Here is a 57671-nt window from a genome sequence, read left to right as displayed (position 1 = left end):
AATTGATTGGTTACATCTGTATAGAGCCGTAAAACTTTTTCAATATGGTAACCGGTTTTAGGAGTTATTGCTACTTCTACGTTAGTTAATGCTGTGACCGAAGACGGAAGACCGGAAGTAACAATATCATCATTCACCTTTACCGTTCCACCTTCATTATTATAAAAAACTTGTACAGTATAAATATTTAATTCAAAAGTGATTGTTATTATTTGATCACAAGACACTGAAAGTAGCGTTAACAATTTATCTTTTACTTGCCCTGTCATATCTTTATCATTTACCATTACTTGTTTTAAGTGATAATTCGTTTTAGGTTGGATTAATAGTCGAATATCAGTTTGGTCTGTAACAGAGACGGAAGATCCATTTTCTATATAGTTATCATTAAGTTTTACAGATCCTTCATTATAAGAAACTTGTATTGAGTGATGAATAAGATCTCCACCATTGGGATTGTATTCCTCTATTGATAAAAATTCTTTCCAATGTTCAGCTTCTTTATATTTAGATGATTGACCGGAAGGAACTTTAAGAGTTGCATTCTTTGTAATCTCTGAGGTAAATGTATTTTGGGATATTACAGGAGGTTCATATGAATACATTTTTATTTCTCTTAAATTATATATGTCAAAAGCCCCCGATTTAATTTGTTTTACAGAAGAGGGCATTTCTATTTCTTCTAAATCACAAGAGCGAAATGTGTCACTGTCTATGATTTCTAAATTTGGAGGTAATATCATTTGTTTTAGTCTTTTACATTCATTAAAAGGTCCAATAGAACCTGCATTATTGCCTAAAATTTTTAATTCTGTACAATTACTCAAATCTATAGACAATAAATTTTCACAACTCCCAAAAGCCATATATCCCACATAGTTTAATTTTGTACATTTAGATAAATCTACCTCTTTTAAATATTCACACTTGGCAAAAGCTAAATCGTTTATTTTAATTAGTGTGGATGGTAGTGTTATTTTTTGTACCCATGCATCGCAAACAGTACTCCCTTCATTTGTTCCACCCTTAATCATAAAGGCTTTTCGAGGTATTTCTGTTAAATTTACTTCTGATAAATCAAGATCAAACCATTTGTGTTCTAATAATTGGGAGAGAGTTCGGAAATCTTTCTCATTTAACTCTCCTGTTATTTTTACATCTAACTTACACATGAAAGACGATCCTCCCGTATCAATACAAGGAGGCACTGTAACAGATATTTGATCTAATGTACCAGCTTCTGCTACATGAATATTCAAAATAGGTTTGGAGTCTTGTCCCTTTCCAATAAAACAAGTAGAAATAAACAACAAAAATAAAATCATTAATCTTTTCATAACCCTATCTACGCCACCCTGTTCCCTCCGGTTGGTACTATCTAAGAATTTCATAATAAGAAAAGCGCGGGAACTGTCATTCAATTATCCAATTCAGAGGTATCGCCAAACACCCATCACAGAGATAATAAAACAACAGCCCGCGCTCTATAATGTATAAATCTTATCCTATAACAAATAAGTATACAAACAGAGCGCAAGCATTCATTGTCTATTATTCCTCTGTGATTGAAAATTGGCGATTTTCTGAATTAGGAATAATATCGTAAACGCTTTTCGCTTTCTAATATGTCCTTCCGTTCGAAGCCACGCTTGGTTGCTACTTGGAATTATTACAAAAGTAAAGAAAAATATTTAAGTATTAAGGATGTACTGCATCAAAATCTTTCTTTTCAAAGAAATTGATTGTTAAACCTACTTACTAAGTAAACTCTGACTTACTCGATAAGTAAATCAAAGTCTACTTAGTAAGTAGCTCAGAGGTTACTCGGTGAGTAAGTTGAGGCTTACTTAATAAGTAATTTTGGAGTGCTTAGTGAAGTCTTCTGACTTTTACAAATTATGAGACGAAGATATTGTCTCTTCAATGAAGTTTATAATCTCTGTTTCCTGTTCCGGATGGAACCATTCAATCTCTTCGTCGCGCTTGAACCAGGTCATTTGCTTGCGGGCATAGACGCGGGAGTTGCGTTTGATTTTTTCGATGGCCAGGTCAAGCGACCATTCGCCGTCAAAATAATTGAATAATTCTTTGTAACCGACGGTATTAAGAGAATTTAAATGACGGAAAGGATATACTTTGCGGGCCTCTTCCAGTAAACCGTCTGTCATCATCTGGTCGACACGGTAGTTAATGCGGTCGTATAACTCTTCACGATCACGTGTCAATCCTATTTTGATGATCCGGAACGGACGTTCTTTTTTGCTGTTTGTGCGAAAAGAAGAATACGGCTTTCCCGTCATACGGCAAATCTCGACCGCATGGATAACCCGTTTGTAGTTCATCCGGTCTACTTCTCCATAATGCACTGGGTCTGCTTCTTTTAATTCCTGCAGAATATTTTCCAATCCTTCATGCTCGAACTGGGTATAAATTTCTTCCCGTATCGCGGGAGTGACAGTCGGAATATCATCGATCCCTTTACATACGGCATCGATGTACATCATGGAACCACCGGTCATAACCACTGTCGGGGTTGTCTGGTGAAGTGTATTTAAAAGGGAAATAACGTCTTCTTCAAAGTTGCTGGCACTGTAATAATCGGTCAGGTTCAACGTTCCGACCATGTAATGTCTGACTCTTGCCATTTGCTCCGGAGTAGGAGCGGCAGTACCGATAGGCAGGTCTTTATAGAGCTGACGGGAGTCGGATGAAATAATAGGAGAACCGAAATGTTCTGCCACACGCAGGCTCAATTCGGTTTTTCCGACTCCTGTCGGCCCGAGTAATATGACAAGGGAGTTCATCTATTAAAAACGCTCGTCGTCGTACGGGTTATCCATCGGTCCGTCGCCTAAGCCTTCGAAACCTTCCTTATCCAGTTCATCGATGTCGTATTCTGAATCTCCGTAGAAATCTTCTCCGATTTCTGTACTCGTGTTCTTGGCTTCGAACTGGTCGAAGTCGACTGTCTGAGCAGGAGGGAGGCCGATCGATTTGCTGATGACAGCTTTATCGAGATCCTTACCCGGCTCGATCTCACGGAGTTCCATGAAGAAAGCGCGTTCAGTCATGTAGTCGAAAACGAACATAAGTTTTTGGTGTTCGTCTTCAAGCAACTCTTCCAGGCGAGTTTCCTCCATTATATAGTTATCCACTTCCGAAGTGGTGTCCATTTCTACTAATGTAATTTCTGTATTTTTACTCCAATCGTCGTCACAAATAAAGAAAGAGCACATTTGATCTTTTGTGTAGCCAACCGAGTTCAGGATGGCATCGTGCAGGTCAAGGAAAGTTGCTTCCGCATCAATCTTGATTTCGCGTTTGAAGTCATCTACTTCATCTGATAGAATGAGGAATCTGAATACCATAGTCTTTTTAGTTTTTTGTTGGTTCAAAAGTAGTAAAAAATATCAATACCCATATATAACAGTCTAAAAAAAGAGGCGTATTACATGAAGTAAATAAATACAAAAGGCTGTCAGTCCTGAAAGAAGCTGACAGCCTTTTGAAATAGTTTGTATTTCTTACCGTTTACTCATCGATGGAACCTCTGACGATACCACGTTCGGAAGTTTTTATAAAGTTGAGTATCAAGTCTCTTTCCATGCTGGGTTCGTATTCGGTTTCGATCGCTTTCAGCGCTTCCGTATTGTTCAGACCGCGGGTGTATAATGTGCGGTAGATATCTTGGATCAGGAACACTTGTTGATTGGTGAATCCGCGACGGCGTAATCCTACGATATTGATACCGCAGTAAACGATCGGATCGCGGCCGATCAGTGTATAAGGAGGAATATCTTTACCGATACGTGAACCACCCTGAACCATCACATGTTTCGATATGCGGGTAAACTGGTGAACCAGACTGCCGCCGCTGACAATAGCAAAATCGTCAATCTCCACTTCTCCGGCTATCTGGGAAGCATTCCCGATGATGATATGATCTTTCAGTACGCAGTCGTGTGCAATATGGGAATATGCCATGATCAGGCAATCGTTTCCGACAACGGTTTTTCCCTTTGAAGCTGTTCCGCGGTTGATCGTAACACATTCGCGGATCGTCGTATTGTTTCCGACTTCTGCGGTTGTCTGTTCTCCGTTGAACTTCAAGTCTTGTGGAATACCGGCAATTACAGCTCCCGGGAAAATGGAACAGTTGTTTCCGATCCGTGCCCCGTTGAGAATGACTGCATGTGAATATATATGACAATTGTCGCCTATTACTACATCCTTTTCAATTACTGCAAAAGGATCTATCGTTACATTCTCACCGATCTTTGCTTCGGGATGAACGACTGCTAAAGGGGATTGATTCATTGCCTTCTTTATATTATTTGTTTTTAATGATCTGAGCCATAAATTCGGCTTCGCAAACCAGCTTGTCGCCTACGAAGATGTAACCTTTCATCGTTGAAATACCGCGACGGATAGGAGCCAGCAGTTCCAAACGCAGGATCAGCGTATCTCCGGGAACTACTTTCTGACGGAATTTCACGCCGTCGATTTTCATGAAGTAAGTCGAATAACGTTCCGGCTCGTCTACTGAATTCAGAACGAGCAAACCTCCTGTCTGTGCCATTGCTTCAACCAGCAATACACCCGGTGTAACAGGTTCCTGCGGGAAGTGTCCGGTAAAGAACGGTTCGTTTGTAGTGATATTTTTTACTCCGACAATGTAGTTGCCGCCGATCTCGATGATCTTGTCGACCAGCAGGAACGGGTAACGGTGGGGAAGTAGTTCGCGGATGCGGTTGATATCCATAATCGGTTCCGCGTTCGGATCGTAAACCGGAGCCTGTACCTCGTTCAGCTTGATGTCCTTGCGGATCATGCGGGCCAGTTGGTTGTTGATCTTGTGACCCGGACGGGTTGCGATGATACGTCCGCGGATAGGTTTGCCGATCAGTGCCAGGTCGCCGAGTACGTCGATCAGTTTGTGACGGGCAGGCTCGTTGTCGAACACCAGCGGTTTATTGTTGATATAACCCAGTTCGTGTACATCTTTGTGAGGAATACCTACTTCGTCTGCCAGCTTGTCCAGTGTTTCCTGCGGCATCTTTTGGTCATAGATAACAATCGCGTTGTCCAGGTCACCTCCTTTGATAAGGTTGTTCTGGCGAAGCATTTCCACTTCGCGTACAAATACGAATGTGCGGGAAGCTGCAATTTCTTCCGGAAATTCGCTCAGATCGTTCAATGTAGCGAACTGGTTTGACAATACCGGAGAATTGAAAGAGATCAGAACATTTACGCTGAACTTTTCATCCGGAAGGATGATCAGCGAAGAACCAGTTTCTTCGTCTTTTACTTCGATTTTATGCTTTACAATATAGAAGTCTTTCGGAGCGTTTTGTTCAACGATTCCTGCTGTCCGGATTTCTTCTGAGAAGAAGCGTGAGCTGCCGTCCAGGATCGGAAATTCCGGAGCGTTCACTTCAATCAGGCAGTTGTCGATCTCATAGGCATATAAGGCTGCCATAGCATGTTCAACAGTGCTGATCTGAATGCCGTTCTTTGACAGAACGGTACCTCTTTGTGTGCTGGCCACGTTTTCTGCCAATGCATCGATAACAGGTTCTCCTTCCAGGTCAACACGTTTAATTTTGTATCCGTGGTTTTCTGGTGCCGGGTTGAACGTAATCTGAATGTCCAGTCCGGTATGCAAGCCTTTGCCTTGCATCGAGAAACTCTTGGCTAGCGTCTTTTGTTTCTGCATACGTATATAATTATTTATTAATTTCTTTCTTTAATTGTTCGATCTCGCGTTGTAACTGTCCCATGGTGCGATACATATCCGGCAGACGGTTGAATATGGCACTCGAACGCATGAAGTTTTTCGCATCGATGGCAGGAGCACCCAGTACGGTCTTTGCTTCCTTAATGTCGCTGATCACACCCGCCTGTGCACCGAATACCACATGGTCGGCGATATGGATATGTCCTGCCAGGCCTACCTGCCCGCCGAACATACAATGACTGCCGATCTTGACAGAACCGGCGATGCCGACCTGGGCTGCCATTACCGTATTTTCTCCGACTTCCACATTGTGGGCGATTTGTACCAGATTATCCAGCTTCACGCCTTTGTGAATGATGGTAGAACCCATTACGGCACGGTCGATCGTCGTGTTGGCACCAACTTCAACATTGTCTTCCAGCACGACATTTCCCAACTGCGGGATCTTCTTGTAATTTTCTCCTTCGGGAGCAAACCCGAATCCGTCCGAACCAATTACCGAACCGGCATGCAGGATACAGTTATTACCGATCTTACATCCGTTGTAGATGGTCGTGTGCGGATAAAGAATGCAGTTATCTCCGATAGTCACGTTATCACCGATATATGTGTTAGGATATATCAGGCAGTTCTTCCCCAGCCGGACATTTTCGCCGATATAGGCAAAATTGCCGACAAAGCAATCGTCTCCCAGTGTGGCAGAGGCTGCGATGAACGCGGTTGAAGAAACTCCGGTCTTTTTAGGTTTGGACTGTTCTACCAGGTTGAGTAACATGGCAAGAGCAGAATAAGCATTTTCTACTTTTACTAAAGTAGCGGTAACTTGTTCAGCCGGAGAAAAGTCGTTATTCACCAGAACAATGCTCGCTTCTGTATTATAGATATAATGTTCGTACTTAGGATTTGCCAGGAACGTCAGTGTTCCGGGTTGTCCTTCTTCTATTTTTGAGAAGTTGCTGACTTTCACTTCAGGGTTGCCATCAACGGTTCCGCCAAGAAAGTCCGCTATTTGTTGGGCTGATAACTCCATTACTTATTTTGTTATATTGTATTTGAATTGAGACTGCTCCACTAAGAACAAAGCAGTTTGCAAAAATGGTGAAAATTATTGGGATAGCCTATGCTTTGCAGGGAATAATTCCCTTATCATGCAGATATCCTGCCATTTCACGCTGTACAGCCTGTGCTGCTTCACGGGCAAATGATGCGAATTTTTCTGATTTATCTACGTAAATGATCGCACGTGAAGAATTAACAAGCAAACCGCACTGATCGTTCATTCCGTACTGGGCAACTTCCTGCAGACTGCCTCCCTGTGCACCGACACCCGGTACTAAAAGGAAATGGTTGGGGGCATGTTTGCGGATATCCAGGAACATTTTTCCCTGTGTCGCGCCGACAACGTACATCATCTGTTCGTCGGTAGCCCAATCCTGCGATTTCTTCAATACTTTTTCAAACAGACGTTCGCCGTTGGCATCTTCTGTCATTTGGAAATCCAGTGACCCCTTGTTGGATGTCAGAGCCAGCAGGATCACCCATGCTTCCGGATAGATCAGGAACGGTTTCACGCTATCTTCACCCATATAAGGTGCTACTGTTACGGCATCAACTTTGATATGATCGAAGAAAGAGCGGGCATACATCTCGGAAGTGTTACCGATGTCGCCACGTTTCGCGTCAGCAATAATGAACTGGTCCGGATAATTCTCACGCAGGTAAGTGACTGTCTTTTCAAATGCAAGCATTCCTTTCACACCCAGACTTTCGTAGAAAGCCAGATTGGGTTTGTAAGCTACGCAATAGTCGGCTGTAGCATCTATAATCGCTTTGTTGAAAGTGAAGATCGGATCTTCTTCAGAAAGTAAATGCTGCGGGATTTTCTTTATATCGGTATCCAATCCAACGCAAAGGAAAGATTGTTTCTTTTTGATGTTCTCGAATAATTGTTGCTTGTTCATCTTGTCTTGTGTCAAATAGTGAAACTGTTATAGTTCGGCCTCTTTCAGACGTTCTGCATTTTCGGCAACGGTCAGTTGGTCGATGCAGGATTGTATATCGCCATCCATGAAAGCAGATAAGTTATAAATTGTGTAGTTGATACGATGATCGGTGATACGTCCTTGCGGATAGTTGTATGTCCGGATCTTCGCGGATCTATCGCCCGACGAAACCATTGTCTTGCGTTTGTTGGCAATGTCGTCCAGGTATTTCTGATGTTCTTTGTCATAGATAAAAGAACGCAGGCGGGTGAGCGCGCGTTCCTTGTTTTTCGGCTGGTCACGCGTCTCCGTACATTCGATCAGGATCTCTTCGCTCACGCCGGTGTTCGGGTTTTTCCAGACATAACGCAAGCGCACGCCTGATTCAACCTTATTCACATTCTGGCCGCCGGCACCTCCCGAGCGGAAAGTATCCCATTTAATTTCACCTTCATTAATTTCAACATCAAACTCGTCTGCTTCGGGGAGCACGGCCACGGTGGCTGCTGAAGTGTGTACACGTCCCTGTGTCTCTGTGCTGGGCACGCGCTGAACGCGGTGTACACCCGATTCATATTTAAGCGTACCGTATGCTTTTTCACCGCTGACGGTAAAGATTATTTCCTTATATCCGCCCGATGAACCTTCGCTGCAACTCGACAGGGCGACTTTCCATCCTTTGGTTTCGCAGTACTTCATATACATACGATACAAGTCGCCGGCAAACAGGGCAGCTTCATCGCCTCCTGTTCCGCCGCGTATTTCAACGATGGCATTCTTGTCGTCTTCCGGATCGCTGGGGACAAGCAGTAACTTGATCTCCTCTTCCAGCTCCGGAATACGGGCATTGCACGTATCCAGTTCTTCACGGGCAATCTCCCTCATTTCGGGGTCCTGCTCCGTTTCCAGTAATTGGCGTGCTTCTTTTATTCCATTTAATGTATTGACATATTCGCTACGGGTAGCCACGATCTTCTCCAGATCGCGGTACTCTTTATTGAGCTTTACAAACCGTTTCATATCGGCAATCACTGCCGGGTCGGTGATCAGAGTCCCGACTTCTTCAAAACGGCTCACTAATCCGTCCAGTCTTCCTAATAAACTATTATCGGCCATTTATCAGATTAATATACGAAGCGACCTTTTTCGCTTTCAATGATCAATTCGTTTTTATCTGCTTCTTCCACGAAGCCAACTACCTGTGCATCGATGTTGAAGCTCTTGGCAATGCTGATCACTTCTTCAGCATGTTCAGGTGACAGGTAAACTTCCATACGGTGACCCATGTTGAACACTTTATACATTTCGCTCCAATCCGTTCCGCTCTGTTCCTGAATGATACGGAAAAGAGGAGGGACAGGGAACAGGTTGTTCTTTGTCACACGTTTGTTTTCTACAAAGTGCATCACTTTGGTTTGTGCTCCGCCGGAGCAGTGTACCATACCGTGGATCTGCGGACGCAGTTTGTCCAGCAACACTTTGATCACAGGAGCGTATGTGCGGGTAGGAGAGAGCACCAGTTTACCGGCATCGATACCCAGTTCTTCGATCTGGTCGGTCAGTTTCAGTCCGCCCGAATAAACCAGTTCGCCGGGAACGGCTGCATCATAACTTTCCGGATATTTTGTTGCCAGATATTTGGCAAATACGTCGTGGCGTGCAGAGGTCAGACCGTTGCTGCCGGTTCCGCCGTTATATTCTTTTTCGTAGGTGGCTTGTCCGTAAGAAGCCATGCCGACAATTACGTCTCCACCTTGTATATTACTGTTGTCAACCACATTCGCACGTTTCATGCGGCAGGTTACGGTGCTGTCTACAATGATGGTGCGAACCAGATCGCCCACATCGGCAGTCTCGCCTCCGGTTGCATAGCAGCCTACGCCCATTTCGCGCAGTTCGGCCAGCAGTTCGTCCGTTCCGTTGATGATGGCGGAGATTACTTCTCCCGGGATCAACAGTTTATTACGTCCGATGGTGGAAGAAACAAGTATATTGTCTACTGCGCCTACACACAGCAAGTCGTCGATGTTCATGATCAGTGCATCCTGGGCAATACCTTTCCATACAGACAGGTCACCGGTTTCTTTCCAGTACATGTAAGCCAGGGATGATTTCGTTCCGGCTCCGTCAGCATGCATAATGTTGCAATATTCAGGATCACCGCCTAATATATCGGGGATGATCTTACAAAATGCTTTAGGGAATATACCCTTGTCGATGTTCTTTATTGCATTGTGAACATCTTCTTTTGAAGCGGATACACCGCGAAGGTTGTAACGTTGGTCACTCATTGTTTTTACATATTTGGCTGCAAAGATACTATTTTTTTATGTTACTTATCTAAGTTTAAGCACATCTCCTTCTTCAGGAACGTAATCTTTGTCTTTTTTATTCATCTTATACAGGCTCTTGATCTGTATTCCGTATTTCTGTGCGATGCTGTGCATGGATTCTCCGATTTGTACAACATGGTCGTAATGAGGTTTGTCTGCCTTTTTCTTCTTCTTTTCCAAATAGACGATATCACCTTTCTGCAACGGGAAGTCTTCCGGCACTTCATTGAACTTTTTCAGTTCTCTGACGCTGAAGTCCAGGTTGCGTGCTATTTGGTCGAAGCTGTCATTCTCTTTGGCATAGACATACAGCAATCCGAATGTTTTGTAGATTGTGTAGCTGACTGACGGATATTTTTGTTTTTTCTTTTCCTGATGTGTCGGTTTCTGTATTTTTCCTGAATCGTAACGATAGAGCTCGTAATCTTCAATAACTTTGATTAATTTGTTCGCATAAGCACGGTCGGTGGCGTAACCACACTTCTGAAGACCTCTCGCCCAGCCTTTGTAATCGGTGATCTTCAAACGGAACAATGATTCATAACGCGAGCGTTTCAGAAATTTGGAATGATCTTCATACGAATCTTCCACCCGTTTGTACTTCCGGAAACATTCTCCGCGCAGGTCATCGTCATGATATACACGTCCGCCACGCCAGTCCGAGTGACATTTGATGCCGAAGTGGTTGTTCGAACGGCGTGCCAGGTCGCTTTGACCGGCACCGGATTCAAGCAATCCCTGTGCAAGCGTAATACTGGCAGGGATCCGGTATTGTCTTTGTTGTTCCACAGCCAGGGCGCTGTATGTCTTTATATATTTTTCGTAGGAAGGTATTTTCCTATGGGTTGCTGCTTCCGCAAATGTCGCAATGAAAAATAAAAGGCAAAAAATACGTATCGTTAGTTTCATAAAAGAGCTCTCTAAAGTATTTATTTTCGCAAAGATAATGAAGCTGGATATATTATTCTTCTAAATAATCTATAAAATACTGGTTTATATGCTGCTAATTTTAGCCAGATAATCATAGTGTTCCCCTTCCTGTATCTTTTCAGCTTTAAACCCATTGTTGGCGGCATGCAGGCTGAGCGTTTGAAAATCTATGTATAACCAATCGAACCGATCGCCTTTGATGTTCTTATATTGCATGCGAAAATCTACTTCGCCGTAATAATCGTCTTCCATATCTATTTCGAGATTGCCATCTTCGTCTTCAAACAGGTAACGCAGGTCGGAAGAATCCATTAACAGGCAGCCTCCCGGTGCCAGCAGGCGTTTCAGTGTATGAAAGAAAGCCGGAAGATTACTGATCTTACCTACAATTCCCGAACCGTTCATCAATAATAGGATCGTGTCGAACGAACCTGTGAACTGCTCGCTGAAGAAGTTCTGCAAGCTGGCATCTTTCACTCCTCTCTTCTGCATGATGTCGACCGAGAGTGGAGAGATGTCGATGGCCTTCACCTCTTTCCCCATTTCCTGCAAGGCAAGTGAGTGGCATCCGCTGCCGGCACCGACGTCGAGTATCTTTCCGCTACTCAGACGAAGGGCTTCCTGTTCCGTCGCCGGCATTTCTTCAAAGCAACGAAACAGCTGCTTGACCGGTATTTCATCTTCGTCAAACATAGAAGAGAATACACGAAGTTTAGTCGCTTTCCCATTTGCATAATAATCGGCGATTGCCGCGCCCATCGGGTCTTTATCGGGTGTGAGTAGTGATGTTTGCATCTACTGAAATTGATTTATGGATAAATTATCTGGCAAAGATACAAATTTACTATCTTTGTTTCCAGTAATATTTTGATTGTATGAAGGAAATCAGACTGGAAACAAAAATAGCAGTTTATCCGTTAAACGAAGTTTCGGATGAAGAACAGCCATTGGTGCGTGCTGCCTTGAAAGCGACGGAACATTCGTATGCTCCTTATTCAAAGTTTCATGTCGGTGCGGCGGTCTTGTTGGCGGACGGAACGATTGTGACGGGAAGTAATCAGGAGAATGCGGCTTATCCATCCGGTTTGTGTGCCGAACGGGTAGCCTTATTTCATGCCGGGCATCAGTATCCGGATATCCCTGTTGTGGCTTTGGCGATTGCTGCGGCAACAGGCGGAAAGCAGGTGGAGAGCATTTCGCCTTGCGGTGCCTGTCGGCAAGTGTTGCTGGAAACGGAGCAGCGATATGGCCGGCCTGTCAAGGTGTTGCTTTGCGGAACGAAGGAAGTGATGGTGGCAGAGAGTGCGGCTTCGTTGTTGCCGCTTTGTTTTGGGAAAGAGAGTCTTTTGTGAAATATGGCAAAGAATCATATTTGTATTGGATGCACAATTTCGTATTGAAGAAACTGGTTAAAGACATTCGTGCCCGTTATTGGTAAATGAATAAAATATTCACACTGATTTTTTTAAAACATCTACCACATCTACTACAATTTTCTGTACGCCTTGTAAATAAACGCCTCCAAGGGTAGTGGTGGATACTTTTTTATCTACCATCACCCTTGGAGGCTTTTATTTACAAAGCGAGTGGGAGAGGGTGGTAGATATGGTAGATGTTTTTGAAAAATAGAAGTTGGGGAGATGTATAGGAATGATGATAGGAAGAGAAGTTGCATAAATACAAATCTTTTTCTAAATTTGTACCAATTCTTCAGACTCATAGCGTTGAGGAAATGAAGAGGACATATGAAAGGTGTTATTGAAATTATCTTCGATATTCAAACTTCGCAACTTTGATTAATCCAATGAAGGTGGTAGCAATAGCACTCAACCTGTTTGTTATAGCATTATCAGGATTGGTAAACTATGATAAAATGGGTGTGGGTAGCTATTGCTTTGTCTATTGGATGGGTGTGCGAAGACCTGAATATCGGATAAAGCTATATAGTTCCCACACCTTATTTTTTTACAAGCCTAAAGAGGGAACCACAGGCACAAGTTTTGCATTATGAAAAACAAACTCTTTTTTTTATTACTATTATTTGTTGGATTGTCGTATGCGGAAGACTCGTATGCTATGCAAATCTTTGTAAAGACATTGACAGGAAAGCATATCACTTTGGAAGTAGAGCCTACAGATCGTATTGAAGATATTAAGGCTAAAATACAGGATAAAGAAGGAATTCCGCCAGATCAACAACGATTGATTTTTGCAGGAAAACAGTTGGAGGATGGGAATACTTTACAGGATTATAGTATCCAAAAGGATAGTACATTGCATTTGGTACTTATGTTTAGTATAGAAGGAGATGAAGATAATTATAAATTTGAAGATGATGTACTTGTCGTTCTGAAAGGACAAATCACTATAAAAGGAGAAGTTAATCTAGTATTTCCATATAAAATTGTAGTAAACACAACCGATGCAGTTTCTATCCATTTAATTAATGTAAATATAAACTCTGATTTACCATTGGAAATACAATCAGCATCCCAAGTTCATCTTTCGTGGGAGGGAATAAATCAATGGAGTTCTTCAACTGATGATGATGCTAAAATACTTATTGCAAATGGTGCGACTTTAATTGCGGATGGAGAAAGTTCAGGTTCATTAATGCTAGCAGGTTCTATCGAAGGAAAAGAGGATGAAGCTGAAGAATCTCATTCTTTTGAATTGAACAATAACGCACTATTATCCGTAAATTCCATCGATAAAGTAACCTCAACATTAACAAAAGGAATTCTTTTTGAAGGAAATAAGGGTAATGTATATGGAAAAGTCTCTTTGTCTTCCAATATGACTCTTCAACCGGATCAATCATTGGAGATTAAAGAAGGATGTAGTCTTACTATTCAGGGGGAATTTCAATTGGATAATCAACAAGGTTCTATTTTTGTGGATGGAACTTTGACAGGAAATGTAACCGGTAATCAGCCTTTCTACCCTGTTGTTTCTACCCTGACATTGGATGGTGAAGAGTGGGAGGAAGAAGAGCCTGTTTCATTAATGGCTGAAGGTGGAACGGCAATGCCGATAAATGAGATAAACTATCTGCAAGAGTCTACATATACAATTAAATATGGAGAAGAAGAGATGGGAAATGTTACATTTAAAAAAGGAGAAGAGCTTTCTCTTGCTTTCTTTACAGTATCTTTTTTATTGTCTGAAGATCCGGAAGAAATTTGTAATCAGCAAATCATTTTAAAAGATGAACTCGCAGTCAAGCCCGAAGATCCGATGAAAGAATTCTTTGACTTTACAGGTTGGAGTAATGCCGAAAATATAGAAAAACCTATAACCCAAACAACTACGTTTGTTGCTCAGTGGACACCTAAATTAGTCCATTATACAGTTCGTTTACCTCAATCAATTAGAGGAGCTGTTCTTTCCAATTCGGGAGATACGGAGGTACAGGAAGGGGATGATTTCTGTTTTTCATTGAGATTATTGTCAGATTATAATCAATCTACTCCCCGAGTAAAGGCATCGGCAGGAGATGTGTCGTTTACGAAAGAAGGGAATACTTATTATTATGTTGTTTCTGATATTGATAAAGATATAAGGATTCGTATTTCAGGAATAGTTAAAAACCCGGTCCCTGACCCTGAGCCTGACCCTGAGCCTGACCCTGAGCCTGACCCCGTTTATTATACTGTATCCATTCCGGAGTTGGAAGGTGCTACTATTTCCTGTGATCAATCTGAGCCTATCGTTCGGGTAAATGGCGATGTTGTAGAATTGCATTTTGTGAATGCAGCCGGTAGGCGTTCGTATCGTATACGATCGGTAAGTCGGGATATTACAATAACAGTCGAAGGTATTCAAAAGAATGAAGAGAGTGTTGATAATAGACCTGTATTCAAAGACGATTGGCAGATTCGTGTGGCTTCTCAACTATTGTATATTTCAGTCTCCACAAAATCCTCAGTCTTGATTGTTGATTATAATGGGAAAGTCTATTCTTATCAACAGCTTCAACCGGGTGACTATACTTATTCGCTTCCGTCTGGTATATATATAGTATGGCGGGAAGGAAGGGGACAGTCAGTGTACATTCCTAGATAACAAAAAACGGGGCGAGAAGTTAAATCTCTTGCCCCGTTTCTTATTTTGCTTTAGTTATTCGATCAAATACCCAAAGAAGCCTTAATCTGATTGATCTTTTCTTCACCAGCCTTTTCTGCAGCAGGCAGATCTTCCAAGCTGTTTACCTTAGAATGAACTTCACAGTAGAACTTGATCTTCGGTTCCGTACCTGAAGGACGGATAGAGATCTTTGTGCCGTCTTCTGTGAAATACTGAAGAACGTTGGAAGTGGTCGGCATGTCCAAAGTGATAGCTTCGTTGTCGATGTAGCTGAATCCTTTCAGAGAAGCATAATCGTAGAACAATGTAACTTTTGAACCGGCAATTTCCTGTAACGGGTTTTCGCGGAAGTTCTTCATCATGGCTTCGATTTCTTCGGCACCACTCTTGCCTTTCTTCACAACAGAGATACCTTTTTCTTTTGAGAAACCATATTCTACATAGATGTTCTGCAACAACTGATACATGGTGATGCCTTGATCTTTTGCCCATGCTGCGATTTCAGCCAGGATAGCACATGCAGAAACTGCATCTTTGTCGCGCACGAAGTCTTCGCAAAGGAATCCGTAGCTTTCTTCGCCACCACCGATGTAGTTCTTCTTGCCTTCGTTCTTCTTCATTACGTCGGCAATCCATTTGAAGCCGGTGTAAACGTCGTACATTTCAACACCGTTGCGTTCAGCGATTGTGCGGATCAGTTCGGTTGTAACGATTGTCTTTACGATATATTCTTTGCCGTTCACCTTACCCAGTTCTTTCCAGCGAGTAATCAGGTAATAAACGAACATCAAGGCTGTCTGGTTACCGTTCAGCAACACCCATTCACCGTCGTTGTTTTTAACGGCAGCACCTACACGGTCAGCATCCGGGTCGGAAGCCAGTACCAGTTCGGCATCTGTTTCTTTTGCTTTCTCGACAGCCATAGCCAATGCAGCCGGTTCTTCCGGGTTCGGAGAAATAACTGTAGGGAAGTCACCGCTTACCACATCCTGTTCGGGAACGTGGATGATATTGGTGAATCCGAATGCTTTCAATGCAGCCGGGATAATCTTTACACCTGTTCCGTGGATCGGCGTGTAAACGATCTTCATATCGTGATGACGTTTGATAGCTTCCGGAGAAAGGGTAATAGTTGTCAAAGCGTCGATATACAGATTATCGATTTCTTCACCGATGATTTCGATCAGTTCCTTATTGCCTTTGAATTTGATATCGCTGGCATTACGGATCTTGTTTACTTCGGCAATTGTATTCTTGTCGTGCGGAGCGATCATTTGTGCACCGTCGTCCCAGTAAGCCTTGTAGCCGTTGTATTCTTTCGGATTATGCGATGCTGTCAGGATGATACCGCTCTGACATCCCAGTTTACGGATGGCGAAAGACATTTCCGGTGTCGGACGAAGGTCTTCGAACATGTAAACTTTGATACCGTTGGCAGAGAAGATGTCGGCCGAAATTTCGGCAAACTTACGGCTGTTGTTACGGCAGTCATGTCCGATAACAACTTTGATCTGATCCAGGTTCGCAAATTCTTTTTTCAGATAATTTGATAAACCTTGTGTAGCTGCACCGACTGTATAAATATTCATACGGTTGGTTCCTACTCCCATGATACCTCTTAAACCTCCTGTACCAAATTCAAGGTCTTTGTAGAATGATTCGATCAGTTCTGTCGGATCTTCGTTGTCCAGTAATTCCTGTACTTTTGCTTTTGTTTCGGCATCATAACTTTTGGTAAGCCAGCTCTGGGCTTTACTTCTTACCATTTCTAACAGTTCGTTGTTTTCCATACCTAGATATCTTGCATTTATATATGTGTAATCTCTTAGTTTACGAGATAACAAAGATACAAATTAATTGTTGTAAACAATGGCTTGCAGCCTTATTTTGAAGAAAAAAGCAAAGTTCTTTTTTACCATGTAAACGGATAAGTATAAGAGGATTGATTTCCACAGGCGTCTGTTACGACTAGTTTTAATGTATGTTTTCCTCTTGCCAGCCGTTCTTTGTCGAAATGGTAGGTGATAACGGACTTGCTGTTCATCTCGAATAAGACGAATTGGTCGTCGATTTCCCCCCGGTAAGTTTGTACACCGCTCAGATTATCCGATAACCGGAATGAAATAGCTTGTTTGCTGACCCATGTAGCCGGGTTGAGTGGTGTAATGGTCGGAGGAACAAGGTCTTGCCCCGGGGTGTAAGTCCCCATTTCTTTTATGTCGGCATCGATCCAACCGTTACGGTAAACGCCTCCTGTCCATGACCTGCGCCCGTTTTGCAGACGGACGATTCCGTATTGCTGCTTGTTTTCCAGTGTGTCTGTCTGCAGCCGGAGGGAAAGTTTAGCCGATTTATGCAAGGCAACCGGTTTATTATGTAGTGTGTGTACGGCTCCCAGCGCTGTACTGTCTTCTTTTACTGAATAACGGAAATACAGGTCGTCGTAGAGATTTCCTTTCGGAATAGTCAGACGGATCCCTTTGGCTCCGAAGCGGTTGTCGCTCCACCAATGAAACAGTTCGGTATTATCCGTGTCGATTTCCGGAATAGGTTGTTCTTTCCCTTCAATTCGGACAGTCAGCTGAGTTGCATTGCCGAAGGCATCTGCCAAGCGGTAGGTCAGATGATACGTACGAGGCTCATCGATCGTCAGGATACCGCGGTCGATACTTTCAATGAAGCGGAGACGATTACCGGGATCAACGAAGCTTTTCATATAGAAGGAACGGTGTTCTTTCCATTCTTCGAAGTCGGTGAAGCTGTTCAGGTAACGTGTCTCGTCGAAAGCGAAACGGGTCAGATTGCTGTGATAGATGACCTGGCTGTCGGCTGTCAGTGTGATCTCCTTGACTCCGTAGATATTGGAGGTGTTATCCATATAGTCATAGCCTTTTACAGCTAGCCCTATTTCTCCCCAGGCTTCGATCTTGCCGGTCAGTGTCTGTTTGCCGTTTTGGGTGGTGACAGGCTTTAGTTCCAGTTTTCGGCGGCTACCGTTCACGACTCCTTTTCCTTGTACCGGACAGATCATGATACCCTGTATTTTAGGAGGCTTTGTGTCTTGTATCAATTCTTTGTACGCTTCGATCGGGTCCATCGGTTCTTCTGTTTCCGTATCGCGAATCTCGAAATGGAGATGAGGGCCGCCTGAACTTCCGGTGTTCCCGCTCAGGGCAACAAGTTCACCTTCCTTAACCGGTAGTTCTTCCGGTGTGAGTGTCAGGTTTACGTTGAAACTCTCCAGTTCATACTGCTTGTTTTTTACGTAGGCAGCGATCTTTTGGGAGAATTTCTGAAGATGTCCGTAAACGGTGGTTGTTCCGTCCGGATGGGTGATGTATAATCCGTTGCCATATCCCCACGGGCTGACGGATATGCGTGAGACGTATCCAGCCTGTACGGAGTGGATCGGTTTCCCTTCCACACCTTGTGTCTTGAAGTCTATTCCCGAGTGAAAATGATTGCTTCTTAACTCTCCGAAGTTGCCGCTAAGCAAGATGGGATGGTCCATCGGTTTGCGCAGTTGCTGTGCTTCGGCTGTAATGCTTGTAATTCCGGCGAAGAAGAGAAATCCTGCCAGTATATGATGTATTCGCATGTTTATTTTTATTCAATCTTTGTCAGGCAAAGATAATAAAAAGTCGGTAATGAGCGGTAAATGATCGCTGTAACCGCCCTCATATTTAAAGCCGTAATAGGTGCGGAAAGGACGTTTCCCCTGCCAGGTCTTATCGTTGGTGAGCAGGAAAGGCGGTGCGAAAATCCGGTTACTTCCCGGGAGAAGGTACATGGAGGATGTAGTATCGATCAGGTTTCCGGAGACGATGATATGATCCAGTTGATTCCATTCGCCCTGATACTTATGGGTTCCCGGATAATTCAGAACGTGCGGATCGGCAAAAAGGTTGTACAACTTTTTCGCTTCGATCCTTTTGCCGATTTTTCCGGCTGCCAGTATTTGTGTGATGCTGGCATTCTCTGCCGTATCGTTGAAATCGCCCATAATCAGTATTTGAGGGTTTGTACGAGTTCCGAGCAGGGAGTTGCAAAGGTTTCGCAATGTCCGGACGGCATCGAATCGGTCGGCTTCGCTCTCTTTTTCACCTCCGTAACGGGACGGGAGATGGCAGACAAATACATCCAGTGTATCTGCGGTTATGACTTTTCCCCATACATGGAGGAGATTGCGGGTGTGTTTATGATTTTTACGGGTGAAAACAACCGGATGTTCCCGGTGACCGATGTAGCCGAACTGATCCCGTTGATAGAGGAGGGCTGTATTTATGCCCCTTGTATCTGAACCGTGTGTCATACAATATCGGTATTGTTGTTGTTTCAGGGGTGTCCGGTTGAGCAGATGGATCAGGACGGAATCATTTTCCACTTCGCAAAGGGCTACCAAAGCCGGGGTATTCCATTCACCGGCGGCACTGATCACTTTAGCTATCTGCTGAAGTTTATGATAATAACGTCCGCGGGTCCAGTGATGGTTACCCGACGGGAGGAAATCGTTGTCGTTCTTATCCGGATTATCATCGGTGTCGAACAGATTCTCTACATTATAACTCATGATCCTGAATCCGGACTGGGCATTCGCCGAGCAGGAGAGAAAGGCTAGAACGCAAATAAATATAGTTAAGGTCCTGGTCATATCTATTGTTTTTATTTTTCATCCTCTTCTTTTGGAACAAACTCGTAAGCTCCGATATCGGGTCCGTTGTTCGTTAATCGGTTGACACCGTTCCGGTCGACCGGGTATTTCTGAGAGACGAACAGGTCTGCCTTGCCGACACCCGGAGTTGTTTCTTTGTCGGGGCGGAAGTCGTACATATATTTATTCGTTTTTCCACCGTTCATCCGATATTCCATTTTACTGTCGTCTTTTCCTTTTACGAAAATGACATCAGTAAAGTTTTCACTGTCGATCTGATCTGCCATTACTACACAGTGGTTAAAATGATATTTCAAATTATCGTTTCTTAATGGGGTCGCTTTGGTTCCCATTGAAATTTCAATTTCCTTTCCTGCTCCCAGGCTACCGTCGATTATGCAATTGTCGAAGTTGGCCTGCAATAAATCGTACGGACCGATTTCACTGTATTTATCGGCTGTATTGTCTAATAAACGTAAAGTGAAGCTGGGTTCCGGATTTTGGGCCAGTGAATGACGGGGTTTAGCAGATATATAGTTCGCCAGTGTACAATGAGTAAAGCTATATTTACCGCCACTTAGCTGAACGATATTGATCGTGGCATTTGTAAATTCACTGTTTGTCGCTTCGATATTACTATTGATTGCTGTCAGGACACTTCCGTCCATATTGGTGATCTGTGAATTGTTGATCTTCAATTTGGATTTTTCCGGATCAGACGCTTCACAGGTAATACCATTATTCCCGTTTCGTACTATTACATTATTAAATAGGTTGTTGAAACTTTCTTTTTTGAAAACAATACCTTCCCATTGTCCCGGGGTACGGTCGTAAGGTAACTGGTCGTCCAGGATAAAATCGAGACGGTCGCCACGGAAGACAATCGGTTTATCTTTTGTGCCCTCGGCGATCAGTGTGCCGTCGACAATGATCTTGGCCTTGTTGTGCATATAGAGGGTTGTTCCTTCTTCTATCTGTACGGTTACGCCCTTGCCGATCATCAAACTGTCGTATATCAGATAGGGACGTTCAGCCGTCAGCCTGGTATCTTCGCTTAATGTCTGTCCGCCTTTGATCAGCTTGACATCCTGTCCGCATGCTTCCAGTAAAACAGTTTGTGTTATATTATTACAACTGAACAGAATGGAATCCTGAACTAATAACGGTTGATCTTTTCCGGTCGGATTGACGGTCACTTCTACAAATATATACATGCTGTCTTTTGCGGCAATCCGGACATTTTCAAAATTATCTCCTTTGCGTCCGTCTACATTGATGTGAAAACCGCTGGTAGCAGGCGATGCCTGAATAATCCGTTCGATATTCAAAGGTTCGTCATTTCTGTTGTAAACCATGAATTGTTTTGTGGCGGAACCGATTGTTGTAAAGACAGTATCAAAAGATAAGGTATCTGTCGAGAAACTCAACCGGTGGTTTGGATTGGTCGAGTAATTTTCGTCCAGCCCGTCGCATCCAGCCAACAGGTTGAGTAAAATTGTACTTATGATCAGCAACGGCGCTGTAATTCTTTTCATTTTCGCTAAATGTTAAAATGTATGCCTTTGTGTTCTTGTTTCTTTATAAACAAACGATTTATAAAGAATGTTTTCAGGCCTTAACATAAAAAAAGAGGAAAAACACGATTAAAGTGTTAATCCTCTTTCTATAACGTAGAATATTTAAATTTATTTTGCCGGTACGCTTTTTAATAATTCCAGAAGATGTGCCCACCACAAGCCGACGGTCTTAATTTCGATCCGTTCGTTGGGAGAGTGAACATCTCTTAATGTCGGTCCGAAAGAAATCATATCCAGATTAGGATATTTTTCGAGGAATAATCCACATTCCAGTCCGGCATGGATTGCCATGATCTTGGCATCCTTATTAAATAAATGTTTGTAAGTATCCTGTGCCACTTTCAGGATTTTAGAATCCGGATTCGGAGCCCATCCCGGATAACCGTCACCGTGAGTAACGACAGCACCCGCCAGTTTGAATACGGAAGCGACCTGGTTGGCGATCATATTCTTGCAGGATTCGATGGAACTGCGTTGACTGGTTCCTACTGTGATGATGAATGATTGGGTTTCTGCATCCTGTCTGATTTTTACGGAAGCCAGGTTGGTTGAAGTTTCTACCAGTCCTTCGATATCGTGGCTCATGCCGATCACGCCATGAGGACAGGCATGTAAAGCCCAGATAACTTTTTCCATGTCGAAGTTGCTGATACAAAATTCCGGACGATCGGTCGATTCCATAGTGATCTGTACATTCGGATCGACATGTTTCAGTTCATTCTCTATATCGGCAGTATAGTTGTTAAGCAGGACGCGTACCTGTTCTTTGTCTTCCGGATAAAGACCGATAACTGTATGTGCTTCACGGGCAATCGCATTGCGTAGATTACCGCCCTCGATAGAGCACAGCGTGAAGTCTGCTTCATTGTTCAGTAAATACAGGAAGCGAACCAGTACTTTATTGGCATTTCCCAATCCTTTGTGAATTTCACCGCCGGAATGTCCGCCGTTCAATCCTTTAATATTGATTTTGAAATATAACATATTGGGATTGGTTGCGCGCTGTTCGCAATGGAACACGGCTTGCGTGTCTTTTCCGCCGGCGCAGCCCATGAAAATCTCACCTTCGTCTTCGCTGTCCAGATTCAACAGGATGTCACCGGTCATGAATCCTTTTTCAAGTGCTTTAGCTCCGGTCAGACCGGTTTCTTCGTCCACAGTAAACAGACATTCTATCGGTCCGTGTTCGATATCGTCGGATGCCAGGATAGCCAGTTCGGCAGCAACACCTATACCGTTGTCGGCTCCGAGTGTCGTTCCGTTGGCACGCAGCCAGTCGCCGTCGACGATCGTTTCGATCGGGTCGTTATCAAAATCATGAACTGTCCCGTTATTCTTTTCGCAAACCATATCCATGTGAGACTGCAGGATGACAACCGGCCGGTTTTCATATCCGGGGGTTGCAGACTTCGACATCAGGATATTTCCGGCTGCATCTTTTTTTATAGCGATTTTATACTCTTTTGCAAACGATTCCAGATACTGGATCATTTTGCCTTCCTTCTTTGAAGGACGGGGCACTTGGGTTACCTGATGGAAGAATTTCCAAACGATTTCAGGCTTTAAGTCAGTAATCTTCATAATGTTACAATATATTATAGATGTTACTCTATAGTTAATAATGTGATCGTTTTTCGAGTTGTGTATGAAAAAAAGTAGAATTAAATACCAAAAAGATACTTTGTAATCACTTAAACTCTTATATTTGCGTCCACAAATATAGAGAAAATGCTTACAACGATATTGCTTACGGTCATAATTCTTGTTATTTGTGTTGTGTTGCTTGCCATAAAAGTGATATTCAAGAAAGGAGGACGCTTCCCGAATACGCATGTGGGTGGTAACAGAGCACTAGGTAAAAAAGGGATACATTGTGCGAAAACGCAAGACCGGGAACAGGCCAAGCAAAAGAATCTATATGATCGGTTGAAAGAAATAGAAGAATAAAATAAGGATTTAATTTACACTTTATGAAGAACATTAACTACGTAATTAATGGTGTGCTCGCGGTGGCTGTCGTGATATTGTTCATAATGCAATTTTCCGACAAGAAAGAATCGACTGTAACAAAAACATTTGCATCCGGAGAAGGCGATACAACGAATCTGCTTCCTATCGCTTATGTCAATGTCGATTCACTTTTGCTTAATTATAATTATTTCAAGGATCTGAATGAACAGCTCCTGAAAAAAGAAGAAAATTCGCGTGCGAATGTAACTCAGCAGGCACGTACCTTGCAGACCGAAGTGCAGGAGTTCTATCGTAAAATGGAAAATAATGCCTTCCTTACTCGTGAAAGAGCTCAACAGGAACAGGAACGTTTGATGAAAAAAGAACAGGAACTGAAAGACCTGGATGCTAAATTGTCACAAGATCTGTTGGTAGAACGCCAGAAGTTGAACGAACAGCTTCGTGATACAGTTGTTTCAAAACTGAAAGTATATAATAAGGATAAAGGATATCAGGTAATTTTCAGCAATACGGCAGAAGACAATATTTTGCTGGCAGGCGATGCTTACGATATCACAAACGAATTGATCGACTTATTAAACAAGAGCTATTCCAGCGGAAAGTAAGCAAAGATTAAAAGTAATATATAGAAAAAGCTGTTGCAGTATTGTAACAGCTTTTTTTATGTCATTATGTATAATTTCTATTACAGTAAAAAAAAATCCCCACTCTAGTGGGTGAAAATCCCCATATACGTGGGACTTTATCCCCACAGTGATGGGTGAAATTCCCCACAGGAAAAAATATTTTGGGGAAAACATAGAATGTATTTATTTCTTTTTACCTGAAACGAATGAGGAGTAGAGCAGCAGGATGGCTGCAATTGTCAGGCAGATCACCCATTCTTTCATATCCTTGAACATGAGTCCGGAGGCACAGATCATCAGAATGGAAGCGATCACGTTGAAACGGTGCAGACGACGTTCGCGAAACTCCATCTCCTGGGTAGGTAATGTGAGGAAACAGACCGCCATTCCGGCAGCACCTACGGCAAATAGATAGGGTGCCAGAAACCATTTGGTAAGGAACAGTACAGCACCTGCCAGTATCAGTAAACCGGCCGTATTAAAAATGATAGTTCTTGCTTTTTGATTCATTATTTCTTTTTGATGATATAGACGTCTTCATTCGGCTTCTTCATGAAATACTCTTCACGGGCGAACCGTTCCAAACCTTCCTTGTCGGTGCGAAGATCGTTCAGTTTCTTACTGTTTATCTCAATCTCTTTCTGATAGTGTTTGATCTCTTTTTCCAGGCTGCGGATTTTTTCGTCGTACGTATACCGCTTATACAAATTGCTGTCGCCCACCGTAAAAGTGAGGATCAGAAATCCGATGATAACCAGCCAATAGGCATTTATCTTGGATAGATACTTGTTGTAAAAGTCTTTTATGCGTGACATGGAACTTCGTTTTTGCAAAGGTAAATGAATTATTTTGTATATCTTTGTATTGTTAATAAAAAAGCAAAGAATGGACAATTATATTGTATCGGCAAGAAAATATCGCCCCTCTACTTTTCGTAGTGTCGTAGGGCAAAAGTCTCTTACCACTACACTAAAAAATGCAATACAAAGTAACAAGCTCGCTCATGCCTATCTTTTTTGTGGACCGCGTGGTGTCGGGAAAACTTCGTGTGCACGTATCTTTGCTAAAACGATCAACTGCCTGAACCCGACAGCCGATGGTGAAGCCTGCAACGAATGCGAATCGTGCCAGGCTTTCAATGAGCAGCGTTCTTATAATATCCATGAACTGGATGCCGCCTCCAACAACTCGGTGGACGATATCCGTTCGCTGATCGACCAGGTACGTATTCCGCCTGCTATCGGGAAATACAAAGTATTTATTATCGATGAAGTGCATATGCTGAGTTCGGCGGCTTTCAATGCCTTTTTGAAAACGTTGGAAGAACCTCCTCATCATGCCCTGTTTATTCTGGCTACTACTGAAAAGCATAAAGTGCTGCCGACTATCTTGTCGCGTTGTCAGATTTATGATTTTTCCCGTATTTCAATAACGGATATGGTGGAGCACCTCGAATACGTCTCTTCGCAGGAAAATGTAACGGCGGAACCGGAAGCTTTGAACGTAATCGCTCAGAAAGCTGACGGAGGTATGCGTGACGCTTTGTCTATTTTCGACCAGGTAGTCAGCTTTACCAACGGAAATATCACCTATCAGGCTGTTATCGACAACTTGAATGTGCTTGACTACGAATATTATTTCCGTCTTACGGATGCTATTCTGGCAGGAAATGTCCGCTCTTCTATCCTCATACTGAATGAAATATTAAGTAAAGGTTTTGACGGGCAGAACATCATCACCGGTCTAGCTGCTCATTTCCGCGATCTGTTGGTCTGCAAGGATGAGGCGACGCTGATACTCTTTGAAGTCGGTGCTTCCATCCGCGAACGTTATAAGGAGATGGCGAAACGTTGTCCGGATCAGTTGCTTTTTAAAGCGATCGAACTGGCTAATTCCTGCGATCTGAACTATCGTGCCAGCCGCAATAAACGTTTGTTGCTCGAACTGACGCTTATCCAGCTTTGCCAGTTGACTACGGTCGGACAGGCTGTCGATGATAAAAAAAAAGGAGTAATTGAACCGATTGCTTCCGGTGCTTCCGGACAGCCTGTATCTCAAGGTGCGCAGCCTGTCCATCAAGGGCAACCGGTACGTCAGCAGGTTCAACCGGGACAAATACCCAACCATATGCCCCAGCAACCCGTCGGAATGAATGGTGGTAATGGGCAAGTGATAACGACAAATATGCCTTCATCGGCAACGAAAATTCCGCAAGGACCTCCGGATTCAGTTCCGAAAAGGAGTTCACGTCCGCCTCATTTGGGTACTTCCTTAAAAGAAATAGGGGTTGAAAAACCGAAAAACCAAATGACGCAACAAGAGAGCCGGACTGTGCAGGAAATGGTCACCCCTTTTTCTCAGGAGGATCTGGTTCGTTGTTGGGATGCTTACGCGGCAAGCGGTATGATTGAAAAGAAGGTGTATCTGAAAAATACAATGATCAACTGTAAACCCGTTTTGCAGGAGAATTATTTCTTTGAAGTGGGCGTTCATAATCCGGGTCAGCAGGATGAGTTGAGCAACGGGTGCGTGGACTTGCTGAATTACCTGCGTGTCCAGTTAAAAAACACCCGTATACAGATGCGTGTGCGGATTGTGGAAACCAATGAAAAACATCTGGCTTATACTTCTACCGAAAAGTTTGAACATCTGTTAAGCGTGAATCCGGTTCTTGCCAAGTTGAAGGATGAGTTTAACCTGACGCTGGATTGATTGAGGCGATATAGAACAAAATGACTGTTTCAGACGTTTTATCTATATAGTAATCGGAGGACCGTTTTCTGTTTAGACGAATATTATCGTGTTTTTGATTAGACTTTATTCGCTGAATAGATGTATTTTAGCGGATAAATAAAACGTTGATTGGTATGGGCATGAAGAATTATATCCTATTATTGATGGCTTCCGTACTTTGTACGGGATGTGCGACAATGGATCCGACATCGAGGACGATTGTGGGTTCGCAGGTCGGGATGCTGGCAGGTACGGTTACCGGTGCGGTGATCGGACATTCTGTCGGAGGATACCGGGGCGAGGCGATAGGGTCGTTTGTCGGTTCGGTAGGCGGGACAGTGGTCGGTGCTGCGGCTGCTTCATCTCAAAACCAGCGTAATAATAATAGGGTACGGAATGATAACAGAAGTTACGACCGCCCTTATGTGGTTATTGAAGATATTTATCTGGAAGACCGTAATGGAAATCAGATGATTGATGCCGGAGAGACTTGTCGTATTTCTTTTATTTTGCGTAACGAGAGCCGCCAGCCGGCTTATAGTATTGAACCGATCATAAAAACGGAAAGCGGAACTAAATATCTAAAACTATCCAAACCGGCCATAATCCGTGAAATCCGTCCGCACGGACGAGTGAGTTATACCATTACCGTACATGCAGAACCCAAATTGAAAAGCGGTGAAGCATCTTTTTCCATCCGTCTTAAAGATTCGGATGGCTATCTGACGGAAAAGGAGACTTTCCAGGTGCCGACACGGGCTAACTATAGATGATTGCAAGCAAAGGAACTCTTTCTTATAATATAATAACGCGATAAAGTTAGTATTTGTTGGTAAAGAAACAGCTAAAAGATATTTGACTAGTGTTTTTGGATCTGATATAGTTATTTATAGCTATATGGTATCTTTGGGCTTTTTTCTACTTTTGCATACTCACTTTAAAAGATTGGAAGATGAATATTCTTGATATGGCATGGCAGAACCAGCAGGAAGCCTGGAAAGTAGTGGAAAACAGTGGTATTATCCCAGCCTGGAAAAGTATCGGGGCAGAAGTAAATATGGTGGGGTCTTTGCGTACAGGTCTGCTGATGAAACACCGGGATATCGATTTTCATATTTATTCTTCTCCATTGAGTTTGTCCGATAGCTTTCAGGCGATGGCAAGGTTGGCTGAAAATCCGTTTATCAGAAAAATAGAATGTGCAAATCTGCTGCATACGGTTGAGGAGTGTGTGGAGTGGCATGCCTGGTATCAGGAACTAGCCGGTGAACTTTGGCAGATCGATATGATCCATATTCGGAAAGGCTCTCGTTATGACGGTTATTTTGAGAAAGTAGCCGATAGGATCGAAGCACTCCTGACGGATGAAACCAGACAGGCTATCTTACAATTGAAATATGAAACTCCTGAGACGGAAAAGATAATAGGAGTGGAGTATTATCAGGCGGTTATTCAGGATGGAATCAGAAATTATGCTGATTTTTCAGAGTGGAGAAAACTGCATCCGGTGACAGGTGTTGTTGAATGGATGCCATAAACTATCATCCGTTTAGAGACTCCGGTTATGCTGTTTTAACTAAGTAATCCGGCTGCTAATCCTGCTTTTATTGCTTCAATAGAATTTTGTACTCCTAATTTGCGCAATAGATTTTGTCGATGAATATTTACTGTATGGATACTGATACAAAGTCGATGGGCTATCTCCTTACTCAAAAGTCCCTGTTGGATAAGACGTAGTATTTCTGTCTCCCGTGGAGTAAGGTTTGTTTGCGAATGAGGGGATGGGAAGAATATTTCTCCGTTTCTGCGGTTGACAACTGTGCAATCGACTAGTCTGGATTCCTTTTGATTTGGAGATATATCCATATTGCCTAGTATGAGCCATGCTTTTCCGTTAATGCTCTGTTCCAACACTTGTTGTTTGCTGATGACACGTATATATTGTTGTCGGGCATCACGGACACGAAAGCTGTATATATTGCAATAATCGTTCCGTTTTTCGGCGGGAAGACTGTAAATAAACTGTCCCAGTCGGATCTGAAGGTCTGCCAGTTGTTGGCGGTCGTCAGGATGAATACGCGATTCCAGGTAATCCCCTTGTTTCTCCAGAGTGGCGATTTTATGGCTGTCATATCCTAATAAGTCTGTGAAGTTGGGAGAGGCAAAGGCATATCTGCATTTATACACGTCCACGACAAATGTACAGGTATGGCTTATCTTTGAGATTTGATGGAGCATAGACCTGTCGCGTTCCCAGATCGAGTAGTCGATCTCGGCAGCAGATAAGTTTTGTTGTGCCCACAATTCTTCCCGGGTGATATCTGTTGATTTCATAGGATATGATTCTTAATGTAATAATTAACGAAGCCGGATGGCTGATATTACAGTTGTTTTATTTAGCTTTGCAAACATAACTAATTTGATTTAATTATTCTACATTTGTAGAAAGAAGAACCCAAAAACAAAGATTGTTCAACAATGAAAAATCAGCTCTGTATATAGCTACGCTCAACGAATAGCCTTCTTCAATAAAGCTATTCAGCTATTTGACAAATAATATGATTTTATTTGCCACAGAGTTTTATTCCCTTTTATTTATGAATTTGAGGAATGGCGGACTGTTTTGAATACAGTGTGCTGTAACGTGTTATTACAGTTGAGCAATGAATTATACATATAAACAGATATGGCTCATCAATTTTCCGGTGATGATGAGCATTTTAATGGAACAATTAATTAATATTACCGATGCGGTCTTTTTAGGGCATGTCGGAGAAATAGAGTTGGGAGCATCGGCTATTGCGGGGATCTACTATCTGGCAGTTTATATGCTGGGGTTTGGGTTTAGTATCGGGTTGCAGGTGATGCTGGCCCGAAGAAATGGAGAGCAGAGATATAAAGAAACAGGAAAAACATTTATTCAGGGAATCTATTTCCTTTCAGGATTGGCTATCCTTCTTTGTTTGTTACTTCGTATTGTATCTCCGTGTCTCTTGGAACGATTGATTTCTTCTCCGGAAATTTATCAGGCAGTGATTCGGTATCTGGATTGGCGTAGTTTCGGACTGTTATTCTCGTTTCCTTTCCTGGCAATCCGCTCTTTCTTTGTCGGGATAACACTGACCAAAGCATTGTCATGGGCTGCTATGGTGGCTGTTTTGATCAATATACCTTTCAATTACTTGCTGATATTTGTTTGGGGATTAGGTATTTCCGGTGCGGCAATAGCTTCATCGTTGGCTGAGATGGGGTCTTTTGTCATACTTTGTATCTATATGTGGAAGAAAATAGATAAGCAGAAGTATGGATTGAAGTTTGTCTATGATGGACGGGTACTTGTTGCTGTGTTGAAATTGTCGGTATGGAGTATGTTGCATGCTTTTATCAGCGTGGCTCCGTGGTTTTTGTTTTTTATCGCTATAGAGCATCTGGGAGAGATGGAATTGGCTATTTCTAATATTACCAGAAGTGTATCTGCCATATTTTTTGTCATAGCAAATTCTTTTGCTGTTACTACCGGATCGCTGGTCAGTAATATGATAGGAGCCGGAGATAGAAATACCGCTTTTCCTATCTGCCGGAAGATACTCAAATTGGGATATGCTATCGGTTTACCGTTGGTTGGAGTTGCCTTGTTGTGTAATCAATGGATTATAGGTTTTTATACGGATAACCGACAATTGGTGGAATTAGCGTTTACACCTTTTGTAGTAATGTTGTTGAATTATACCTTTGCTCTACCTGGTTATGTATATCTAAATGCTGTTGGAGGAACCGGTAAGACAATAATTACATTTATATTTCAGGTGACGACAACTGTTATTTACCTGATTTATCTTTATTGGTTAAGCCATTGTACAAATGCTTCTTTAGCTATCTATTTGACTGCAGAATATCTTTTTGTGATTCTATTGGCAGTCCAATCCATTATTTATTTGAAAAGAAAACATTATTAATATCAGAAAGTTATGATGACGAAAATATATCCGCGTGCGGGAGATAAACAGACGGTGTATTTGAATGCCGTAGTAAAAGATCCGCAAATAGAGATTGGTGATTATACAATTTATAATGATTTTGTTTCCGATCCGTTATTTTTTGAAAAGAACAATGTGCTCTATCATTATCCCATCCATCAGGAGAAGTTGGTGATCGGTAAATTCTGTTCTATCGCTTGTGGTGTGAAGTTCTTATTTAATTGCGCTAATCACGCATTGAAATCATTATCAACGTATACTTTTCCGTTGTTTTATGAGGAATGGGAATTAGACAAGGCTGACATAACCTCCGCATGGGATAATAAAGGAGATATTGTGATTGGTAACGATGTGTGGATCGGTTATGAAGCTGTGATTATGGCGGGAGTACATATTGGTGACGGGGCAATTATCGGAACGCGTGCTGTTGTAACTAAAGATGTACCTCCTTATACTATTGTAGGCGGAGTTCCTGCCAGGGAAATTCGCAAACGTTTTGATGCTGATGTAATAGAACGATTACTGAAGTTGGAATGGTGGAATTGGCCTGTCAGTAAGATCCGGAGTTGTCTGCCGGGGCTAATAAAGGCATTGCCTACCACATTAACATGAGTGACATCCATTATAAACACTTATCTTTGTATGCGTAAAATAAAGAGAATAAGGACAAAGAAACGTATGTAATGGTTATAAAACCGAAGTTGTACAAATATTATATAAAATAGAATGAACAAGAAAGAAGTAATTTTTATTCTGCTAAATAATTTTGCAGATTGGGAAGGAGCCTATATCTCCACCTGCTTGAATATTGGGGTTAAGCCCGGGAATCCTATTAAATACAATGTTAAGACTTTGTCCATAAGCAAAGACCCGGTTTGTTCCATAGGCGGTTTCAAGGTTTTGCCGGATTATGGAATTAATGATATGCCGGAAGATTATGCAGGATTGGTGTTGGTTGGTGGAATGAGTTGGTTCTCGCCTGAAGCTGGGCAGATTGTTCCATTGATAGAGAAAGCAATCGCAGACAAGAAGCTGGTTGCCGGAATATGCAATGCTTCGGTTTTTCTCGGAGCTCATGGCTTCCTCAATAATGTGAAGCACACGAGCAACGGACTTGAATATATCAAGCAATATGCCGGAGATAAATATGCAGGCGAAGCTAATTATATCAACAAACAGGCAGTAAGAGATGTGAACATTGTTACCGCCAACGGAACAGCGCCATTGGACTTTTGTCGGGAAATACTGTACGCTTTGGATGCCGATACACCGGATATTATAGAGGAAAGTTATCAGTATTACATCAATGGCCTTAGCCCTAAGTAATAAAGTCTAGCAATCCCTCTGGATTTCGGTATGATCCGATTTTAAGATAAAAACACTGTAAAGACATAAAAAAACAGTTATCTAAAAGATAACTGTTTTTTTATGTGGTACCACAAGGAATTGAACGGGGACACAAGGATTTTCAGTCCTTTGTTATTTTCTCATTATCCTTTGTCTGGTTTAAACAGATGTTTGATTAATAAATTAGTTAATTATTTCTGTTATAATATTATACCATATAAATGAAGAAAGCAACGTACGAATTAGAATAAAACGTATCCTATTTTGTTATTCCTGATATATAATATTGACTGTAAATGATTCATCACTATTTTCGTCATATTGACCATCCTCATCAAAATCTTTACTGATAATCTTTACAGGATAACCATCTTTGTCAAGCTCATATTCAAAGCGGCAACTTCCTACTTTTTCCTCTAAATATTTAGAAGTCTTTCCATACCATCCACTATAATAAGCAAAGAAAAGCCCGAACGTATAATAATCTGATTCTATATCCATATCTATGAAACGATAATCTTCTGTCAGAAAAAGAGGTGAAATTCCTAATTTGTTCTCATATTTTGTATATGAAATATAATTAGTTTCACTATTACCATCAGAATAATTATAAATGAAGCTAATTAGATTATTATTCGCATAAATGTATTTGACATTATCACCATTAAAATCAGAGTAATCTAAATATCCATCTTTATAATTAAATTTACCTTTATCAGCCTGATCTTGTTCATTATTGGTTATGTCTTTGTAAAAATATGTAACATCTAAAATGAATCCTTGATTATTCATTGTACTTTGTATATTATAAGAACAAGAAAGTCCTCCATAGTCACAATTCAAATCTGTTGGGTTTGAATGTTTACAATGATTTTTAGTAATACTTGTTATCTGATTATTATCATAACTGATTGAAGTAATAAAATTATCACGATACCTATCACTTATATAGGTTTCAATCTTGTTGATTCTGTCTTTATCATCATACGATAATGTCTGCTCTGTTAGATAATCTTTACCTGGATAATAAACAGTCATTGACTTTATCCGTTTAGTTTGAATGTCTGGTTTATCTGGTTGTTCCGGTTTAATCGGATCATCAGTTACAGGATCATCACCTCCACAACTGAACAAAGTACATGCAGCAATAAGCATAAAAAGTAATTTTCTAATCATAGCAATTAAATTTCCCCCTCCCTGCTCCCTCCGGTTGGATTATAAAATAAAAGGTGTGGGAACTGTATTTGCTTTATCCTATTTCTCCGGCTTCTCGCATTGCCTTGTACTATGGATAAAACAACAGCAACCCACACCAGTTTCGTATATAATTTACCCTCTCAGGTAAGTTTAATACAAATGATGCGGGTGCTATTGCTATCACCTTCATAGTACATTTCAAATTTTGCGAGAATTTGAGAAATAGAAGATAATTTCAATAACACCTTTCGTTAAACGTATGTCCTCTCATGTCATCCTATCGCTTTAGGCATATGAGATTGCTGCAAATGTACGAAAAGTGTTTAGTATTCCTATCGTTACAAGTAAAATATTAAACATCGATTTTTTATATCTTACATTAGTAGGTAGTGGCGAAACTGTACCTTGCAACGTATGTTGTCAATTCAATGGGCAAGTTAAACTCTTTGCCAATAGCTTTCAAACGCTCATTCACTTTAGTGATTGCCTTGTGAATCCTGTTCCGTTGCAGTTGTTCCGTTTTATGGAAGGTAGACAGGATAGGGAATAGGTAAGGATTATCCGGATCAGCGTATTTCTGGATCAGTTAAATGGCTTTCGGCTGTAATGGCAGTTTTATCAACTTACTTGTTTTGCGTCTGGAATCTTTGATATTGTTTGAACGTAGCCATGTTTCGTATTTGCATAGCCATGCAATATCAATATCAGGAAAACATATATTTATGTCTATAATAAAAGTGACATAGCTAATTTAATTGATAAATATCCATTAAATGATAAAGAAGCAGAGCTGTTGCTCTCTTGTACTATTGCTGAATCATGGTTTACTAATCCTACAGAAGTCTATGTTAATCTATCTTGAATCAGTTGCAGTTATTAAAGTGATAATAATACGGTATAATATCCTCCTGTTTTGGGTGCACCTCTAAATTCTACTATACCTTTTTCTTGTAAGGATTTAATATATCGCATTGTTGTTCTTACACTTTTGCCTATATGATTTGCTATTTCGGAAGCATTTAAGCCGGGAGTTACTATCAGTAAATTGATTACAGCTTGTTCATTCTCATTTATAGCATTATTTACTATGTCATTTACTCTGCCATTTACTGTGTCATAGTTGGCAGAGTTGGAGATTTGACGTTTGAACACTGCTGTAAACATTCCCTCCGTGTGAAATTTTGGTTCAGGTAGATTCGCCTCCCTCATAGCCTCTTGCATACGAGGAATGCCGGATGCAACCCTTTCAACCAAGTGCATACGGGTAAATAAACCGAAGATTAGCGGGTTACGTGTCATACTTTTATGTCCGAAATCTTTAGCCACAACGGGCAGAAGTCCTCCGGGATTGGAAATCTCTACCCGGTCGTCAAACATTTCTATCATAATGTTTGCGCCTTGTTCATAGTAGTCACGGTGTGATAGGGCGTTTATAATGGCCTCTTTAAATACGGTTAGAGGTATTTCCCAAATTTCCTCTCTGGGTCCTGTGCCTTCTATTTTATAGGCTACTTGCAATTTACTTTCCAGCCAAGACATAGCTTGTAAATAGTTCTTAGTGTTCTGAAACGTATTCCAATAGTATTTTCTTTGATATTGTTTGAATGTAGTCATGTTTCGTATTTGCGTAGCCATGCTGTATCAATATCGGGAAAATAGATATTCAGATGTTTGTTGAACCTTATAAGCGAGTTATGAACTTGTTTGACAGAAAGCATGTAGCCTGTGCGTTTCTTAAATGGCTTTCTTTGTTTTTCAATACTTCGGATTTGTAACATACGACATTTGCAGTTGTACTCATGGTTTAAACAAAGCACTCGAAACACAGAAAGTAACAGGATTTTGAAGTAAAAACCATCGAAAAGACATAAAAAAAACAGTTACAAATAAATGTAACTGCTTGATTTTTAGTGGTGCCACCAGCAACCGGAAACGGTTTGATATGGCACTATCTCTCAGTAAGTTATATCTTTGCTACGATGTAAGTCCCTTGAATAAGGTTTTCACAGCTTTGCACCGTTCAACACAAGTTTGTATCTTGGGTACGATTTCTGAATGCGAAGATAGTACATTTTCTGATATTAAATTCTTTAATTTAGATTTTTGTTAGTAAGTCGATGAAATTATTTATTTAGAATATCTATACATCTATCTAACATGACTTCATTGTCAATTATTACAATATGCAGTTTTTTTCTTGTCCTAGTGATTATTTGATATAACATTTGTTTTTGCGAATAATAAGTATTATCAGCAATTAAATCTCCTTGAGAATTATATTTAAAAGAGTCATCTATGACTATCACAACGTTGTCGAACTCTTGACCAACTACAGAATGTGCGCTTTCTGTATCACCGGATAAGTATGCTTCATAATGGAAGGTTGAGCGCGTTCCCGGTGTGTAATTAGGTACTTTCCAGTTTTTCTTCGATAATTCTTGCAGCAATGATTTTGCAGAAAAATAATTTTTGCAATATGTAAGTTCAATGTTGGGATAGTCTATGTTGGATATATTCTTTTTGAGATTGAAAAGTTGTTTTATAAAATATGCAATTTCTTTATTTGTTCTAATTTTATCTGTTAGCTTATAGGGGGTACATGATAATTCTTTTTCAATCCTTTCTTTGGTATGGTAATTTTTCTCATTATCACGCAAGTATTGGTTTTCATCGTATGAGAATATGCATTTTTTATTGAAAGTGCGTACTTCCTCTATATATTTATCAAATTGATATGGATACATTCGTTGGGCTTCGTCAATTATAATTAAGTCAAAATCTGTCGTATTCGGAGCATATTTAGGCATATGTATGCTCCAACCATATTCTTCCATTAAGATTTTGTGACCACTATTTAGTGGAGCACAATGTAAAATAAGTACTTTTTCGCCTTTCCGAATACTTTCTTTAGCTATATGATAAGTCAATAATGTTTTGCCTGTTCCTGCACTACCTGTTAAAGCTATGAATTTTGTTGTTGCGTCAGATAACTTTGTTCGGATTTCATTATATATTTGTTCTTGTTGGACTGTAAGAAAATATCCTTCTGCCATAAATTTTTCAGGAGAATTGAAAGGAGAAACTAAATAGTCGGATGGATTAAATAAATCATCAATATTGTTGAATGTTACTACTTCTTGAAGAAACAGCTTGTTGCACAACTCATTAAAAGTCGCTTCTTTTATTTCATTATTACTATCTTTTATTATGAGTTTATAAAGCTTATTTTCATTTAAAATATAGGTATAGATATAAACTTCCTTATCCAAGAACTCGAGGTAGTATCTATTCTTTTGCTGTTGTTTGAATATCTTGTCTATTGAACTCTCCGTTTTTATTTCTATGTTGATAATATAATTATCACCAAATCTAAGTAAATCAAATTCTTTTCCAATTTGTGGTATTGAATATCCTAAATAATAGTTGTTAACAATGGTGATGTTATTTTTTATTTTTAATAATTCATTCACAAAAGACTCTATACCATTAAGCTCGTAATCTTTTATTCCACTGATTATTCCGTAACTATTCATAAGTTTTTGGAATAGTGTATTACTTAGTTTTCGATAAGCTTCTATGATAGATAGAATATTGACACTTTTCATAGGGCAAATTTGTAAATACTAATTTTAAATATGATGATAATTTTTACTTGGTGTTTTATCTCTTTTGGCTATTCCAATAATATCCTCCATTTTTCTGTGCCCCTCTAAACTCTATCAAATCTAATCTAACCAAAGAATTTAAGTAGCGTTTAGCAGTCGGAACACTTTTGCCTATTAATCCTGCAATCTTAGACGAATTAAGTCCCGGATATTGCTTGATGATATTTAGCACTTCTTGTTCTTTTGAGTTTACAGTATCATTTACAGTATCATTTACAGTATCATTCTTGATACTGATACCTCTTTTGAATATAACCGTAAACATCCCGTCCGTATGAAATTCCGGTTCAGGAAGATTTGCTTCTCTCATAGCTTCTTGCATACGTGGAATACCGGATGCAACTCTTTCTACCAAGTGCATACGGGTAAATAATCCGAATATTAGTGGATTACGTGTCATGCTTTTGTGTCCAAAGTCTTTAGCTACAACAGGTAAAAGTCCTCCGGGATTGGAAATCTCTACCCGGTCTTCAAACATTTCTATCATAATGCTTGCGCCTTGTTCGTAGTAATCACGGTGCGACAGGGCGTTTATAATAGCTTCTTTAAATACGGTCAGAGGGATTTCCCAAATTTCCTCTCTTGGTCCTGTTCCCTCTATTTTATAAGCTACTTGCAGTTTGCTTTCCAGCCAAGACATAGCCTGTAAATACTGTTGGTACAATGAACCTCCGAAAGTTTTGTCATCTATAATATAGACTTTATTCGTTCCCTTGAAAAGAACACATCTTGTAACAGCGTGTGGAAACTTTCGTTCAGGTTGTTTGCCGAAGAACATTGCTGCACCGTTTTTTGCCGTACCATTTTCGGTAAACAATTCCAAGTTTTCAAAGATTTGTTTGTCGGGTGTGGACGGGCTTAGTTTTGCTTCTGTTCGAAAGTCTTTAATCATTTGTTCGTCTGCATCCGTGTAAATATTGAACCAATGGCAGGGTATATGGTCAAAAAAGATTTTGTTACACTCCTGAAAGAAGCTGCGCATTTCTTCGGCTGTGCGAAGTTTCTGTGAGTTTGCCCCCTCACGCACATAGATAGAACCGGAAAATATATAAGGTTTATCCTTGCCGGACGGAACATCAATCACCCAAACAGTTTTATCTCCAATATTTATGGAATACAATTCACAGTGGAGTGCAGGAGATATTTCGCTGATAGAACCTTGAATGGCAGAACGCTTATCGTTTTCTAAGTTAGTATCTACCACTTGTCCGTTATCATCTACTCCAATAAGCAAATATCCTCCGTCTGCATTGGCAAAAGCACATATTTCTTCTGTCAGTTCACGAACCTTTGAAGGAACACGAACCTTAAATTCCACATTGTAGCCTTCTCCACTATCAATGAGTGATTGTATGTTTTCTGTGTTTAACATGAACTTTTATAATAGTGCCACAAAAATAGTTATTTGTTACGATTGTAAGTTGTTAGTTTCATTTTATTTATGGCAAAACATTCCTCTTTTCGCTTTTATCAATACTGCATTTATTGAACAAACCCAGTCTTTGAGCGAAGTTGACAGCTTCAATCGAATTGTTAGCTTTTAATTTTTGTAATATATTCTGTCTATGACTATTCACTGTATTGATACTAACTTTCAATGTTTCTGCTATCTCTTTACTTAATAAGCCTTTCTTCATAAATCGTAAAACTTCTAATTCCCGGTTTGTCAAAGGTTCATCCAGTGTATCAGATAAATCTATAAATATCTGTTCTCCAGTTTTAAAGTTATATAGGTGGCTTTTAATAATTTCCGATTCATGGCTTGCATCAACATCAATAACCGATAGCATAAGCCAAATATTTCCTGATTTATCTAACTCAAGAACTTGTTCTTGCTCTATTATGCGTATATATTCACCCCGTATATTTCTTATCCTCATTTCATGAATGGCTTTGTAGCTCTTTTTTTCTTCATTGGAGAATGAACGCAATATCGAATAGATTTTTTTTCTTACAAGTAACCCATAATCTATATCGTCCGGATGTATAACCTCAGTAACCGGCTGGTGTCCGTGAATAAACAACCTACGGGAGTCAAGTCCATATAGTTTGGGAATATTATCAGAAACAAAAATGAATTTATTAGTGTAGCAATCAAATACCAATACGATACTATGTGTAACTTCTGAAAGTTTAATCCAGTCATTTTTCCTCTTTTCAAGAATGGAATAATCAATTTCATCAAACTCTATGCTTGATGTTGGCAGTATATTTATGACTTTCTTTTCTATTTCACTAATTATCATGCTTGCTATGACGTTTATTGTTAAATAGTTAGGTTACATCTCATTATAAATGACTATTGTCTTTAGAGTATCTTACATCTAACTTTGCACAAAGTTAATAAAAAGAGCATAAGTGTAAGATAAATAGATGTTTAATGTTTTAATTATTCTTGTATGATAAAAAAGATTTGTTTAGTGACACGGAGAGGTAAAAGAGTTATGGGGCGCAAAGTTGTAGTGACGTCAGTATTTGAAACTGACATTGAAAATATTTGGCGCAAGATTCAAGATATTGAAACGCTAAGGGATATTTGTAAACCCAAAGCAAGTTTTATATCTTATGGCAATATTCCTCCTGTTTGGAAAGAGGGGGAAACATTTTATTTTAAGATGTTTCTTCATCGATTTATTTCTATTGGAAAACATACAATAAACATAATTAAGATAGATAAAGAAGCAAGAGAAATAGTTTCAAATGAGTATAATAAAAGAGTAACTATATGGAATCATTATATTCAAATGGAAAAGATTACCGAAAATGTTACAAGATATACCGATAGTGTTGAATTGTATGCTGGTTATCTAACCCCACTTGTTGCTTGGTGGACTCTTAAATTTTATAAACACAGACAAAAGAAATGGCAGAAAATTGCAAAGAACTTATAAAATGCTCACGATAGCTACTTAAGTTAATTATGGCAAACTGGAATTTAGCAGAAAAACAGATATATAAGTTATTAAAACACCCTTGCCAAAAGGAAAAATCTGAGATAGAAGCTATTACTGCTGCATATCTTGAATTTGTAGAAGAATTATTCGATTACCTTAATAAAGAAAATGATAACAAAACACGTATTAGGCAATTAAATATGAGTTATATAGATTTTGGAACAATTAAGGCTTTAGAAGAAACTTCACCTACGGAAAATAGTAAGTTAAAAATTATATATCTTGACAAACTGTTATCTTTAATAAATATGGAGCAAGAACTAATCTATCGGCAAATGGAATACCCCAAATTTTTCATTAACATTGAATCAGATTGGAAATCTCCCTTTTATTTAAACAGTGAGGTAATTAAAATTATAGATATAATGGAATTAGTTTGTGGCATTTTCTATATCAAAGATGGTATTATTCGCATTGATAACAAGGATGTTTTTCTAAGTGATATATCACGTATTTTTAAGAAAATGTTTAATATAAATTTTGGTGATATATACAAAAAGGAAATTGCAGTTATTAAACGAAAACCTACTAAAATTACAGACTTTTTAGATAGGCTGAAATCTGCTATTATCAAAAAGAGTAAAGATAATGGATACGATTATTTTTAAATATTTTTATTTGATAATCAATTAGATGTGGATGATTTATAGGGGAGTGGATGTACCATTCCCTTATTTTCTTTGCTCTCGTTTTCTGAACTTTGCTTCATCAATCGATTGACAAACCATAATGTATAATCGGAAAAATGAAGCAATCATGTATATAGACAATGACGATTTCAGCGTATGGATGCAGAAGCTGTACGCCAAACTGGAAGAACTCTGCAAGGATGTACGGGTACTGCGCAATGCCGACAGGGTACTGCCCGAAGATGACAACCTGCTGGATAATCAGGACTTGTGCCTGTTGTTCAAAGTGAGTATCAAGACCCTGCAACGCTACCGGGCTATCGGTGCGCTGCCATACTTCACAATCAGCGGAAAAGTGTATTACAAGGCTTCCGATGTCCGGGAGTTCATCAAGGAGCGGTTTAGTGTTACCACCATGCGCCAGTTCGAGAAAGAACACTGCACGAAGAAAAAGAAGTGAATTAAAAAGCCGGGGCGGTTCTGCTCCGGCTTTGCTTTGGTTTATGGCTTGCCCAACTTGTTGGCTTGCTCCTTTAGCTGCTCGGCTTGTTCGTTCAACAGCCTTGCCCGTTCCAACGCTTCCGCCTGTTTCCTGCTACGGTATTCAAAGCCTTTCACCGAATCGGTCAGGCTTCGGATGAAAGCGTTATCCCGTTCCCGGCTGAACTTCGTTTCCAGCAAATCAAGGCTGCTGCCGTCTGCTTTTCCTTTCATCAGGATATAGCGGTATTTTATATCGTTGTCCTGTAACCGCTGCATCCGTTCCGTAAAACGAACATTCAGGATTAGCGAAGTGATACAGATAATAAACCCTGTTGAAAGAAGAAAGAACTTAGGTTTCAGATAGGGAGTTACTCGGTATGTCAGTTTGCCGTACCATGAAACGGGCGTTACTTCTCCGGTCGGTGTTGTATCATCAACCGGGAATAATACTTTTAACCGCTCCTTGAAATATCGGTGCGAGGTCACGATAAGCCCCTTAATATCTTCAAGGTCTTGTTTTTGGTTCTCGGACTGCCCTTTTCTGATACTGCCGATTTGGTTCAGAATCTCCTGCACCGTGTTTTCAGGAATGCCGGATTTACTTTGCATATCCGAAATGCGCTGTTCGATAACGTCCAGTCGGTTAATCGTTTCCTCCCGGCTGGCAGGCGTGACCTGCTTCTCCTGCCGTTCTTTCAGTTCCGTAACCATAGAGAGAAGCCCCTCCAAAATTAAATTTTCTTCCATGTTCCTATAATTTTAAGTGTCGTTTCTTTTTCCTCTTTTTTCTTTCACCGGGATTGTCGGGCGCATCATCAGCCAGAGAGGATGAAGCGGAGAACAGACCGCCCAAGCCTGCCAGTAACGGACTGTCGGCTTTGCCCGGTGTCTGCGCTGGCTCCTGAACAGGTGCGGAAACTATCTGTCTATTGTTTCCGGTAGTGTTCAGCCCTACATCCTCGAAACATTTGTCCAGTTTGGAGAAACTGAAACTGCGGTCTATCTTCGAACCTTTGAACGTGTATTCACCTTTGGAAAAGGATATGCCCTGCACTTCGCCAGTCTGTCCCCTGTACTTGAAATGAATCCCGATACCCTTTTCTGCCAGCCGGGTTTGTAACTGCTGCCAGTTCTTGGACTTCCCGATTTCATTCTTTACAGCGTTGTAAATCTCGTATTTGGATTTGTCCGGTTCTCTCAAGCGGTGCTGCTTTACATGCTCCTTACCTTTAGCAAAATAAAGCCCGTGTTTGGCTTTCAGCTTCTTGCATACCTGTTCGTTGCGGTACATGTCGTTCCTGTCCGAAATGGTCTTGCCGTTGTTGTCTATACGGTTGAACACGATATGCACGTGCGGATGTTCCCAGTCTTGGTGGCGCACGATGATGTACTGCGTATCGGTGATTTTCATTTCACGCATGTACTCCTGCGCAAGCTGTATCATTTTCCCGTTTGTCAGCTTGGGTGCGTCCACCGGGGAATAGTTTAGCGCAATATGTCCGACAGGCTTTTTCAGGCTGGGATTCATCCCGGCTTGCAGTATGAAACTGCGTATGATGTCCCGATTGCTTTCCGCCAACACTCCCTCCGCATGAAGCAAAGCAGCCCGTTCCTTGCCGAGTACATAGTTCACGCAGCCTTTAAATCCGCTTCCCTTTTTTATTTTTCCAATCATCCGACAACTGGTTTATGATTTCGACAATCCTGTTTTTGAGTTTCACCAGTTCCACCGCCACCAGTGCGAAACCTCTGGCATTCGCCCGGTGTGCCAGTTGGTTGATGTTGTTGGCTTCGCCTGCCAGTTTGCGGATGGTGTCCGCATCCTGCCTGTTCAGCTGGGGCGTCATCTCTGCCGAAACAACCGCCTGCCGGACGTACTCGCTGACACGCAGCCCGGCTTCGGTGGCTCGCTTCCTGATTGCGTAGAACTGTAACTCGGTCAGCTTCGTGCTGACTACTCGGTTCTGCTTGTCTATCCGGCTTTTTGCCGGGCGACCTCCTGGTTTGTTCCTTATTTCTGTCATACGTTTTTGCTTTTAGGTGGTATCTTAAAAATTGCGACCAACGGGAGAAATTTTCTTTGCTGTCAAGCAAAGAAAGGTGTTTCGGTAAACCGAAACATAACCTTGCTCTCCCTAATCATATAGCCTGCCGTCTGTTCATGCCGCCAGTCTTGCAGGTCACATCCTTAGCCCTTTTTTTCTTTTTTCACCCGGATTTTGTCTGTTATCCTGCTCCAACTGGGGCTTGTCGGCAACTGTCAAGTCTTGGGATTGTTTCACTTTAAGGCTACGCAGATAGTCGTTCAGGTCATTGTGACCGCTGTACAGGTGTGATACGTCACGTACACGCCATTTGTATTCCTGCCTTATGGCTTCAACCGCTTTCCTGCCTGCCTCGTCATTGTCAAGCATACAATGTATATGCCCGTAACCAGCCAACGGATATAAGGCTTTATCCGTGTTGGCGGTGGAGTTCAGAATAACGTAGTCCTGCCAGTCGGTACAGGGCATATCCGGGCTTTTCTGTTGCCGGAAAGTGAGGAACGAGAGGAAATCCCAAAAGCCCTCGAACACGAAACAGGTATCTCTCGGCTCTCCCTGTTGCCTTATATGGGTGATGTCTTTCGATGTGCTGCCCTTGAAACGGGGATTGCGAAGCTCGTAACCTCCTGAATCATTCCTGAATGCCAGTGCAAAATAAGGCTTGCCAGCGATGCGGTAATACATTTCCTGCACGTATGGGGATGCCGTTCCGGGAGAAATCCCCCTTTCCTGTAAGTAGCGCATGAGTGCCGGATTCTGTAACGACTGTATTCTGCGTATCTCTATCGGGCTGGCAGCTTGCCTTTTCGTTCCCCTTTCGGGCAGGTCTTTCCCGTGAAAGGAAAAAGAGGTGGTGTCACCCTGTTCCAGCCGGCAGATAGCACCGTAGGCGTTGCACCCGTTCCGCTTCATCACAAGGTCGATGAGCGTCCCACCCTCACCAGTTCCGTAGTCACACCATAGATTGGCGTTATAATCCACCTTGAAACTTGGCGTATTGTCCTCCCGTAAGGGGCTGCGGTACATCCCGTAACTTCCTTTTTCCGTGACGGGCTGGATTCCCAAAGAGTTCAGGTAATCCTTGATACTGATATTGTTGGCTTCCTTGTAGGTCATAATCTTTATTTTTTGGGTGTTGATAAATTGCAGTAGCACAGTAAGAAGTCAGTAAGAAGAAAAACGACCATGTTTCTGCGCATAATTCTTTTTCTTTCAGCGGATTATCTCTTATGCAGTAAGATAAGTAAGTTATTTCTTAAAAAGAAGATAGAAATATACCCCTGATAATTCCTGCGTTTTTTCTTTTTCCAAACTTTTCCAAAAGTTTGCGGTTTTATCTTACTGCTTACTGCATCATTGTTAAATATCTGATATACAGTATGTAAAATAGAAATATATCTTACTATGGCAGTTACTGCATTGCAGTAATAACCAATCGTAAAATGACCGTGCTAACCGTAATCGTGGTTTGTACAGGATGCCGGAACAGGCTTTATCCTGTACCCATATACCGAATAGGTCTGTTTGTCGATACGTTTCTGTATCCGTTTGAACCCGGCTTTTCGCAAAGCTTCCCCCAGCCGTTTTTCAGATAGCTGCATGGCGCATATATCCCGTAAACGTGCCAGTATTTGCGCTGTTGTCATAAAAAACTGGGGTTCTTCTTCCTCTGTCGGCTTCTCAAAATATTGTGTCAGTATTTCAAACTCAATTGTCTGCACCTCAAATTCCGCATTGTTCAGGTGTAGTTCTCCAATCTCGGCATCATTGAACCAGTAGCGCACGTCCTGACGGTACAGGTACATGATTTCGGAATAGACGTTATCCATGTGGATATTTTCTGCCGTGGGCTTGTCTATGTGCAGCACTTCGAACGGTAGAAAACGCCTGCTGCCTGTCGGGTCGGTCAGGAACTCGTTGCCGTTCACCGAAGCCATGAGGCTGGCAAGGTGGGGGTATTCCTCTATGTAAACATCATACGGTCTGCGGTACTTCACCGCCGGGGTGGTGATAAGGTTCTTCAAGGCGTTCTCGTTCTGCTTGTTGAGTTCCTTTAGCTGGTCGTCAATGTTGATGAACAGGTATTCGGCTATCAGTGTCAGGATGTCTTTGCCCTGCGGGTCTATCTTTCCGGTGAACAGGTAGTTCTTAAGCGGTGTTGGGCAAAGGTTGTCCAGCCACCACGATTTGAACTGTCCCTGCTTGTCCCCTGTCAATACCAGACAGGTATGGTTCTGACATCCCGTGTCATTCATGGCGTTGGCTACCACACCGATAAGCCATTTCGTGAAATATTCCTCCCATTTGCCGGGGTTGGCTACCTGTACCGTGTTCAGGAGCCTGCCGATATGCCCGTGTTCGGCTGGATTCAGTAAGGGCAGGGCATTGAAGTATTCCCGTATGGGATGTACCTTTCTTGCGAAATCGCTTTCCAGTATGGTACGGATGTTCTCGGCAGAGGTGACAATACCAGCGGTCGCATCCAGCCTGCGCCTGAACGAGTTCAGAACAAATTTCGTAACGGGCTGGTACAAGCCCGAAGAACTTGCAGCCCGGTATTCCGTCCGGCTCTTTACGGTATTGAACCGGAAATCGTACAGGATGTTCAACAGGCTTTCGATGCGCTCGTTCTTTGACTGCCAGCCCTCGATGTGCCGTGTATCATCACTTCTTTTCTTTTTCATCGGGAAGTCTGTTAGAAGCCGGGACATACTGCTGCTGCATCCACTTTTTGAGTTCCTCCATGTCGAAACGCAGGGTACGCCCACGCTTGACACACGGTATCAGCCCCTTGCTGGCTAAGTGGTACAGGTAATTGACCGAATACCCGGTTATGCCGCTGGCAACGGATATTTTGACTAACACAGGCTCTTTTCCGTCCTGCCGTTCTTCGGGTTGTACGCCCATGACCGGGGCAATCATCTTTTCGATGTTCTCCAGCCGTTTGAAAATTTCTTCGAAAGGATTATTCATAGGTGCTTGTTTTTTGAATTAGCACCACAAATAAAATAAGAAAAATCGGTAAAAAACAAAGCGTCAGCCGTTTGGAATCGCTTTGCTGCGCTCTGCACCAAATTAATGTCGGCAAATAGAAAACGGCTTTGTGTTCATTACCTTACTTATTTAAGGAGTGGAGAAAAAACAGTTTTTTTGTTATCGGTTCGTTTCTTTCGTGTTGTTCTTGGGGTGGCGGTGGACATTTTCGGACACGCAAGGTCATTTGAGGACAGAAAGAAACAACCTGTCATTCAGCCTTATATATTTGCACCAGTGAAGAAAAACGGAGTATTGACAAGAATAAATATATCGGTTATGGAAATAGTGACGATTGAAAAGAGAACCTTTGAACTTTGGAAACAGAGGTTTGAAAACTTTGTGGGGCGTGTGGATGCGCTCTGCGTGCCTTTACGCAGGAAGCGTGACAAGTGGCTGGATAACTGCGAAACCTGCCGTTTGCTGAATGTTTCAGCCCGGACGATGCAGACCTACCGTGATACGGGGAAACTGCCTTATTCGCAGATTAACAATAAGATTTATTACAAGGCTTCGGACGTGGAAACATTTCTGCTCAACCAAGTAAGGGAGAATTCTAAAAAGTAGGCGTATGGATTTGATAACGAAAGATTCCGAAACCACGCTGGTACTGTTTTCCTCCCTTGACAGGGTGCTGGAAAATGTGGAGTACGTGGTAATGAACTATCGTCCGGTATTGAACGGTGAACACTACCTGACGGGCGAGGAAGTGTGCGAGCGGCTTTGCATCAGCAAACGGACGTTGCAGGATTACAGGGACACGGGACTGCTGGGATATGTGCAGCTTCCGGGAAAAATCATCTACCGGGAAAGCGAGATTTTAGACCTGCTGGAAAGGCATTACAGAAAATGAAATCTTGAAAACATTGAATTTTGTTTTCTTGGAATATTGCTTTCTTGAAATATTTCAATCTTGTTTTCTGCATTTATTGATTTATTGTTTGATTAAAAGCCAGCAATCACGTTTTCTTGAAAACTGTGTTGCTGGCTTTTTATTTACTTACTTTTTATTTTCAATCTTTTAAAAATAATAATCAAGGCTCCTATTACCATTAGTAAAACTCCAGGAGAAGCATTTATTAATTTTGACGTAAAATCTGTTCCTTCAATAATCCAATTGATGTTTCCAGTAAACCCTAAAATGGTAAGTATAATACCTCCAATAATGCAGAAGATGCCACTGCATAAACTTAAAATCATTATTATATATTCGTATTTTATAGCTGTAAGCCCAAAGGCTGTATTAGCTATTTTAGGGTCAATATCCACAGCGCAACTGTGTAAGCAAAGAAAGGCTAAAATAGAGATTATGAGTATATATATAGTTCTATTCATTTTATTTTGACTGTGGAGCACCATATCCTTTAGAAATGTTCAAATCCCTAATTTGAGTATATAAATCAAACATTGTTCCTTTGTTCGAAATCCATTCAGTGATAATGTTAACAAGCTCATTTATATCTGAAATATAGGACATTCTTCCGTCTGCTCCTCTTATACCTTGTGCATCTTTTCTGTGTCCACGAGTTAAAAATGTGTTCTTTTCTTCATAAATCAAATCTCTTGCATCTTTATATGTATCGCCTTTTGGAAGATATTTTCTTAATAGACGATTGACAACATTATAATATAAATTATATTTAGCTTCAGGGTCATCGATTTGTTCTAAAACCATATCTGCCAACTCATTTTTGAGTTCGATTTGACCGTTTACATCAAAATCAAATGTTTCTTCTTTGATTTCATCAGCTTTCATTAAAATTGCTGCACGCTCTAAATCTTGTTCTTGCTTTCTTTGGAGTTCTTCTAATTCCTCCTGAGATTTTTTTTTCTTTTTTTCTTCCATAATTAATTGTATAAAAATTCTTTGATTTGTTGTACTGATTCCATTAACGTTTCTTTTTCAAATGGGTGAGTATTTATAAGCTCTAAGGCTTCATTCATTTTAGGTATATATTTATTATAAAAAGCCCATTCGTTGGTTTTATAACAATACATTGCATATATAATAGAGGAGTGTACCCCCCATTCTTTAGCTAGTTTTTCAATATTGTAATGTGATGTAATATACCCTGATGCAAATTTTAATCGAGATTCATTTAATAAATATTCACAAGCAAAATTATCTGCTTGTTCTTCATTCATTAAAAATATGTCTCCCTCATTATTGCTAATATGATACGTCTGTTTTTTGATTTCTTCAAAATCAAAAAGTACATGATGTAGTTCATGTAAAAGAGTAAACCATAATGTAGGATAATTATTTTGTAAATTAGAAAGTACAATACATGGTTTATCATTTATTATCATAGTAGCTCCTCTAACTTGTATTTTTTCTAAACTTGGTTGATATATAACTGTGACCCCAATACGAAATAGTGCTTTCAGAACTCTAATTAGACCATTTTTTATATCTCTTGTGTATGGTCTAATTTTGGGTATTAATTCAACTAATTCTTTTCTTATGTATGGATTGGGATTTGCAATAGATTTAAATTGGATAAACGCAGATTGTATCCAAAAATTACGCATTAAATCATTCGAGTTTCTTTTAGAGCGACTAAAAACGGGAAGCAAAGAATTTTCCGAGTAACTGTAAATATTATCAATGTCAAAAAAGCGTTTGATTTTATCACTCATATCTTTAGATGAAGCATTGGAATTAAAAAACTTCATCTTAACAAGGATAGATACATCAAAATTTTCAACGATATATCCTGCTTCTCTTGCTCGTTGGATTTCTCCTATTTGTTTAGGAGCTAATTCTGGTACGTAAACTTTTATTAGGTCATTAACAGACAGACCTAAAAAATGAGCCAATTTTACTACATTTATGAAATTGATTTGTTTAGCAGTTCCATTTAATATAGGATTTATAGTTTTAGAATCCATTCCTAAAATTTTCTGAATCTGTCTATCTGATAAGTTTAGTGAATTTTTCTTTTCTTTGTATAAATCCTTTAAGGATGCAACCTGACCTATATCGATTGAAGATTGAACAGCTGCATCAATTACTTTACTAAGTTCTATGTCTATATTGTTCATATTTGCAGAAAATTTTCTGCAAATATAAAGAAATAGCTCAATACCCCCCTAAAATTATGAAGAAAATTTTCTTCATAATTTTAGGGGGTATTACTTTTATAAGTATGTATTAAGTAATCTTTTGTTATACAAATAGTTGTTTTTCAACGGCTTGCATATCCCTTAGTATCGTTTGGTCTAATACCTTTGCGTAGTGCTGTGTCATTCGGGTGGATGAATGCCCCAGCATTTTAGCCACGTTCGGTAGTGACACGTTGTTAGCCAGTGCGATAACCGATGCAAAACTGTGGCGGGCTGTGTGCGTGGTCAGGTTCTTTTTGATACCGCACAGGTCGGCAATCTCTTTCAGGTAGCTGTTCATCTTCTGATTGCAGGGAACGGGCAACAAAGTTCCTTTATCCATACAGTAGGGGTTATCCTTATACTTTTCAAGTATCTGTTTGGGAATGCTCAAAAGCGGGATGTTACAGACATTGTTTGTCTTTTCACGGGGTTTCACTATCCACAGATTACCGTTGCCGTCCTCTGAAATATGTTCGGGGCGCAGATTATACACGTCTATGAATGCCAGCCCGGTATATACGCAAAAGATAAAAACATCCCGTACCAGTTCCAGCCGTTCAATCCTGAACTCTTTCTGCCATATCCGGTTTATCTCGGCTTGACTTAGGAACTGTTTGTTTACCTCTACCTCGTGAAACTTGATTCCGGCAAACGGGTTCTTTGTCAGCCACTCGTTGGCAATGGCAAGGTTTATCACTTTCTTGAAGCATTTCATGTACCGGATAACGGTGTTCTGCGCGCAATGTTTCTCCGTCTTTAGGTATAAATCGAATTTACGCACCAGTTCCCCGTTTACCTCACGCAGTAGTATATCATCTACCTTGTAGTCACGTTTAACTAGTTCCATGAGGTATTTAAGGCAGTTATCGTAACGTCTTACGGTAATATCGGCATAATCCGTCCCGATTAGCTTCCGGCAGTTGTCGTTATGCTCCTTGAACACATTGTATAATGTCTTGAAAGTCTCGTCCTTTCCCTGATAGCGGTTCACTATGGCACGTGCGGAGATAATCTTTCCCTCCAGTTCTAAGTCTTGGTAAATCTGATAGAATTTCACACGCAGGGCGTCAATGTAATGGTTAAGTTCCACGGAGTTTCGGTCTTTGCCTGTCGATTTCTCTTTTTCCTGCGACCAAAGTGGGACTTTTACGCTCCGCTTTAGTTGAAGTTCCACGTATAGGCGGTCATAAGTGACACGCACACGCACGGGTGCTTCCCCGTTTTTTAACAGTTTGCTACGCTTGATGAAGAACAACACGCTGAATCTTTTTCTTTCCATACTGCTCAATTTTTAATGATACAAAGTTAGGAAATCGAACCGAGAACCCTGTTATGTAAAATAGTGCAACGTACTGTAAAAGAATGAAGTAAACACCTCGCAGTGGAACATTTCAGGCTTTTGAAAACAGTCCCTTGAATAAGGACGTATGGTTTGCTCTAATCCCACTTATTTTGCCTATTCTTGGGAAAGAAAAATCCCCGAACTTCTTTGAAATTCAGGGATTTACATCGTTTTTCTTTCTTGAAAAGTGGTGCCACCAGGAATCGAACCGGGGACACAAGGATTTTCAGTCCTTTGCTCTACCAACTGAGCTATGGCACCGTTGTTTTGTTTAACGGGTGCAAAGATACGGACTTTTTTTTAATGTGCAAGAGTTTGTGGAGAAAAATATCAAAAATTATTCATTGAGTGAATTCCAGCCCTGAGCTTTCAGTTCAACTTCTCCACCGTCACGGCCCACTAGATATTTGCCCAGTTCGGGACGGGTAATATGACCGATGACTTTAACACCTTTCATATCAGACACTTTATCGTGGTCGGTAAGAGGAACTGTGAACAAAAGTTCATAATCCTCACCGCCATTCAGGGCGGCAGTCACTAAATTCATGTTGAATTGCTCTGCCATAGCTGCAGTCTGATAATCTATAGGAATACGGTCTTCGTAAATACGACAACCGACATTACTTTCTTTTGAAATATGGAGTAACTCGGATGAAAGTCCGTCGGAAACGTCCATCATGGAAGTAGGGACGATACCGGCTTTGTCCAGTGATTCGATAATATCCTTGCGGGCTTCCGGTTTTAACTGACGTTCCAATAAATATTCTTTGCCGGTAAAGTCCGGTGTAAATTCTTTTTCTCCCTTAAATACTCTCTTTTCCCTTTCAAGAAGTTGTAAACCCATATAAGCGGCTCCCAGATCGCCGGATACGCATACCAGGTCAGTGTCTTTGGCTCCGCTACGGGTAACGATTTTGCCTTTCTCGCCTTCACCGATGCAGGTAATGCTGATGCACAGACCTGTCAATGATGCGGAAGTGTCGCCTCCGACAATATCAACTCCATAAATGTCGCATGCCAGTTGAAGTCCTGCATAGAACTCTTCCAAATCTTCTACTGAGAAACGTTTGGATATACCGAGTGAAACGGTCATTTGTTTCGGTTTTCCGTTCATTGCATAGATGTCGGAAAAGTTAACGACAGCTGATTTATATCCCAGATGTTTTAATGGAACATAAGTCAGGTCGAAATGAATACCTTCAAGCAGGAGATCGGTTGTCACCAGTACTTGCTTTTCTTTGTAATCGAGTACTGCGGCATCATCACCAACGCCTTTTACCGTACTTTCGTTTTTTAACTCTATTTTCTCTGTAAGGTGACGGATTAATCCAAACTCACCTAATGTTCCTATTTCTGTTCGTTTGTTCATCTTTTATTTATCGTAACAATTTATCTTTGTGGAAAGTTGTTATATGTTTTTTGATTTCATCGTCGAATTTCTTATCCAGACAAAACTCTATTGTGATCGGCAGATAATACATACAAGTTTTCCATTCTTCAGGAATATACGGATTATCTATTAACCGGGCAGCATCCTTTTCTGTGACCAAAATGTATCTGCCGGTTGAACTCATTTTATCGAATACGTTTTTAATATGGCGGATATCGGATTTCTCGAAAGCGTGATGGTCGGGAAATATCAGCGGGGTTACTTTATCCGATAGCTTCCTGGCTTCTTTGATAAAACCGTCAGGAGAAGCAATTCCCGATAACACCAGAAGCTCATCCTCTTTACGGATCTCATGCCGGGAAAGAGTCTTTGCATGAGTGGTAAACACCGGTCTGATATCTGCATATGCAATATGGGTGAAATGAATCGACTGATGAGCCAGCAACTTCATGTTTTCCTCAATAATACGGTATTCGATCGGCTTCATATCTTCTTCACATTTTGTGACGATCACCATGTCGGCACGCCGTATTCCGCAGATCGGTTCGCGTAACCTGCCTGCCGGAAGAAGTTTGTCATTATAGAATAGGCGGTGATAATCAGTTAGTACGATCGAAAAAGAAGGGGTGACATAACGGTGTTGAAAAGCATCGTCAAGCAGGATCACTTCCGGTCGTAACTCGGAGGGAAGCGCCAGTAATTTACCGATACCTTCACGCCGGTCGGCATCTACTGCAACGAGAATATCAGGAAACTTGTGTTTCATCTGATAAGGCTCGTCTCCAATCTTCAGGCTGGTACTTTGTTCGTTTGCCAGGATGAAACCGGTTGTCTTTCGTTTATATCCCCGGCTGAGCACTGCTATTCTGTAAGTATCTTTCAGTAGACGGATAATGTATTCGGTATGAGGTGTTTTACCTGTTCCTCCCACAGCCAGGTTCCCGATACAGATAACAGGTATGGGGTATGATTCCGATTTTAAGCATTTCCAGTCGAAAAGCTGATTACGGAATCTTACCCCCAATCCGTACAGGAAGGAGAGGGGGGAAAGCAGAGTATGTATTTTTATGTTGTTTTCTGTCGGCATCTCGGATTATAAAGGTTTAACATCATAAGGAAGTCTAGCCTGGATTCCTGTTGTCGATTTTATATTATTCAGAGTTTTGAAATATTCATATTCATTACCCAGTACATTTTTTACGATGGATACTTTTACTTCTCCCAGTTGTTTTTCAATAAATTCTTTCCAGAAATCTTTTGAACCGGAAACATATGTGAGGCTGTAGTCACTGAGGTCGGCTAATGTGGCTGCTGTTTCGATCGCTTTGTCGATTCCCCCTAGCTCATCTACCAATCCACGTTCTTTAGCCTGTTCACCGGTCCAGACACGACCTTGTCCGATCTCATTGATAGCCTCTTTGCTCATGTCACGGCCATCGGCACAACGGGTAAGGAACGTATCATAACCTCTTTCTACGAACGACTGGATCAGAATTTTCTCGTCTTCACGCATCGGGCGGCTCATATCTCCCAGATCGGCATATGTATTGGTTTTTACAATATCTGTTGTAAGAGATAATTTATTGAATAAACCGGTTACATTCGGGAAAATACCAAAGATGCCGATCGATCCTGTCAGCGTGTTGGGTTCAGCAACTATTTTGCTTGCGGCACATGAAATATAATATCCCCCTGAGGCGGCAACGTCACCCATGGAGACTACGATTGGTTTTACCTTTTTCAGTTCTACTACCTGACGCCAGATCTGTTCGGAGACAAAAGCACTGCCGCCCGGAGAGTTCACGCGAAAAACAACAGCTTTTACATTTTCATCATTTTTGAGTTTGATCAGTTCGTTGGCAACCTTTTCCGTGATAGCCTGTTCTGCGTTGTATGGAGAAGAAGGTTGTTCCGGTTTGATCTCTCCTTCTGCATATAAGATTGCAATGCGGTCTGTTTTTTCGCGATCGATTGTTTTAATACTTTTAATTTTGGATATATCCGCAGTCTGCAGGCGTTTGTCACTTTGACCAGCCAGCTCTTTAATGTATTCTTCGGCTTCAGTACGATACTTTAATTCGTCTATTAGGCCGCATTCAACAGCTTTTTCCGCAGCAGCGAAAGCATAACCCTCGTTGGCGAAATTATTAATATCAATTACCGGTATATTTCTGGCTTCTGCAATGCCTGTTGTTACATTTTCCCAAATACTGCCCATGTATGACTGAATCTGTTCGCGGTTGGCATCACTCAATTTGTCGAGCATAAAAGGTTCTACAGCTCCTTTGTAGGTGCCGACTTTGAAGATCATCATATCTACGCCGACTTTTTTGAGTAGTTCTTTGTAGAACATCGTTTGTGATGCCATTCCGATTAATCCTAAAGTACCCTGGGGATTCAGAAATACTTTATCGGCAACAGAACAAAGATAATAACACCCTTGTGTATAATTGTCGGAATAAGCGACAATGAATTTACCGCTATCTTTAAAGTCCACTAAAGCTCTACGGATGGCTTCAAGGCTGGCTGTACCTGTGCTCAGTGATTTTGCTTCTATATATATACCTTTAATGTTCTTATTCTCTTTCGCGGTTTGAATTGTAGATAATATATCTTTTAAAGAAAGAGCTTTTTCTGTTTCTCCCATCAGCATAGCGATAGGATTCTCCTGAATATTGTCAGACAAACTACCGTCAAGTGTTAGTTTATAAACGGTATTACTTTTAGGAGTATAGTCAGGTGTGCTGCTCATACTGGTGGCGATGCCAATCAAAGTAAATACAAATACAATGGAAATCAGGCCAACAGCAACGAAAACTCCTAATGCTGAGGCGAACATCATTTTAAAAAACTGTTTCATATCTGTGTCGCGTTATTTTTATCAGACAGCAAATATAGTTAACTTATTGATACTAATTGTTGTTTTCCGCTTGTTTATTTGGCCTTCTGATAATATCTTAACGAAGAACGGTGCTGAATACCAGGGAGTCGTAAACTTCCTATGCGAAGTGTAAAAGAATATATAATGATGAATGCTTATTGGTCTCTCAAACAATTTGCCTTTCGACAGCTGTGGGAAGGCCTTTCGATAGCTATGGGAAAGCCTTTCGACAGCTATCGAAATATCTTCCCACAGCTGTCGAAAGGCAAACCGTTTGGAATGTAAATACACAATGAACGGCATCCTTGTTCTTCTTCCTGCTTATGGATTGTACCGGTTTAGACTTAGCAACAGAATGAGCGAGGTTAATTTCTGCTGATTTATCCGTGTCGGTTTCGTTTATGCCCGTATTTCTTTTCTTTTTCGTACGTACATTATATTACAACGTCTTTGATGAAAAAATAAATACAAAATATTTGGTAAAATATTTGGAGTGTATGTTGTAAAGCACTACTTTTGCACCCGCATTCGAGAGAGAACGGCGCACCAACATGATGAAAGGGGTAACCTGTGGAAAGGGGATGAGGTTAGAGATTCTAAGCAAGATTCCAACCGCCGCAGCGACTCGAAAAAAACTTTGAATTTTTCTTCTGAAAAATTTGCCGGTTAAAATAAAGTCCTTACCTTTGCAGCCGCAATCGAAAGATGAGCGAAAGTTCTTTGAAAGATTTACATATCAACAAGTAGTACAAGTATTAAAAATTAATACCGTCAAAAACTTGAAAATAAACTAACGGATTCTGAGCAAAGATATAAACAATTTAAACAACGAAGAGTTTGATCCTGGCTCAGGATGAACGCTAGCGACAGGCTTAACACATGCAAGTCGAGGGGCAGCGGGGAGTAGCAATACTCCGCCGGCGACCGGCGCACGGGTGAGTAACGCGTATGCAACCTGCCTATCAGAGGGGAATAACCCGGCGAAAGTCGGACTAATACCGCATAAAACAGGGGTCCCGCATGGGATATTTGTTAAAGAGTAATCGCTGATAGATGGGCATGCGTTCCATTAGATAGTTGGTGGGGTAACGGCCCACCAAGTCCACGATGGATAGGGGTTCTGAGAGGAAGGTCCCCCACACTGGTACTGAGACACGGACCAGACTCCTACGGGAGGCAGCAGTGAGGAATATTGGTCAATGGGCGAGAGCCTGAACCAGCCAAGTCGCGTGAAGGATGAAGGATCTATGGTTCGTAAACTTCTTTTATAGGGGAATAAAGTTCGGGACGTGTCCCGTTTTGTATGTACCCTGTGAATAAGGATCGGCTAACTCCGTGCCAGCAGCCGCGGTAATACGGAGGATCCGAGCGTTATCCGGATTTATTGGGTTTAAAGGGTGCGTAGGTGGTTTTTTAAGTCAGCGGTGAAAGTTTGTGGCTCAACCATAAAATTGCCGTTGAAACTGGAGGACTTGAGTATGTTTGAGGTAGGCGGAATGCGTGGTGTAGCGGTGAAATGCATAGATATCACGCAGAACTCCGATTGCGAAGGCAGCTTACTAAACCATAACTGACACTGAAGCACGAAAGCGTGGGGATCAAACAGGATTAGATACCCTGGTAGTCCACGCAGTAAACGATGATTACTAGGAGTTTGCGATACAGTGTAAGCTCTACAGCGAAAGCGTTAAGTAATCCACCTGGGGAGTACGCCGGCAACGGTGAAACTCAAAGGAATTGACGGGGGCCCGCACAAGCGGAGGAACATGTGGTTTAATTCGATGATACGCGAGGAACCTTACCCGGGTTTGAACGCATTTGGACCGGAGTGGAAACACTTCTTCTAGTAATAGCCATTTGCGAGGTGCTGCATGGTTGTCGTCAGCTCGTGCCGTGAGGTGTCGGCTTAAGTGCCATAACGAGCGCAACCCTTATCTTTAGTTACTAACAGGTCGAGCTGAGGACTCTAAAGAGACTGCCGGCGTAAGCTGTGAGGAAAGTGGGGATGACGTCAAATCAGCACGGCCCTTACATCCGGGGCGACACACGTGTTACAATGGTGGGGACAAAGGGCAGCTACCTGGCGACAGGATGCTAATCTCCAAACCCCATCTCAGTTCGGATCGAAGTCTGCAACCCGACTTCGTGAAGCTGGATTCGCTAGTAATCGCGCATCAGCCATGGCGCGGTGAATACGTTCCCGGGCCTTGTACACACCGCCCGTCAAGCCATGGGAGTTGGGGGTACCTAAAGTCCGTAACCGCAAGGATCGGCCTAGGGTAAAACCGATGACTGGGGCTAAGTCGTAACAAGGTAGCCGTACCGGAAGGTGCGGCTGGAACACCTCCTTTCTGGAGCGAAGGATTCGTTATCAGGTTGACTAAAAGGTATTAGTTAACTTGTACTACGGTTGAATATGTATAAAATATAGATCATACTTACGATAAAAAGTAAGTAAGAGAGAAAAATGATGCTGAGGGCAACCAAGGCAAAGTTGACAGTCCTATAGCTCAGTTGGTTAGAGCGCTACACTGATAATGTAGAGGTCGGCAGTTCAACTCTGCCTGGGACTACGAATATAATTGACAATTGACAATGCACAATTGACAATTAGAGTTTGAGTTCTATAATTGTCAATTGTTAATTATCAATTGTCAATTGAAAACGGGGGATTAGCTCAGCTGGCTAGAGCATCTGCCTTGCACGCAGAGGGTCAACGGTTCGAATCCGTTATTCTCCACACAAAGGATTACCGGGACATAAGAAACGAAAGTAATCAAAAAAGATCTTTGACATGATGGACAACGTAAAATAAAGTAACAAGAGCAAGCTGAAGATATATCAATCCGATTCACAGAGATGTGACCGGAAAAAAGAAAGTAAGCAAGGGCAGACGGTGGATGCCTTGGCTCTCGGAGGCGATGAAGGACGTGATAAGCTGCGATAAGCCGGGGGGAGATGCAAATAATCCTTGATCCTCGGATTTCCGAATGG

Annotated in this window: 51 protein-coding genes, 3 tRNA genes, 2 rRNA genes and 1 pseudogene (2 of these 57 running past the window's edge); 19 read left to right on the top strand and 38 right to left on the bottom strand. The window is 41.3% G+C overall.

Annotation, left to right across the window (positions count from 1 at the left end; genetic code table 11):
• The 11 genes from P3L47_RS00510 to P3L47_RS00460 all read right to left on the bottom strand — a co-directional run.
• Positions 1-1391, bottom strand: the start of a protein-coding gene (locus P3L47_RS00510) for a leucine-rich repeat domain-containing protein (protein WP_277782389.1). It extends 2647 nt beyond the left edge of the window; only the first 1391 of its 4038 coding nucleotides appear in the window; it begins with the start codon at positions 1389-1391; its stop codon lies off the left edge, out of view.
• 498 nt (positions 1392-1889) lie between these two features.
• Entirely contained in the window at positions 1890-2804 is a 915-nt protein-coding gene (gene miaA, locus P3L47_RS00505; protein WP_277782388.1) for a tRNA (adenosine(37)-N6)-dimethylallyltransferase MiaA, read from the bottom strand.
• A 3-nt stretch (positions 2805-2807) separates the two neighbouring features.
• A complete protein-coding gene (locus P3L47_RS00500; RefSeq protein WP_122362309.1) occupies positions 2808-3368 on the bottom strand; it encodes an IS1096 element passenger TnpR family protein in 561 nt (186 codons plus the stop codon).
• A 163-nt stretch (positions 3369-3531) separates the two neighbouring features.
• Positions 3532-4317, bottom strand: coding sequence for an acyl-ACP--UDP-N-acetylglucosamine O-acyltransferase (gene lpxA, locus P3L47_RS00495; protein WP_277782387.1), 786 nt, complete (start codon positions 4315-4317; stop codon positions 3532-3534).
• Positions 4318-4330: 13 nt separating this feature from the next.
• Entirely contained in the window at positions 4331-5716 is a 1386-nt protein-coding gene (locus P3L47_RS00490; protein WP_122362307.1) for a bifunctional UDP-3-O-[3-hydroxymyristoyl] N-acetylglucosamine deacetylase/3-hydroxyacyl-ACP dehydratase, read from the bottom strand.
• A 10-nt stretch (positions 5717-5726) separates the two neighbouring features.
• On the bottom strand, positions 5727-6767 hold the full coding sequence (gene lpxD, locus P3L47_RS00485) for a UDP-3-O-(3-hydroxymyristoyl)glucosamine N-acyltransferase (RefSeq protein ID WP_122362306.1): 1041 nt from the start codon (positions 6765-6767) through the stop codon (positions 5727-5729).
• Between the two features lie 88 nt (positions 6768-6855).
• On the bottom strand, positions 6856-7698 hold the full coding sequence (gene pyrF / locus P3L47_RS00480; protein WP_277782386.1) for an orotidine-5'-phosphate decarboxylase: 843 nt from the start codon (positions 7696-7698) through the stop codon (positions 6856-6858).
• A gap of 27 nt (positions 7699-7725) precedes the next feature.
• Positions 7726-8835 carry a peptide chain release factor 1 gene (prfA, locus tag P3L47_RS00475; RefSeq protein WP_122362304.1) on the bottom strand — a complete coding sequence of 370 codons (1110 nt, stop codon included), beginning with the start codon at positions 8833-8835 and terminating at the stop codon, positions 7726-7728.
• 8 nt (positions 8836-8843) lie between these two features.
• Positions 8844-10010 carry an AIR synthase related protein gene (locus P3L47_RS00470; RefSeq protein ID WP_122362303.1) on the bottom strand — a complete coding sequence of 389 codons (1167 nt, stop codon included), beginning with the start codon at positions 10008-10010 and terminating at the stop codon, positions 8844-8846.
• Between the two features lie 45 nt (positions 10011-10055).
• Positions 10056-10961 (bottom strand): glucosaminidase domain-containing protein, encoded by a 906-nt coding sequence (locus P3L47_RS00465; protein WP_277782385.1) that lies wholly within the window; start codon positions 10959-10961, stop codon positions 10056-10058.
• A gap of 84 nt (positions 10962-11045) precedes the next feature.
• Positions 11046-11777, bottom strand: coding sequence for a class I SAM-dependent methyltransferase (locus P3L47_RS00460; protein ID WP_122362301.1), 732 nt, complete (start codon positions 11775-11777; stop codon positions 11046-11048).
• 80 nt (positions 11778-11857) lie between these two features.
• On the opposite strand from P3L47_RS00460, the gene cdd reads away from it, so the two are divergent.
• Together cdd and P3L47_RS00450 are read left to right on the top strand one after the other, a co-directional pair.
• A complete protein-coding gene (gene cdd, locus P3L47_RS00455; RefSeq protein WP_122362300.1) occupies positions 11858-12334 on the top strand; it encodes a cytidine deaminase in 477 nt (158 codons plus the stop codon).
• 655 nt (positions 12335-12989) lie between these two features.
• Positions 12990-15047, top strand: coding sequence for a ubiquitin family protein (locus tag P3L47_RS00450; protein ID WP_277782384.1), 2058 nt, complete (start codon positions 12990-12992; stop codon positions 15045-15047).
• A gap of 62 nt (positions 15048-15109) precedes the next feature.
• On the opposite strand, the gene P3L47_RS00445 is transcribed toward P3L47_RS00450, so the two are convergent.
• The 5 genes from P3L47_RS00445 to P3L47_RS00425 form a co-directional block, all read right to left on the bottom strand.
• Positions 15110-16858, bottom strand: coding sequence for a phospho-sugar mutase (locus P3L47_RS00445; RefSeq protein WP_122362299.1), 1749 nt, complete (start codon positions 16856-16858; stop codon positions 15110-15112).
• 122 nt (positions 16859-16980) lie between these two features.
• A complete protein-coding gene (locus P3L47_RS00440; protein ID WP_277782383.1) occupies positions 16981-18666 on the bottom strand; it encodes a M23 family metallopeptidase in 1686 nt (561 codons plus the stop codon).
• Between the two features lie 12 nt (positions 18667-18678).
• Positions 18679-19719, bottom strand: a complete 1041-nt coding sequence (locus P3L47_RS00435) for an endonuclease/exonuclease/phosphatase family protein (protein WP_277782382.1) — start codon at positions 19717-19719, stop codon at positions 18679-18681.
• A gap of 11 nt (positions 19720-19730) precedes the next feature.
• Entirely contained in the window at positions 19731-21254 is a 1524-nt protein-coding gene (locus P3L47_RS00430; RefSeq protein WP_277782381.1) for a hypothetical protein, read from the bottom strand.
• Positions 21255-21404: 150 nt separating this feature from the next.
• Positions 21405-22877, bottom strand: coding sequence for an aminoacyl-histidine dipeptidase (locus P3L47_RS00425; protein ID WP_277782380.1), 1473 nt, complete (start codon positions 22875-22877; stop codon positions 21405-21407).
• A 147-nt stretch (positions 22878-23024) separates the two neighbouring features.
• Here P3L47_RS00425 and P3L47_RS00420 point away from each other — a divergent pair, with 147 nt between their 5' ends.
• Positions 23025-23243 (top strand): hypothetical protein, encoded by a 219-nt coding sequence (locus P3L47_RS00420; protein WP_122362294.1) that lies wholly within the window; start codon positions 23025-23027, stop codon positions 23241-23243.
• A gap of 23 nt (positions 23244-23266) precedes the next feature.
• Positions 23267-23872: an OmpH/Skp family outer membrane protein gene (locus P3L47_RS00415; protein ID WP_122362293.1), complete on the top strand. Its 606-nt coding sequence runs from the start codon at positions 23267-23269 to the stop codon at positions 23870-23872.
• A gap of 204 nt (positions 23873-24076) precedes the next feature.
• On the opposite strand, the gene P3L47_RS00410 is transcribed toward P3L47_RS00415, so the two are convergent.
• Positions 24077-24403, bottom strand: coding sequence for a hypothetical protein (locus P3L47_RS00410; protein WP_122362291.1), 327 nt, complete (start codon positions 24401-24403; stop codon positions 24077-24079).
• Positions 24403-24708 (bottom strand): FtsB family cell division protein, encoded by a 306-nt coding sequence (locus P3L47_RS00405; protein WP_122362290.1) that lies wholly within the window; start codon positions 24706-24708, stop codon positions 24403-24405. The genes P3L47_RS00410 and P3L47_RS00405 overlap by 1 nt, the downstream gene beginning before the upstream one ends.
• 70 nt (positions 24709-24778) lie before the next feature.
• On the opposite strand from P3L47_RS00405, the gene P3L47_RS00400 reads away from it, so the two are divergent.
• The 3 genes from P3L47_RS00400 (at position 24779) to P3L47_RS00390 (ending at position 28163) form a co-directional block, all read left to right on the top strand.
• Entirely contained in the window at positions 24779-26605 is a 1827-nt protein-coding gene (locus P3L47_RS00400; protein ID WP_277782379.1) for a DNA polymerase III subunit gamma/tau, read from the top strand.
• A gap of 155 nt (positions 26606-26760) precedes the next feature.
• Complete coding sequence (locus tag P3L47_RS00395; protein ID WP_122362288.1) at positions 26761-27399, top strand: COG1361 family protein; 639 nt, start codon at positions 26761-26763, stop codon at positions 27397-27399.
• 179 nt (positions 27400-27578) lie between these two features.
• Positions 27579-28163, top strand: coding sequence for a phosphoglycerate mutase family protein (locus P3L47_RS00390; protein WP_277782378.1), 585 nt, complete (start codon positions 27579-27581; stop codon positions 28161-28163).
• A gap of 35 nt (positions 28164-28198) precedes the next feature.
• Here the strand turns inward: P3L47_RS00390 and P3L47_RS00385 are convergent, their stop codons facing one another.
• A complete protein-coding gene (locus P3L47_RS00385) occupies positions 28199-28960 on the bottom strand; it encodes a helix-turn-helix transcriptional regulator (protein ID WP_277782377.1) in 762 nt (253 codons plus the stop codon).
• 329 nt (positions 28961-29289) lie between these two features.
• Here P3L47_RS00385 and P3L47_RS00380 point away from each other — a divergent pair, with 329 nt between their 5' ends.
• From P3L47_RS00380 to P3L47_RS00370, 3 genes are all read left to right on the top strand, one after another.
• Positions 29290-30582: an MATE family efflux transporter gene (locus P3L47_RS00380; protein WP_277782376.1), complete on the top strand. Its 1293-nt coding sequence runs from the start codon at positions 29290-29292 to the stop codon at positions 30580-30582.
• Positions 30583-30594: 12 nt separating this feature from the next.
• Positions 30595-31215 (top strand): CatB-related O-acetyltransferase, encoded by a 621-nt coding sequence (locus tag P3L47_RS00375; RefSeq protein ID WP_277782375.1) that lies wholly within the window; start codon positions 30595-30597, stop codon positions 31213-31215.
• A gap of 114 nt (positions 31216-31329) precedes the next feature.
• Positions 31330-31929: a type 1 glutamine amidotransferase family protein gene (locus P3L47_RS00370; RefSeq protein WP_277782374.1), complete on the top strand. Its 600-nt coding sequence runs from the start codon at positions 31330-31332 to the stop codon at positions 31927-31929.
• Between the two features lie 288 nt (positions 31930-32217).
• Here the strand turns inward: P3L47_RS00370 and P3L47_RS00365 are convergent, their stop codons facing one another.
• The 5 genes and pseudogenes from P3L47_RS00365 to P3L47_RS00335 all read right to left on the bottom strand — a co-directional run bounded on the left by P3L47_RS00365 (position 32218) and on the right by P3L47_RS00335 (position 39058).
• Positions 32218-33126: a hypothetical protein gene (locus tag P3L47_RS00365; RefSeq protein WP_147382999.1), complete on the bottom strand. Its 909-nt coding sequence runs from the start codon at positions 33124-33126 to the stop codon at positions 32218-32220.
• Between the two features lie 897 nt (positions 33127-34023).
• Positions 34024-34704, bottom strand: a pseudogene (locus tag P3L47_RS00355) (ATP-binding protein); the annotation flags it as partial.
• Between the two features lie 566 nt (positions 34705-35270).
• Positions 35271-36752: a DNA/RNA helicase domain-containing protein gene (locus P3L47_RS00345; RefSeq protein WP_122362281.1), complete on the bottom strand. Its 1482-nt coding sequence runs from the start codon at positions 36750-36752 to the stop codon at positions 35271-35273.
• 55 nt (positions 36753-36807) lie between these two features.
• A complete protein-coding gene (locus P3L47_RS00340; protein WP_277782373.1) occupies positions 36808-38184 on the bottom strand; it encodes an AlbA family DNA-binding domain-containing protein in 1377 nt (458 codons plus the stop codon).
• Positions 38185-38251: 67 nt separating this feature from the next.
• On the bottom strand, positions 38252-39058 hold the full coding sequence (locus tag P3L47_RS00335) for a LuxR C-terminal-related transcriptional regulator (RefSeq protein ID WP_122362279.1): 807 nt from the start codon (positions 39056-39058) through the stop codon (positions 38252-38254).
• 153 nt (positions 39059-39211) lie between these two features.
• Between P3L47_RS00335 and P3L47_RS00330 the strand changes: the two genes are divergently transcribed.
• From P3L47_RS00330 to P3L47_RS00320, 3 genes are all read left to right on the top strand, one after another.
• Positions 39212-39703: a hypothetical protein gene (locus tag P3L47_RS00330; RefSeq protein ID WP_122362278.1), complete on the top strand. Its 492-nt coding sequence runs from the start codon at positions 39212-39214 to the stop codon at positions 39701-39703.
• 29 nt (positions 39704-39732) lie between these two features.
• A complete protein-coding gene (locus P3L47_RS00325; RefSeq protein WP_122362277.1) occupies positions 39733-40374 on the top strand; it encodes an RteC domain-containing protein in 642 nt (213 codons plus the stop codon).
• Between the two features lie 148 nt (positions 40375-40522).
• Positions 40523-40855, top strand: coding sequence for a helix-turn-helix domain-containing protein (locus P3L47_RS00320; protein ID WP_122362476.1), 333 nt, complete (start codon positions 40523-40525; stop codon positions 40853-40855).
• Positions 40856-40896: 41 nt separating this feature from the next.
• On the opposite strand, the gene P3L47_RS00315 is transcribed toward P3L47_RS00320, so the two are convergent.
• The 6 genes from P3L47_RS00315 to P3L47_RS00290 all read right to left on the bottom strand — a co-directional run bounded on the left by P3L47_RS00315 (position 40897) and on the right by P3L47_RS00290 (position 45896).
• Positions 40897-41625, bottom strand: coding sequence for a hypothetical protein (locus P3L47_RS00315; RefSeq protein WP_122362276.1), 729 nt, complete (start codon positions 41623-41625; stop codon positions 40897-40899).
• Positions 41626-41629: 4 nt separating this feature from the next.
• Positions 41630-42553 carry a relaxase/mobilization nuclease domain-containing protein gene (locus P3L47_RS00310; RefSeq protein ID WP_122362275.1) on the bottom strand — a complete coding sequence of 308 codons (924 nt, stop codon included), beginning with the start codon at positions 42551-42553 and terminating at the stop codon, positions 41630-41632.
• Positions 42519-42902 carry a MobC family plasmid mobilization relaxosome protein gene (locus P3L47_RS00305; protein WP_122362274.1) on the bottom strand — a complete coding sequence of 128 codons (384 nt, stop codon included), beginning with the start codon at positions 42900-42902 and terminating at the stop codon, positions 42519-42521. The genes P3L47_RS00310 and P3L47_RS00305 overlap by 35 nt, the downstream gene beginning before the upstream one ends.
• 156 nt (positions 42903-43058) lie before the next feature.
• Positions 43059-44039: a toprim domain-containing protein gene (locus P3L47_RS00300; protein WP_122362273.1), complete on the bottom strand. Its 981-nt coding sequence runs from the start codon at positions 44037-44039 to the stop codon at positions 43059-43061.
• 335 nt (positions 44040-44374) lie between these two features.
• Positions 44375-45607 (bottom strand): VapE domain-containing protein, encoded by a 1233-nt coding sequence (locus P3L47_RS00295; RefSeq protein ID WP_122362272.1) that lies wholly within the window; start codon positions 45605-45607, stop codon positions 44375-44377.
• Complete coding sequence (locus tag P3L47_RS00290; protein WP_122362271.1) at positions 45588-45896, bottom strand: helix-turn-helix domain-containing protein; 309 nt, start codon at positions 45894-45896, stop codon at positions 45588-45590. Before P3L47_RS00290 ends, P3L47_RS00295 begins: the two co-directional genes overlap by 20 nt.
• A gap of 339 nt (positions 45897-46235) precedes the next feature.
• Between P3L47_RS00290 and P3L47_RS00285 the strand changes: the two genes are divergently transcribed.
• Complete coding sequence (locus tag P3L47_RS00285) at positions 46236-46523, top strand: helix-turn-helix domain-containing protein (RefSeq protein ID WP_122362475.1); 288 nt, start codon at positions 46236-46238, stop codon at positions 46521-46523.
• Positions 46524-46527: 4 nt separating this feature from the next.
• Positions 46528-46809, top strand: a complete 282-nt coding sequence (locus P3L47_RS00280) for a helix-turn-helix domain-containing protein (protein WP_122362270.1) — start codon at positions 46528-46530, stop codon at positions 46807-46809.
• 143 nt (positions 46810-46952) lie between these two features.
• Here P3L47_RS00280 and P3L47_RS00275 read toward each other — a convergent pair whose 3' ends face one another.
• The 8 genes from P3L47_RS00275 to sppA form a co-directional block, all read right to left on the bottom strand.
• Complete coding sequence (locus P3L47_RS00275) at positions 46953-47291, bottom strand: hypothetical protein (protein WP_233465849.1); 339 nt, start codon at positions 47289-47291, stop codon at positions 46953-46955.
• A gap of 1 nt (position 47292) precedes the next feature.
• Entirely contained in the window at positions 47293-47802 is a 510-nt protein-coding gene (locus P3L47_RS00270; protein WP_016277457.1) for a hypothetical protein, read from the bottom strand.
• A 2-nt stretch (positions 47803-47804) separates the two neighbouring features.
• Entirely contained in the window at positions 47805-49001 is a 1197-nt protein-coding gene (locus P3L47_RS00265; protein ID WP_122362474.1) for an ImmA/IrrE family metallo-endopeptidase, read from the bottom strand.
• Between the two features lie 124 nt (positions 49002-49125).
• Entirely contained in the window at positions 49126-50343 is a 1218-nt protein-coding gene (locus P3L47_RS00260) for a site-specific integrase (RefSeq protein WP_277782372.1), read from the bottom strand.
• Positions 50344-50594: 251 nt separating this feature from the next.
• A tRNA-Phe gene (locus P3L47_RS00255) sits at positions 50595-50667 on the bottom strand.
• Positions 50668-50743: 76 nt separating this feature from the next.
• Complete coding sequence (gene thiL / locus P3L47_RS00250) at positions 50744-51775, bottom strand: thiamine-phosphate kinase (RefSeq protein WP_277782371.1); 1032 nt, start codon at positions 51773-51775, stop codon at positions 50744-50746.
• 7 nt (positions 51776-51782) lie between these two features.
• Complete coding sequence (gene lpxK, locus P3L47_RS00245; protein ID WP_277782370.1) at positions 51783-52883, bottom strand: tetraacyldisaccharide 4'-kinase; 1101 nt, start codon at positions 52881-52883, stop codon at positions 51783-51785.
• Between the two features lie 6 nt (positions 52884-52889).
• The gene (gene sppA / locus P3L47_RS00240) at positions 52890-54656 is read right to left on the bottom strand and encodes a signal peptide peptidase SppA (protein WP_277782369.1); all 1767 of its coding nucleotides are present in this window, start codon (positions 54654-54656) and stop codon (positions 52890-52892) included.
• An 846-nt stretch (positions 54657-55502) separates the two neighbouring features.
• Here sppA and P3L47_RS00235 point away from each other — a divergent pair.
• The 4 genes from P3L47_RS00235 to P3L47_RS00220 form a co-directional block, all read left to right on the top strand.
• Positions 55503-57028, top strand: a 16S ribosomal RNA gene (locus tag P3L47_RS00235).
• Positions 57029-57176: 148 nt separating this feature from the next.
• Positions 57177-57250, top strand: a tRNA-Ile gene (locus tag P3L47_RS00230).
• A 93-nt stretch (positions 57251-57343) separates the two neighbouring features.
• A tRNA-Ala gene (locus P3L47_RS00225) sits at positions 57344-57417 on the top strand.
• A 133-nt stretch (positions 57418-57550) separates the two neighbouring features.
• Positions 57551-57671 (top strand): 23S ribosomal RNA (locus P3L47_RS00220); it runs 2754 nt beyond the window's last position.
• The 16S and 23S rRNA genes sit together here with 2 tRNA genes alongside, the layout of an rRNA operon.

The sequence above is a fragment of the Parabacteroides chongii genome, assembly GCF_029581355.1.
Classification (GTDB): Bacteria; Bacteroidota; Bacteroidia; order Bacteroidales; family Tannerellaceae; genus Parabacteroides; species Parabacteroides chongii.
This window is presented reverse-complemented; position numbering and strand designations above follow the sequence as displayed.

Excerpts from the sequence above, each read along its gene's own strand:
- miaA (WP_277782388.1), bottom strand. The coding sequence starts at position 2,804 with ATGAACTCCCTTGTCATATTACTCGGGCCGACAGGAGTCGGAAAAACC.
- P3L47_RS00500 (WP_122362309.1), bottom strand. The coding sequence starts at position 3,368 with ATGGTATTCAGATTCCTCATTCTATCAGATGAAGTAGATGACTTCAAA.
- lpxA (WP_277782387.1), bottom strand. The coding sequence starts at position 4,317 with ATGAATCAATCCCCTTTAGCAGTCGTTCATCCCGAAGCAAAGATCGGT.
- P3L47_RS00490 (WP_122362307.1), bottom strand. The coding sequence starts at position 5,716 with ATGCAGAAACAAAAGACGCTAGCCAAGAGTTTCTCGATGCAAGGCAAA.
- lpxD (WP_122362306.1), bottom strand. The coding sequence starts at position 6,767 with ATGGAGTTATCAGCCCAACAAATAGCGGACTTTCTTGGCGGAACCGTT.
- pyrF (WP_277782386.1), bottom strand. The coding sequence starts at position 7,698 with ATGAACAAGCAACAATTATTCGAGAACATCAAAAAGAAACAATCTTTC.
- prfA (WP_122362304.1), bottom strand. The coding sequence starts at position 8,835 with ATGGCCGATAATAGTTTATTAGGAAGACTGGACGGATTAGTGAGCCGT.
- P3L47_RS00470 (WP_122362303.1), bottom strand. The coding sequence starts at position 10,010 with ATGAGTGACCAACGTTACAACCTTCGCGGTGTATCCGCTTCAAAAGAA.
- P3L47_RS00465 (WP_277782385.1), bottom strand. The coding sequence starts at position 10,961 with ATGAAACTAACGATACGTATTTTTTGCCTTTTATTTTTCATTGCGACA.
- P3L47_RS00460 (WP_122362301.1), bottom strand. The coding sequence starts at position 11,777 with ATGCAAACATCACTACTCACACCCGATAAAGACCCGATGGGCGCGGCA.
- cdd (WP_122362300.1), top strand. The coding sequence starts at position 11,858 with ATGAAGGAAATCAGACTGGAAACAAAAATAGCAGTTTATCCGTTAAAC.
- P3L47_RS00450 (WP_277782384.1), top strand. The coding sequence starts at position 12,990 with ATGAAAAACAAACTCTTTTTTTTATTACTATTATTTGTTGGATTGTCG.
- P3L47_RS00445 (WP_122362299.1), bottom strand. The coding sequence starts at position 16,858 with ATGGAAAACAACGAACTGTTAGAAATGGTAAGAAGTAAAGCCCAGAGC.
- P3L47_RS00440 (WP_277782383.1), bottom strand. The coding sequence starts at position 18,666 with ATGCGAATACATCATATACTGGCAGGATTTCTCTTCTTCGCCGGAATT.
- P3L47_RS00435 (WP_277782382.1), bottom strand. The coding sequence starts at position 19,719 with ATGACCAGGACCTTAACTATATTTATTTGCGTTCTAGCCTTTCTCTCC.
- P3L47_RS00430 (WP_277782381.1), bottom strand. The coding sequence starts at position 21,254 with ATGAAAAGAATTACAGCGCCGTTGCTGATCATAAGTACAATTTTACTC.
- P3L47_RS00425 (WP_277782380.1), bottom strand. The coding sequence starts at position 22,877 with ATGAAGATTACTGACTTAAAGCCTGAAATCGTTTGGAAATTCTTCCAT.
- P3L47_RS00420 (WP_122362294.1), top strand. The coding sequence starts at position 23,025 with ATGCTTACAACGATATTGCTTACGGTCATAATTCTTGTTATTTGTGTT.
- P3L47_RS00415 (WP_122362293.1), top strand. The coding sequence starts at position 23,267 with ATGAAGAACATTAACTACGTAATTAATGGTGTGCTCGCGGTGGCTGTC.
- P3L47_RS00410 (WP_122362291.1), bottom strand. The coding sequence starts at position 24,403 with ATGAATCAAAAAGCAAGAACTATCATTTTTAATACGGCCGGTTTACTG.
- P3L47_RS00405 (WP_122362290.1), bottom strand. The coding sequence starts at position 24,708 with ATGTCACGCATAAAAGACTTTTACAACAAGTATCTATCCAAGATAAAT.
- P3L47_RS00400 (WP_277782379.1), top strand. The coding sequence starts at position 24,779 with ATGGACAATTATATTGTATCGGCAAGAAAATATCGCCCCTCTACTTTT.
- P3L47_RS00395 (WP_122362288.1), top strand. The coding sequence starts at position 26,761 with ATGGGCATGAAGAATTATATCCTATTATTGATGGCTTCCGTACTTTGT.
- P3L47_RS00390 (WP_277782378.1), top strand. The coding sequence starts at position 27,579 with ATGAATATTCTTGATATGGCATGGCAGAACCAGCAGGAAGCCTGGAAA.
- P3L47_RS00385 (WP_277782377.1), bottom strand. The coding sequence starts at position 28,960 with ATGAAATCAACAGATATCACCCGGGAAGAATTGTGGGCACAACAAAAC.
- P3L47_RS00380 (WP_277782376.1), top strand. The coding sequence starts at position 29,290 with ATGAATTATACATATAAACAGATATGGCTCATCAATTTTCCGGTGATG.
- P3L47_RS00375 (WP_277782375.1), top strand. The coding sequence starts at position 30,595 with ATGATGACGAAAATATATCCGCGTGCGGGAGATAAACAGACGGTGTAT.
- P3L47_RS00370 (WP_277782374.1), top strand. The coding sequence starts at position 31,330 with ATGAACAAGAAAGAAGTAATTTTTATTCTGCTAAATAATTTTGCAGAT.
- P3L47_RS00365 (WP_147382999.1), bottom strand. The coding sequence starts at position 33,126 with ATGATTAGAAAATTACTTTTTATGCTTATTGCTGCATGTACTTTGTTC.
- P3L47_RS00345 (WP_122362281.1), bottom strand. The coding sequence starts at position 36,752 with ATGAAAAGTGTCAATATTCTATCTATCATAGAAGCTTATCGAAAACTA.
- P3L47_RS00340 (WP_277782373.1), bottom strand. The coding sequence starts at position 38,184 with ATGTTAAACACAGAAAACATACAATCACTCATTGATAGTGGAGAAGGC.
- P3L47_RS00335 (WP_122362279.1), bottom strand. The coding sequence starts at position 39,058 with ATGATAATTAGTGAAATAGAAAAGAAAGTCATAAATATACTGCCAACA.
- P3L47_RS00330 (WP_122362278.1), top strand. The coding sequence starts at position 39,212 with ATGATAAAAAAGATTTGTTTAGTGACACGGAGAGGTAAAAGAGTTATG.
- P3L47_RS00325 (WP_122362277.1), top strand. The coding sequence starts at position 39,733 with ATGGCAAACTGGAATTTAGCAGAAAAACAGATATATAAGTTATTAAAA.
- P3L47_RS00320 (WP_122362476.1), top strand. The coding sequence starts at position 40,523 with ATGTATATAGACAATGACGATTTCAGCGTATGGATGCAGAAGCTGTAC.
- P3L47_RS00315 (WP_122362276.1), bottom strand. The coding sequence starts at position 41,625 with ATGGAAGAAAATTTAATTTTGGAGGGGCTTCTCTCTATGGTTACGGAA.
- P3L47_RS00310 (WP_122362275.1), bottom strand. The coding sequence starts at position 42,553 with ATGATTGGAAAAATAAAAAAGGGAAGCGGATTTAAAGGCTGCGTGAAC.
- P3L47_RS00305 (WP_122362274.1), bottom strand. The coding sequence starts at position 42,902 with ATGACAGAAATAAGGAACAAACCAGGAGGTCGCCCGGCAAAAAGCCGG.
- P3L47_RS00300 (WP_122362273.1), bottom strand. The coding sequence starts at position 44,039 with ATGACCTACAAGGAAGCCAACAATATCAGTATCAAGGATTACCTGAAC.
- P3L47_RS00295 (WP_122362272.1), bottom strand. The coding sequence starts at position 45,607 with ATGAAAAAGAAAAGAAGTGATGATACACGGCACATCGAGGGCTGGCAG.
- P3L47_RS00290 (WP_122362271.1), bottom strand. The coding sequence starts at position 45,896 with ATGAATAATCCTTTCGAAGAAATTTTCAAACGGCTGGAGAACATCGAA.
- P3L47_RS00285 (WP_122362475.1), top strand. The coding sequence starts at position 46,236 with ATGGAAATAGTGACGATTGAAAAGAGAACCTTTGAACTTTGGAAACAG.
- P3L47_RS00280 (WP_122362270.1), top strand. The coding sequence starts at position 46,528 with ATGGATTTGATAACGAAAGATTCCGAAACCACGCTGGTACTGTTTTCC.
- P3L47_RS00275 (WP_233465849.1), bottom strand. The coding sequence starts at position 47,291 with ATGAATAGAACTATATATATACTCATAATCTCTATTTTAGCCTTTCTT.
- P3L47_RS00270 (WP_016277457.1), bottom strand. The coding sequence starts at position 47,802 with ATGGAAGAAAAAAAGAAAAAAAAATCTCAGGAGGAATTAGAAGAACTC.
- P3L47_RS00265 (WP_122362474.1), bottom strand. The coding sequence starts at position 49,001 with ATGAACAATATAGACATAGAACTTAGTAAAGTAATTGATGCAGCTGTT.
- P3L47_RS00260 (WP_277782372.1), bottom strand. The coding sequence starts at position 50,343 with ATGGAAAGAAAAAGATTCAGCGTGTTGTTCTTCATCAAGCGTAGCAAA.
- thiL (WP_277782371.1), bottom strand. The coding sequence starts at position 51,775 with ATGAACAAACGAACAGAAATAGGAACATTAGGTGAGTTTGGATTAATC.
- lpxK (WP_277782370.1), bottom strand. The coding sequence starts at position 52,883 with ATGCCGACAGAAAACAACATAAAAATACATACTCTGCTTTCCCCCCTC.
- sppA (WP_277782369.1), bottom strand. The coding sequence starts at position 54,656 with ATGAAACAGTTTTTTAAAATGATGTTCGCCTCAGCATTAGGAGTTTTC.